The sequence below is a fragment of the Herbaspirillum sp. YR522 genome (genome assembly GCF_000282575.1).
GTDB lineage: Bacteria > Pseudomonadota > Gammaproteobacteria > Burkholderiales > Burkholderiaceae_D > Herbaspirillum.
On the sequence record NZ_AKJA01000153.1, the window covers coordinates 1 to 57671 of the forward strand.

Below are 57671 nucleotides of genomic sequence, written 5' to 3' on the forward strand. Positions count from 1 at the left end.
GGAGGGAGCCGATCGGCTTGTCGGTCTTGCCCAGGCCGGCACGCGCCATCTTGATGGCCGACGCCAGCGCCTCGATGGCAGGGTCCTGGCCGAACACCACATTCTTCAGGTCGCGGTCGATGGTCTGCAGCTTGGCGCGATCGTCCTGGTTGACCGACTGCGGCGGGATACGCGCGATCTTGGAGATGATTTCCTCGATCTCGGACTTGCCGATGGTCTTCTTCTGCTTCGACTTGGGCAGGATGCGTTGCGCCGCGCCCGCCTCGTCGATCACATCGATGGCCTTGTCGGGCAGGTGGCGATCGTTGATGAAGCGCGCCGCCAGCTCGGCCGCCGAGGTCAATGCCGATGCCGAATACTTCACGCCATGGTGTTCTTCGAACTTCGACTTGAGGCCGCGCAGGATCTGCACCGTCTGCTCGACGGTGGGCTCGTTGACGTCGATCTTCTGGAAACGACGCGACAAGGCGTGGTCTTTCTCGAACACCCCGCGGAATTCGGTATAGGTGGTCGCGCCGATGCACTTGAGCTGGCCGCTCGAGAGCGCCGGCTTGAGCAGGTTCGATGCGTCCAGCGTACCGCCGGAAGCCGAGCCGGCGCCGATGATGGTGTGGATCTCATCGATGAAAAGGATGCCGTTGGGGCTGTCCTTGAGCTGCTTGAGCACGGCCTTGAGACGTTGCTCGAAGTCACCGCGATACTTGGTGCCGGCCAGCAACGCGCCCATGTCGAGCGAATACACCACGGCATTCTTCAGGATCTCGGGAACGTCGCCCTGGGTCACGCGCCAGGCCAGGCCTTCGGCGATGGCGGTCTTGCCCACACCGGCCTCGCCCACCAGCAGCGGATTGTTCTTGCGACGGCGGCACAGGGTCTGGATGACGCGCTCGACCTCGGAATCGCGCCCGATCAGCGGGTCGATCTTGCCCTCGGCCGCAGCCTTGTTCAGGTTTTGGGTGAACTGGTCGAGCGGACTTTCCTTCTGCTGGCCTTCGGCCTGCACGTCCTCGGCGCCTTCCGGGGCCTTTTGCGGATCGGCCTGCTGGTCCTTGCGCACACCGTGCGAAATGAAATTGACCACGTCCAGGCGGGTCACGCCCTGCTGGTGCAGGTAGTACACCGCGTGCGAATCCTTCTCGCCGAAGATCGCCACCAGCACGTTGGCGCCGGTGACTTCCTTCTTGCCGTTGGACGCAGACTGCACGTGCATGATGGCGCGCTGGATCACGCGCTGGAAACCCAGCGTGGGCTGGGTATCCACCTCGTTGGTGCCAGGCACGGTGGGCGTGTTGTCGGTAATAAAGTTGGTCAGCGTCTTGCGCAGATCGTCAATATTGACCGAGCAGGCACGCAGCACCTCGGCCGCCGACGGATTGTCGAGCAGCGCGAGCAGCAAGTGTTCTACGGTAATGAATTCATGGCGCGATTGTCTGGCTTCGACAAAGGCCATGTGCAAACTGACTTCGAGTTCCTGCGCAATCATGCTTCCTCCATCACGCATTGCAGGGGATGCCCTGCCTTTCGAGCGTGGTTTAAAACGAGTTCCACTTTAGTGGATGCAATATCCTTCGGATACACACCGCACATACCCTTCCCATCGCGGTGAACCATGAGCATGATCTGCGTCGCGGTTTCACGGTCTTTGTTGAAGTACTGCTGAATGACTGCGACGACGAATTCCATCGGCGTATAGTCATCGTTCAACAACAGAACTTGGTACATCGGGGGCGGCTTGACTTTCGACTCCTGTCGCTCCAGGACTGTACCGCCATCATTTGCGTGCTTGGTTGCCATGCGTTTATTCGACCATCAATAACTGTGCAACGCACAATGATTACGTAACCTCCAGATGAATAGATATTACGCGTTTTCCCGATGTCGCGCAGATGACGATGAATTATCCTAAATCAAGGGTGCGGTGCGCCATCAAGTGAACAGCGGGCCAATCTTTAAGTTGAAATTTCCTTGACTTTTACTTTTCGACCGAGAACAATGGAAAACATTGGTAAGTAGTTACTGCTTGTCAATGTAAGTTCAATAGGGGGCAAGTTTAAAGGGGGCTGCGTGACGCGCGATGCTTCTTGCTTTAACGGCTCGTGTGATTAGTTTATATTTGAGAGATAGTTTTTATGGCAACTGGTACAGTTAAGTGGTTCAACGATTCCAAGGGTTTCGGCTTCATTACTCCGGACGACGGCGGTGAAGATTTGTTTGCACACTTCTCTGCAATCAACATGAGCGGCTTCAAGACCCTGAAAGAAGGTCAAAAGGTCAGTTTCGAAGTGACGCAAGGCCCGAAGGGCAAGCAAGCATCGAACATTCAAGACGGCAACTGATTTTTTCAGTACGTCTCTAAAAAAGCCTCGCGATGCGAGGCTTTTTTTATAGGTGTCTGCATCCGGCCACGGGTTCCCCGGCCGGCTCCTCCTACTCGCCGGCCAAGCTGACCCGGCGAGGGGCTTTCCCACTACATGTTTTCGATCATTGCCTCGCCGAATCCCGAGCACGAGACCTGCGTCGCGCCTTCCATCAGGCGGGCGAAATCATAGGTGACCCGCTTGGAGGCGATGGTCTTCTGCATCGCCTCGACGATCAGGTCGGCCGCCTCGGTCCATCCCATGTGGCGCAACATCATCTCGGCCGAGAGGATCACCGAGCCCGGATTGACGTAGTCCTTGCCGGCGTACTTCGGGGCGGTACCGTGCGTGGCTTCGAACATCGCCACCGAATCCGACATGTTGGCGCCGGGCGCGATGCCCACCCCGCCCACCTGGGCGGCCACCGCGTCGGAAATGTAGTCACCGTTGAGGTTCATGGTCGCGATCACGCTGTATTCGGCCGGACGCATCAATACCTGCAGGAAGAAGGCGTCGGTGATGGCATCCTTGATCATGATGCTGCGGCCGGTGCGCGGATTCTTCAGGCGCATCCATGGCCCCTCGTCGATCAGCTCGGCACCGAACTCCTTGGCGGCCAGCGCAAACCCCCAGTCGCGGAAGGCCCCCTCGGTGAATTTCATGATGTTGCCCTTGTGCACCAGCGTCACCGACGGCTTGTCGTGCTCGATGGCGTACTGGATGGCGCGCCGCACCAGCCGTTCGGTGCCCTCGCGCGACACCGGCTTGATGCCCAATGCCGAGGTCTCGGGAAAACGCAGCTTCTTGACGCCCATCTCGCGGGTCAGGAATTCGATCACTTTTTTGGCGTCTTCCGAACCGCTCTGCCACTCGATGCCGGCGTAGATGTCCTCGGAGTTTTCACGGAACACCACCATGTCGGTCTTCTCGGGCTCGCGCAGCGGCGACGGCGTTCCCTTGAAATACCGCACCGGGCGCAGGCAGACATACAGGTCGAGATGCTGGCGCAACAGCACGTTGAGCGAACGGATGCCGCTGCCCACCGGGGTGGTCAGCGGCCCCTTGATCGAGACCAGGTAATCCTTGACCACTTCCAGCGTCTCGTCGGGCATGGCGATGTCGGCGCCGTACAGGCGGGTAGCCTTGAGGCCGGCGAAGATCTCCATCCAGTGGATCTTGCGCTGGCCGCCATAGGCGCGCCGGACCGCGGCATCGACCACCTTGAGCATGACCGGCGTGACGTCCACGCCGATGCCGTCGCCCTCGATGTAGGGAATGATGGGGTTGTTCGGGACGTTGAGGGTGTAATCGGCGTTGGCGGTGATCTTTGCGCCTTCAGCGGGCACTTGGATATGTTGGTACGACATCGTGGTCTCCGGCGGTTAATCTGGTCAGTTGAACAATCAGCGGGCAATTTTAAGAGATTTCGCGCAAGCGGGTCGGCATCGCCGGCAAAGCATGTCCTGGCGCACCGATCGGGGCCCCGATTTTACTGAACGCGGCGATTTTGCGACACTAGCGGACTGTAACGCTTAAATCGGTCGTCCATGCCACTCATTCTGTTCAACAAGCCGTTCCAGGTCATGAGCCAGTTCTCGGATCATCCCGGGCGCCCCACGCTGGCGCAATACCTGGATATCCCCGGCATCTACCCCGCCGGCCGCCTCGACGCCGACAGCGAAGGCCTGCTACTGCTGACCGACGATGGGCAATTGCAGCATCGCATCAGCCATCCGCGCAAGAAGCAACCCAAGACCTACCTGGCGCAGGTCGAGGGACAAGCCCGGGCCGAAGCGCTCGATACCCTGCGCCGGCCGCTCGACCTGGGCGACTTCGTCACCCAGCGCAGCGAGGTCAAGCTGATCCAGGAGCCCGCGTGGTTATGGCCGCGCACGCCCCCCATCCGTTTTCGCAAGGACCATCCCACCAGTTGGCTGGCGCTGACCATCAGCGAGGGCAAGAACCGGCAGGTACGACGAATGACGGCCGCCGTGGGCCACCCTACGCTGCGCCTGGTGCGCATCGCCATCGGTCCGTATGCCCTGGCGACGCACCCGTTGCTGCCGGGGCAATGGTGCGAAGTCGACGCAGCGCTGCTGGACGACTAGTCGATCGGGCGATACGCGCAGATCGCATCACGATATGCGGTTTCTGTCTGCGAAAAAAAGTTCCTGATAACTGTCAACCTCTGTCACGGCGTGCCGTTATTGTCAGTGATTCTCTCGAATCATCGTTGCCTTACATCCCTAACATGTTGAACTGAAGGACGCAAAAATGAAAAAACTGATCGCCGCTCTGATCGCTGGTCTGTTCGCCACTGCCGCTTTCGCACAAGCCCCTGCTGCTCCTGAAGCCCCTAAGGCAGAAGCATCGGCACCCAAGGCCAAGAAGGCAAAGAAGGCAAAGAAGGCAAAGAAGGCAAAGAAGGCTGCTGAAGCCAAGTAATCTGCGTCCGCGCGATTCAAAAAAAGGCAGGGTTTCCTGCCTTTTTGCATTTTTGGCACCGCTATAATCGTGGCTGCCTCGTCGACTCCAGGAATAAACGCCTTCCCATGCGCCCATCCATTCGCCCCTCCCCTTCCCTCCGTTACGCATTGAATCGCCTGGCCGGCTGTGCTGCACTGGCCCTGGCCACCCTGTCTGCAGCCCAGGCACAGACCCCGCCACGGCATTTTGCGACTACCCAGCTCAACATTGGCATCCACCTGATCAAGGCCGAAGTGGCGCAGACCGAGGCCGAGCGCGAACAGGGACTGATGTTCCGCGAGAAAATGGGGGACAACGAAGGGATGCTGTTCCTGTTCAAGTCGCCCGCCGGCGTATGCATGTGGATGAAAAATACCCTGATCCCGCTGTCGGTGGCCTTCCTGGACGAGAAAGGCGAGATCATCAACATCGAGGACATGAAGCCCGAGACGCTCGATTCGCACTGCGCCAAGCGTGGCGCCACCTACGCCCTCGAGATGAACCGTGGCTGGTTCAAGCAGAAGAACATCAAGCCCGGCACCGTGATCGACGGCCTGCCGCGCTGAAGCCAAAGGCCAGCGCGCCATGCCGGCGCGCTGGCGATAGATCGCAAAACCGTCGCGCCAATGAAAAAACCCGCCTGTGACCAGACGGGTTTTTCTTCACTTGCCTGCATGCAACCCTGCTACCGAGGCAGCGGGCGCGGCGCCAGCGCCAATCAGGCGGCCAGGGCCTTCAGGGCAGCAGCCAGGCGGCTTTTGTGGCGAGCGGCCTTGTTCTTGTGAATGATCTTCTTGTCGGCGATGCTGTCGAGAGTCGACACCGAAGCCTGGAACACGCTGGTCGCAGCAGCCTTGTCGCCAGCGGCAATCGCCTTGCGAACTGCCTTGATTGCGGTACGCAGGGTCGAACGCTGGCTCGAGTTGTGCGCGTTTTGCTTAACTGCTTGACGTGCACGCTTGCGTGCCTGTGCGGTATTTGCCATGAAATTATCCTAAATCGAGAGTCGTATGCGCCGCTAACCCTTAGGACTCGCGAAGCCAAATTCTGTGAAGCCACGGATTATAACCACTTTTCGCAAAGTGGGCAAACACTAGCTGCAACGCCGGCCATTGCCACCGGGCCGGCCTGTTGTTCGGCCGCCATGGCCGGTCCGCCGCCGGTGATCGAACCGACCCGCTTGCGCCGCAGTCTATTGGCATCCAGACAATTCAAGGCGCGCCACCGTCGCCCCCGGCCGCGCCGCTATAATGCCGCTCCATGAACTTGCACAAAACGCTGGCGGCCATCTCCGGCATGACGATGCTCTCGCGCATCACCGGATTGGCCCGCGAAATCCTGTTTGCCCGCGCCTTCGGGGCATCTGCCTATACCGATGCCTTCAATATCGCCTTCCGCATCCCCAACCTGTTGCGCCGACTGTTTGCCGAGGGCGCCTTCTCGCAGGCCTTCGTGCCCATCCTCGCGGAATACAAGAACCAGCGCGGCCAGGAGCAGACCAAGCACCTGATCGACCACGTCGCCACGGTGCTGATGTGGATGATGCTGGCGACCTGCGTGGCCGGCATCGTGGCCACGCCCTTCGTGGTCTACTTCATCGCCACCGGCCTGCAATATAACCAGGACGCGTTCCACGCATCGGTGGTGATGACCCGCATCATGTTTCCCTATATCGGATTCATGGCGTTCGTGGCGCTGGCCGGCGGAATCCTCAACACCTGGAAGGAATTCAAGATCCCGGCCTTCACCTCGGTGCTGCTGAACCTGTCCTTCATCGTGGCATCGCTGCTGGTGGCGCCCTTCATGGAGCAGCCGATCTACGCCATGGCCTTCGCCGTGCTGGTGGGCGGGGTGCTGCAGGTGGCCCTGCAGGTGCCGGCGTTGATGAAGATCGGCATGCTGCCCAGGCTCTACTGGAACCCGGCCATCGGCCTGCGCGACGAAGGTGTCAAGCGCGTACTCAAGAAGATGGGGCCGGCGGTGTTCGCCGTCTCGGCCGCGCAACTGAGCCTGATGATCAATACCAACATCGCATCGCGGCTGCAGCACGGCAGCGTGTCGTGGCTGTCATATGCCGACCGCCTGATGGAGTTTCCGACCGCGCTGCTGGGCGTGGCGCTGGGGACCATCCTGCTGCCCAGCCTGTCCAACGCCCATGCCGCCGACGACATGGACGAATACTCGGCCCTGCTCGACTGGGGCTTGCGCCTGACCTTCATGCTGGCCATGCCGGCGGCGGTGGCGCTGGCCACGCTGTCGACGCCGCTGACGGCCACCCTGTTCCACTATGGCCGCTTCGACACGCTGTCGGTGGCCATGACCGGCCATGCGCTGGTGGCCTATGGCGTGGGCCTGATCGGGTTGGTGGTGGTCAAGATCCTGGCGCCCGGCTTCTATGCCAAGCAGGATATCCGCACCCCCGTGATCATCGCCGTCATCGTCCTGGTCGCCACCCAGTTGATGAATACCCTGTTCGTGCCCCGCTTCGCCCATGCCGGACTGGCGCTGTCGATCGGCCTGGGCGCCTGCCTCAATGCGGTGCTGCTGTTCTGGGGCTTGCGCCGCCGTGGCATCTATACACCACGTCCCGGCTGGGGCATGTTCCTGGTGCGCATGACGGGTGCCCTGCTGGTGCTGGCCGGCGTGGCGCTATGGATTGCCGGCAAGTTCGACTGGATCGCATTGCAGGCCCATCCCCTGCTACGCATCGGCGCGCTGCTGCTGGTGATCGCAGCATGCGCACTCGCATACTTCGGTCCCCTGTTCGCGATGGGCTTGCGGCTATCCGAATTCAAGCGTATTGCGCGTCGTTAGCAAATCGGGCGACGCATCCCAACATATTTTGATAGGATGTCCTGCATGACGCTGACCTCCCTCGAATACTTTGCTTCGCTGGTGCGCCAGGACGATTCGATTCCCCTGTTCGAATCTGCCTTGACGCTGGGCCAGGACTTCTATCCCGAGATGGATTTCGGCGAACAGGAGGTCGAGCTCGACAACCTGGCGCTCAAGCTGCGGGACCGCATGCCGCAGGATGCGTCGCAAATCCAGAAGTTGCGCATGCTGAACCATTTCTTCTTCCAGGAAATGGCCTTCGCCGGCAACATCAACAACTATTACGACCCCGACAACAGTTACCTGCACCGGGTCATCGCCACCCGGCGCGGCATCCCGATCTCGCTGGCGGTGGTGTTCATCGAACTGGCCCAGCAGATCGGGCTGGACATGAAAGGGGTGTCCTTCCCCGGGCATTTCCTGATGAAGCTGTCGGTGCAATCGGGCGAGATCGTGCTCGATCCGATGAACGGCTCGAGCCTGTCGCGCGAAGAGCTCGAGGAACGGCTCGAACCCTACCTGGAACGCCAGCAGGAACAGGAAGACGATGACGAGTTGCCGTTGGCGGCCTACCTGCGGGCGGCCCATCCGCGCGAGATCCTGGCGCGCATGCTGCGCAACCTGAAGGCAATCTTCATGGAAAGCCAGCGCTGGCAACAGGTGCTGGACGTGCAGGAAAGGCTGGTCATCCTGCTGCCCGAGGAAGTGACCGAACGGCGCGATCGCGGCCTGGCGCGCGCCAACCTGGGTCTGGCCCAGGCTGCGCTGGAAGACCTCGAGGCCTATCTCGCGCTGCGCCCCCACGCCGAGGATGCGGAAAGCCTGCGCGACATGCTGCCCGACCTGCGCGAAGCGCTGCGCCGGCCCAACTAGCAGGCCGACGCTCTATCGATAGCGGCCGTCAGCTGCGCTTCTCGATCTCTTCCCAGCGCTCCAGGCTGGTCAGCATTTCCTCGTCGATCTCGGCGAAGCGCTGGTTCAGCCTGACCACGTCATCGGTCTTGCTCTTGTAGATGTCGGGGTCGGCCAGCTTGGCCGAGATGAGCTTCTGCTCGGCTTCCAGCTCGGCGATGCGGCGCGGCAGTTCTTCCAGCTCGCGCTGCTCCTTGTAGCTCAACTTCTTCTTGGCCGCAGCCGGCGCCGGCGCAGGCTCGGGAGCGGCCATGGTCGAGAGCGACTTGTCGGCGCGCGGCGCGGCCTTGGCAGGCGCGGCCACCCGCACCCGTTCCCAGTCCGAGTAACCGCCCACGTATTCGCGCCAGACGCCATCGCCCTCGGCCGCGATCACCTGGGTCACCACGTTATCGAGGAACATGCGGTCGTGACTCACCAGGAACACCGTGCCCTCGAAGTCCTCCAGCAATTCCTCGAGCAACTCCAGCGTATCGATGTCGAGGTCGTTGGTGGGCTCGTCCAGCACCAGGATATTGGCCGGCTTGGCGAACAGGCGTGCCAGCAGCAGGCGATTGCGCTCGCCACCGGACAGCGTACGCACCGGCGAACGGGCGCGTTCGGGGGCGAACAGGAAGTCGGACAGGTAGGTCATCACATGCTTGCGCTGGCCATTGACCTCGACCCAGTCGCTGCCGGGTGCGATGGTATCGGCCAGGCTGGCCTCTTCATTGAGCTGCGCGCGCATCTGGTCGAAATACGCCACCTGCTGCTTGGTGCCTTGCTTGATGGTGCCGCTGTCGGCACTTTCCTCGCCCAGGATCAGCTTGAGCAGCGTGGTCTTGCCGGCGCCGTTGTGGCCGATCAGTCCCACCTTGTCGCCGCGCATCAGGATGCCGCTGAAATCGCGCACGATGGTCTTGGCGCCGTAGCTCTTGCTGACATTCTCGAGTTCGGCCACGATCTTGCCCGACCGCTCGCCGCCCGACACTTCCAGCTTGACCTGCCCCTGGCGATCGCGCCGCTCGCCGCGCTGCAGGCGCAGCGCCTCCAGCCGTCGCACCCGGCCTTCGTCGCGGGTGCGACGGGCTTGCACGCCCTTGCGGATCCAGACCTCTTCCTGGGCCAGGAACTTGTCGAACTTGGCATTCTCGACTTCTTCATTGGCCAGCAGTTCGGCCTTGCGCGTCTGGTAGGTGCTGAAATTGCCCGGGAACGACAGGATCTTGCCCCGATCCAGTTCGATGATGCGGGTGCTGACGTTATCCAGGAAGCGCCGATCGTGGGTAATGAGCAGGATGCTGCCCTTGAAGTCGCGCAGCAAGCCCTCGAGCCACTGGATCGAGCCGAAATCGAGGTGATTGGTGGGTTCGTCCAGCAGCAGCACGTCGGGGTTGCCGACCAGGCCGCAGGCCAGCGCCACCCGCTTGTGCATCCCGCCCGAGAGCTCGCCGATGCGGGAGTCGCGGTTCAGGTTGAGCTTGTCCAGCGTGGTCTCGACCTTGTTGCCGATGGACCAGGCGTCGGCCGCATCGAGCTGGGTCTGGATCTGGTGCATGCGCTCCAGCAAGGCATCGTCGTTGTCGCCGCCGAACTGGCCGGTGATGGCCTCGTACTCGGCCAGCAGGGCCGGCAATTCGCCCAGGCCCGAGGCGACGGCGTCATAGACGGTCATCTCGGCCGGAAAATGCGGCTCCTGGTCGACATAGGCGATCTTGACGCTCTGCTGCATCACCAGCACGCCATCGTCGAGCTTGGAGCGCCCGGCGATGATCTTGAGCAGCGACGACTTGCCGGTGCCGTTGCGGCCGATGAGGCCGACCCGCTCGCCGGTCTCCAGCGAGAATTCTGCATGATCGAGGAGCGCCACGTGGCCAAAGGCCAGTTGCGCATCGGAAAGGGAAATGACTGCCATAGCGTGTTTGGGCGAGCGCGGTGCGCTGCCGATCCAGATGAATTGCGGGAAAACGCCCGAAAGAGCGGCATTGTACCGGCTTGCCGGGGCCCATGGGCGGCCGCCGCCGCTGTTACATTCAGTAAAGCATTGATGCCGACGCCAGCCGGGGCCGCTGGCCGCATGCTGTAAGATAGCGCATCCCGATTTCACGTCATCTCATGCCCTCTCCAGCCTCCAGCGCCCTTCATCGCCATCAGCGCGGTTTTCTCAACCCCAACATTGCCAAGTTCGTCGGACTGTCCATCCTCGGATTGGGCATCGTCGGCGCATTGCTGGTGGTCTATGCGCTGATCTTCATCAACCCGCGCCTGCCCTCGCTGGACCTGATCACCGACTATCGCCCCAAGGTCCCGCTGCGCATCTGGTCGGAAGACAAGGTACTGCTGGGCGAATTCGGCGAGGAAAAGCGCAGCCTGGTCAAGCTGGAAGACATTCCGGCCGACATGAAGAATGCGGTGCTGGCCATCGAGGACTATCGCTTCTACCAGCACGGCGGCATCGACTACATCGGCATCGCCCGGGCGCTGGCGACCGACGTCCTGCGCGGCAGCGCCTCGCAAGGCGCCAGCACCATCACCATGCAGGTGGCGCGCAATGTGTTCCTGACCAAGGAAAAGACCATCTCGCGCAAGCTCTACGAAGTGCTGCTGGCCAACAAGATCGAGAGTGCCCTCTCCAAGGACCAGATCCTGGAGGTCTACATGAACCAGATCTACCTGGGCCAGCGCGCCTTCGGCTTCGCCGCAGCCGCCCGCACCTACTTCGGCAAGGACCTCAAGGATGTCTCGCTGGCCGAGGCCGCGATGCTGGCCGGCCTGCCCAAGGCGCCGTCGGCCTACAACCCGGTGGTCAATCCCAAGCGCGCCCACATCCGCCAGCAATATATCCTGCAGCGCATGCTGGACGTGGGCTTCATCACCCAGGCCCAGTATGACGCCGCCGCCAAGGAACCGTTGAAGGTGCGCGCGCCGGGCAGCCAGTACATGGTGCATGCCGAGTACGTCACCGAGATGGCGCGCCAGATGGTCTACGCCCAGTACAAGGAAGAAACCTATACCCAGGGCTTCAACGTCTACACCACCATCAACGCCGCCGATCAGCAGGCCGCCTACCTGGCCGTGCGCCGTGGGGTCATGGACTACGACCGGCGGCATGGCTATCGCGGCCCGGTCGAGACCGTGGAGTTGCCCGAGGACGCCGACGCCCGCGCCGCCGCCATCGATGACCTGATGGACGACCACCCCGACAACGACGACATCCTGGCCGCCGTGGTGGTGGCCGCCGGCCCCAGGCAGGTCGATGTGGTGCTGCGCTCGGGCGAACGCATCAGCATCAAGGGCGAGGCCCTGCGCTTCGTGGCCAATGCCTTGTCCGACAAGGCCAAGAAGGAAATCCGTATCCGCCCGGGCGCGTTGATCCGCGTGATGCAGGACGCCAAGCAGAACTGGCAGATCGTGCAGTTGCCGCAGGTCGAGTCGGCGCTGGTGTCGGTGGTGCCGCAGGACGGCGCCATCCGGGCGCTAGTGGGCGGCTTCGACTTCACCCAGAACAACTTCAACCACGTCACGCAAGCCTGGCGCCAGCCCGGTTCGACCTTCAAGCCGTTCATCTATGCCGCGGCCCTCGAAAAGGGCTTCGGCCCGGCCAGCATCGTCAACGACGCACCGGTGTCGTACCCGGCCGGCAACGGCCAGCCCAACTGGGAACCCAAGGACGATGAACCGCCGGCCGGCCCGATGACGGTGCGCACGGCGCTGCAGAAGTCGGTCAACCTGGTGGCCATTCGCACACTCGACAACATCGGCGTGCAATATGCCAAGGAGTTCATCACGGCCACCTACGGCTTCGATCCCGACAAGGTGCCGCCCTACCTGCCCATGGCGCTGGGCGCAGGACAGACCAACCCGCTGCAACTGTCGGCTGCGTATTCGGTGTTTGCCAATGGCGGCTACCGCATCGCACCGTACCTGATCGCCCAGGTCACCGATGCCCGCGGCAAGGTGCTGTCCAAGGCCGACCCGCTGGTGGTCGGCAACGGCGCGCCGCGCGTGGTGGCCGAGCGCAACAGCTACATGATGACCAACCTGCTCAAGTCGGTGGCCCAGCGCGGTACAGGCGCGCGCAGCAACAGCATCGGCCGCACCGACCTGGCCGGCAAGACCGGCACCACCAACGACGCCTTCGATGGCTGGTTTGCCGGTTACCAGCGCACCCTGGCCACCGTGGTATGGATGGGCTACGACCAGCCCAAGAGCCTGGGCGGCATGGAGTTCGGGGCCCAGTTGGCGCTGCCGATCTGGGTCGACTACATGCGGGCCGCGCTCAAGGGCGTGCCGCAGGCGGAGCTGCCGGTGCCGGACGGCATCCGCTTCATCGATGGCGAACCCTACTACGACAACTTCACGCCCGGCAACGGCCAGGTGACCAATGTCGGCGTGACCGTGGTCGACGCCATCTCGAACTTCTTCGGTTGGACGCCCAGCTCGGCACCACCCGCGCCGGCCGGATCGGGGGGCCAGGTCGCGCCGGGCAATGCGCCTTCGCCCTCGCCTTCGCAACCGTCGTCGGCGGCCAAGCGGTTCTATGACAGCACCAACCAGAGCCCCTGAGCCCGGTGGCACCAACGAAAAAGCGCAGAAGAAAAATCTTCTGCGCTTTTTTTTATGCTGGCGCCCCCGACACGGATCGAACGTGTGACCTATCCCTTAGGAGGGGATCGCTCTATCCACTGAGCTACGGGGGCAGCAAGGCCGCTATTGTAGCCGTAGCGACCGTCATTGCAAAGCTGGCATGCGATATGTGGTCTTGCATGCACGATGTCGGGATGGCTCGTCCAACGCCTTGCACTACAATGACTGCAGCAAGCCGCAACCAATAGCCGCCGCCAGGGAGACCCCGTTGACATCGAAGTCCGCCATCCGCCTTGCCCGCTTCATGCCGCCCATCGGCCAGGCCTTCATGCCTGCGCTATGTGGCGTGGCGCTGATGCTGGCCTGCCATGCCGCCGCCCAGGCCGGTGCGCCACAGGTGCCGGCGATGGCCGAGCGGGTGGCCGCCTGCGTTGCCTGTCATGGCGCCCAAGGCCGGGCCGGGCCGGACGGCTATTACCCCCGCATCGCCGGCAAGCCCGAAGGCTACCTCTATAACCAGCTGCGGCATTTTCGTGACGGGCAGCGGCGCTACCCGCCGATGAATTACCTGCTGACCAATCTTTCGGATGACTACCTGCGCCAGATCGCGCGCCATTTCGCCCAACAGCATCCGCCCGGCGCGACGGCGGCCGCCGGCAATACCTCGGCCGCAGTGCTGGAACGGGGCCGGCTGCTGGCCACGCAGGGTGCACCGGAGCGCCGGCTGCCGGCGTGCGCGGCCTGCCATGGCCAGGCGCTGTCGGGCCTGCAGCCGGCGATCCCGGGCTTGCTGGGCCTGCCGCGCGACTACATCAGCGCCCAGCTGGGGGCCTGGCGCAACGGCGCACGGCGCGCCCATGCGCCCGATTGCATGGCCGATGTCGCCCAGGCCCTGACGCCCGACGAGATCCACGCGGTCAGCACCTGGCTGGCGCTGCAGCCGTCGGACGCGCCGCTGGCTGTCGCATCCACGGCGGCCCTGCCTATCCGTTGCGGCAGCGTGGGAGCGACGCCATGAAACGCCTGTCGATGACGCTGGCGGGCGGCCTGGCCATGTTCGTGCTGGCCGGCTTGGCACTGCTGGCCTGGCAGTGGCTGCGTCCCGAGACGATGGGACAGGCGGTCGCCATCACCGACCCGGCGGCCCAGGTGGCACGCGGCGCCTACCTGGCCCGCGCCGGCAATTGCATGGGCTGCCACACCGCGCGCGGCAGCACCCCCTACGCCGGCGGACGCGCCATGCCGACCCCGTTCGGCACGCTCTATACCAGCAATCTCACGCCCGATCGCCACAGCGGCATCGGCACCTGGAACGCCGACGACTTCTGGCGCGCGCTGCACCATGGCCGCGGCAAGGATGGTCGCTTCCTCTATCCGGCTTTTCCATTCACCAATTACACCCGGGTCTCGCGGTCCGACGCCGACGCCCTGTTCGCCTACCTGCAAAGCCTGCCGCCGGCAGCGCGCGCCAACACGCCGCATCAATTGCGCTTTCCGTACAACCAGCGCTGGCTACTGGGATTCTGGCGCGCACTGTACTTCGCCCCAGGCCAATACCAGCCGCAGCCGCAGCAAGGCGCGCAGTGGAACCGCGGCGCCTACCTGGTGCAGGGACTGGGTCATTGCAGCGGATGCCACAGCACGCGCAACGGGTTTGGGGCCGCCGGCAAGCCGGACGACCTGTCCGGCGGGTTGATCCCGGGCCTGGACTGGATGGCACCGTCCCTGCAGGCAGACGGCCCGCATGGCCTGCGCCAGTGGAGCAGTGACGAGTTGGGCACCTTGCTGGCCAATGGCGTGTCGCAACGGGCGGCCGTCATGGGACCGATGGCCGAGGTGGTGGGGCAAAGCCTGCAATACCTGACGCCGCAGGACATCGCCGCCATGACCACCTACCTGCGTTCATTGCCGGCGCTGGCCACGCCTGCCACCGACCGGGTGTCGTCGCCGCCGCAACAGGCCGAGCAGGTCATGCGCACCGGTGAACGGCTCTATCGACAGCTGTGCGTCGATTGCCACAATGCGCGCGGCCAGGGCATCGCACCCGATTATCCGCCGCTGGACGGCAACCCGGCCCTGGCCGCGCTACCGGTCAATGCCATCAGGATCGTGTTGCACGGTGGTTATCCGCCGTCGACGGCCGGCAACCCCTACCCGTTCGGCATGCCGCCGTTCGGGCACCAGTTGTCGGATGAGGAAGTGGCCGCCGTGGTGAGTTACGTGCGCAACAGCTGGAGCAACCGCGGCGGGATGGTCGGCGCGGCCGAGGTCAACCGGCTGCGCGGCGTGCCGCTGGAGTAGCGCCTATTGGCCGCTGGCACTGAGCTTGTAACCGACGCCGCGCACGGTCTGCACGTAGTGCGCCAGTTCGCCCAGCGACTTGCGCAGCCGCATGATGTGGACGTCGACCGTACGCTCTTCGATGAAGGTATGGTCGCCCCACACCTTGTCGAGCAACTGCGTACGCGAAAAGATCCGCTCCGGGTGCGCCACCAGGAACCGCAGCAACTTGAATTCGGCCTGGTCCAGCGTTACCTCGCGTTGCGCCAGCGATACCTGCAGCCGCTCGGCGTCGACCATGATGGCGCCATAGGTCAGGGCCTGGCTACCCACCTCGGGGGTCTTGCGACGCAACAGCGCCTGCACCCGCGCCACCAGTTCCTTGGGCGAGAACGGCTTGGTGACGTAATCGTCGGCGCCTTCGTTGAGGCCGCGCACCTTGTCTTCTTCCATGCCCTTGGCGGTGAGCATGATCACCGGCAGGGTCGCCGTGCGGGCGTCGCGGCGCAATTCCGACAGCAGCGCCAGGCCCGAACTGTCGGGCAGCATCCAGTCCAGCAGCACCACATGCGGCAAGGCCTCGGCGATCTGGCGCCGCGCCTGTTGCACATCGGTGGCCAGGGTGGTGGCAAAGCCCGCCCCCTGCATCGTGAAACGCAGTAGCTCGGCGATGGCCGGTTCATCTTCCACCATCAGGACCTGGGGCTGTGTCATCGCTTTTCCATTGGCCGGTTCAGGCGTTGCATGCGCACTTACAGCACCTTTTCGGCGATGCGCTGGGCCATGGTGCGCGCCAGGACGGCATCTTCGGCTTCGACCATCACGCGGATCAGCGGCTCGGTGCCGGAGGGGCGCAACAATACACGACCGCGCTCGCCCAGCGCCGCTTCCACCGCTGCCGTCTCGGCCTGCAGCGCGACGTTGGATTTCCAGTCGTAGCCTGCCGGGATCTTGACGTTGATCAGTACCTGCGGGAACAGGGTCAGGTCGGCCGTCATCTGCGCCAGCGTCTGGCCGCTGCGCTTGAGCGCCGACAGCACCTGCAGCGCCGACACGATCCCGTCGCCGGTGGTGTGCTTGTCCAGGCACAGCAGATGGCCGGAGCCCTCGCCGCCCAGCAGCCAGCCTTTTTCCTGCAGTACCTCGAGCACATAGCGGTCGCCCACCTTGGCGCGCTCGAAGGCGATGCCCATCCGCTTGAAGGCCACCTGCAGCGCCATGTTGGTCATGAGGGTGCCGACCGCGCCGGCCACCGGGCCGGTGGCCAGCCGGTCCTTGACCATGAGGTACAGCAGCTCGTCGCCGTTGTAGATGCGCCCGCCCGCGTCCACCATCAACAGCCGGTCGGCATCGCCATCGAGCGCAATGCCGAGATCGGCGTTATACGTGCGCACCGCTTCCGACAAGGCTTGCGGCGCGGTGGCACCGCACTTGTCGTTGATATTCAGGCCATTGGGCTTGTTGGCGATGCTGATGACTTCGGCGCCCAGTTCATGAAACACGTGCGGCGCGATGTTGTAGGCCGCGCCATGGGCGCAATCGACCACCAGCGTCATGCCGTGCAGGTCGAGCGCATTGGGGAAGCTGCTCTTGCAGAACTCGATGTAGCGGCCCTGGGCATCGTCCAGCCGGCGCGCCTTGCCCAGTTTTTCGGACGATACGCATTCCATCGGCTGCTCGAGCGCGGCCTCGATATCGGCCTCGACCGTGTCGGGCAACTTGTTGCCGGTGGCCGAGAAGAACTTGATACCGTTATCGTGAAACGGATTGTGCGAGGCCGAGATCACGATCCCGGCCGACAGCCGCAGCGCGCGCGTGAGATAGGCCACCGCCGGGGTCGGCACCGGCCCGGCCAGCATCACATCCACGCCGGCCGCTGCCAGTCCGGCCTCCAGCGCGGCCTCCAGCATGTAGCCCGAGATGCGGGTGTCCTTGCCGATCAAGACCGTGGGCCGCGCCGCCCCATCGCGCGACTTGGCCAGCACGCGCCCGGCGGCGTAGCCCAGGCGCATGACGAAATCGGGCGTGATGGGTGCGGTGCCGACGCGACCGCGTATGCCATCGGTGCCAAAATATTTTGCTGCCATGTTCCGTTCTCCAAATGCTCCGTCGTCTGTCGTTGTCGACACCGACAGGCGGTCTCCATCGAATTATTGCGGCGGGCGTCCCGCCTGCCACATCGCCAGCGCGTCGACCGTCTCGGCGACGTCGTGCACGCGGACGATCATGGCCCCTTGCTGGGCCGCGGCCAAGGCCGCTCCGACGCTGCCGGCCATGCGCTTGTCGACCGGCTTGCCGGTGACCGCGCCCACCATCGACTTACGCGACATGCCCGCCAACAGCGGTAGCCCGAGCCGGTCGATCAGTTGCCGGGTCTGCTGCAGCAGTGCCAGATTATGCGCCAAGGTCTTGCCAAATCCAAAGCCCGGATCGATGCAGATGCGTTCGCGGGCGATGCCTGCCGCGCTCATCTGCTGCACCCGCTGCAGCAGGAACTGGCCCACCTCGTCCACCACATCGTCGTAGTACGGCTCCTGCTGCATGGTCTGCGGCTGGCCCTGCATGTGCATCACGCACAGGCCGGCCTCGCTGTCACGCACCGCTTCGATGGCGCCCTCGGCACGAAAGCCGTTGATATCGTTGATCATGTCGACCTCGGCCAGCAGCGCCTGGCGCATCACGGCAGGCTTGTAGGTGTCGATCGACAAGGGCTTGCCGCAATCGCGCAGCGCATAGATGATCGGCATGACGCGCTCGAGCTCCTGTTCCAGCGACAGCGGCGCGATGCCGGGACGGGTCGATTCGCCACCGATGTCGATGATGTCGACGCCGTCGGCGATCATCTGCTCGGCATGCGAGAGGGCGAACTCGAGCTTGGCGTGGCGCCCGCCGTCGGAAAAGGAGTCCGGCGTGACATTGAGAATGCCCATCACCAGCGGTCGGCGCCCCGGCGCCATCGGCAGTCGGAACCTGCCGCATTTCAGAAATGCTTGTGTCATCAGTTCTCGATATCGGTCTGTTCGGTATTGCCCTGTCGGCTACGGCCGCGCTTGTGCATCAGACGGAAAAAAGGGCGAGGATTTCTCCTCGCCCTTTTTTGCCTGCCGCCGTGACGGCCGGCAATCAGGCGGGTGCGGTGGCCGTCGGCGTTACATCGCCGGGGCGATTGTCGGACGACGACTTCTTGGTCGGCACACCATTGCGCGGCGGACGCGGCTCGTCGCCGTTCATGATGTCGTTGACCTGGTCGGCGTCCAGCGTTTCCCAGTCGAGCAGCGACTTGGCCATCACGTCGACCTTCTCGCGGTTGTCTTCCAGCAGCTTGCGCGCCAGCGCATATTGCGTGTCGAGAATGGTGCGGATCTCGGCATCGACCTTTTGCTGGGTCGCCTCGGACACGGTCTTGGCAGACATGCGCCCGAAATAGGCATCCTGCTCGGAGTCTTCGTAGACCATCGTGCCCAGCGTCTCGGACATGCCATAGCGGGTGACCATGGCACGCGCCAGCTTGGTGGCGCGCTCGAAGTCGTTGGACGCGCCGGTCGACATCTGGTGCATGAAGATCTCCTCGGCGATGCGGCCACCGAACAGGATGGAGATTTCCTCCAGCATCTTGTCCTTGTACATGTTGACCCGATCATGCTCGGGCAACTGCCAGGTCAGGCCCAGCGCATAGCCACGCGGCATGATGGTGACCTTGTGCACCGGATCGGCCTTGGGCAACAGCTTGGCCACCACCGCGTGACCGGACTCGTGGTAGGCGGTATTGCGACGCTCTTCCTCGCGCATGACGGCCGACTTGCGTTCCGGGCCCATGACGATCTTGTCCTTGGCGTCCTCGAAGTCCTGCATCTCGACCAGGCGCTTGTTGCGACGGGCGGCAAACAGCGCTGCCTCGTTGACCAGGTTGGCCAGGTCGGCACCCGAGAAACCGGGGGTACCACGGGCCAGGATGTCGGCCTTGACGTCAGGCGCGATAGGCACCTTGCGCATGTGCACGTACAGGATCTGTTCGCGGCCGCGGATGTCGGGCAGGCCCACCATCACCTGGCGGTCGAAACGACCCGGGCGCAGCAGCGCCTTGTCGAGCACGTCGGAACGGTTGGTGGCGGCGATGACGATGACGCCGGAGTTGGCCTCGAAACCGTCCATCTCGACCAGCATCTGGTTCAGGGTCTGTTCACGTTCGTCGTTGCCGCCGCCCATGCCGGCGCCGCGATGGCGACCGACGGCGTCGATTTCGTCGATGAAGATGATGCAGGGCGCGTGCTTCTTGGCGTTCTCGAACATGTCGCGAACCCGCGATGCGCCCACGCCGACGAACATTTCGACGAAGTCCGAACCGGAGATGGTGAAGAAAGGCACCTTGGCTTCGCCGGCAATGGCACGCGCCAGCAAGGTCTTGCCGGTACCCGGAGGACCGACCATCAGCACGCCGTGCGGAATACGACCGCCCAGCTTCTGGAACTTGGTCGGATCGCGCAGGAACTCGACCAGCTCCTGGACTTCTTCCTTGGCTTCGTCGCAACCGGCGACGTCGGCGAAGGTCACCGAGTTGCTGTTCTCGTCGAGCATGCGCGCCTTGGACTTGCCGAAGGAGAACGCCCCGCCCTTGCCGCCGCCCTGCATCTGGCGCATGAAGAAGATCCACACGCCGATCAGCAACAGCATCGGGAACCACGAGATGAACACCTGCGACAGGAACGATTGCTCTTCCGGCTGCTTGACGTCGAACTTGACGCCATTGTTGAGCAGGTCACCGACCAGACCGCGATCCAGGTAGGTGGCTGCGGTCTTGACCTTGGTGCCGTCTTGCGTGGTGGCAACGATGGTACGGTCTTCGATGGTCGCGTCCTTGATGTGACCGGCCTTCACCTCGCTGATGAAATCCGAATACGCGATCGACTTTGCACCCGAAGCAACGCTGCGGCTGTCGAACTGTTTGAATACCATAAACAGGACGAGTGCAATGACTACCCAGATGGCAGCCTTGGAAAACATGTTGTTCACTGGAACTCCTCCGACGCGAAGCGCGCCACGTTGCCTTTGTATCCCGGGATTTTACCCGGATTCAATTACCCTTACTAGGAAACCACCCGCCATTGCGTGCGACACCGCAACGCGACAATAAGTTTAATCGCGTATCGTTGTCGAACGGCACCGGGTCCGCACCCTCATTGTTATCAGAGTGGCATCGAACGGGTGGCATCAAAAGGCACGCTGGCCGTCACCTCGGCATCGCTACCTGCCATCATGACGACTCCCGTCAATCGATATTGTGGCGGGAACACCCAAAACAAGACCGAAGAGCGGCTATCTGCCGATAAATGTCGCGTGTCGGCTTACTTTATCGCAGCTTTCAGCGCGGGTTCTTCAGGATTTTCCCCAGCAGGAATATTTCGGACGACTTGTCGCGGCTGGCCTTGGGCTTCTTCGACGTCACGGTCTTGAACTCGGCCCTGAACTTGTGCAGCAGTTCGTTATAGCCGGTGCCGTTGAAACACTTCACCAGCAAGGCGCCGGACGGCTTCATGTGGACCTGTGCGAATTCGATGGCCAGGTCGATCAGATGCTCGACCCGGGCCGCGTCGGCAATGGCCACTCCCGACAGGTTGGGCGCCATGTCCGACAGCACCAGATCGACGCGGCGCCCGTCCAGCACTGCCTCCAGCTCGGCCAGCAAGGCTTCCTCGCGAAAGTCGCCCTGGATGAAATGGACGTCGGCGATCGGTTCCATGGGCAGCATGTCGAGCCCGATGACGGTACCGTGGATGCCCCCCCCCTCGGCGCCAGCCAGCTTGTTGCGCACGTATTGCGACCAGCTGCCCGGGGTCGAGCCGAGGTCGACGATGACCTGCCCGGGCTTGATCAGGCGTTCGTCCTCGTCGATTTCCTTGAGCTTGTAAGCCGCCCGCGCACGATAACCTTCCTTTTGCGCCAGCTTGACGTAAGGATCGTTGATATGGTCGTGCAGCCAGTTTTTGTTTAATTTGTTCTTTGCCATTCGCGTAGAATACTGGTTTTATCTCTTTCAGGGACGGCTTGGCACTACCGCGCCGCCCCGCCATCGCATTCCCATGTTGAAACTTACCCCCGCCGAGCGCAGCGAACTGCGCGCCCAAGCACATGCGCTGAACCCTGTCGTGATCGTCGGCGAAAGCGGCTTGTCCGAATCGGTCCTCAAGGAAATCGACAACAGCCTCAATTTCCACGGCCTGATCAAGGTGCGTGTATTCGGCGACGACCGCGAGGCACGCATCGGCATCTACGACGCCATCTGCGAACAGCTCGATGCGGCGCAGGTGCAACACATCGGCAAACTGCTGGTCATCTATCGCCCCAAGAAGGACGAAGAAAAGAAGAAGTCGGCCGGCGCCAAGGGCGGCCTGCGTGAAGTCACCATCGTCAAGACCCACACCACCAAGCGCCCGACCGTCAACAAGGTCATGCTCAAGGGTAACGAACGGGTCACGGCCGGCGGCAATATCCGCAAGGCCAAGCCGCGCCAGCGCAGCACCAAGAAACCCGGCGCCTGATGCCGCGGGGCGAATCGCGATTCGCCCCGGCCTGCAAAATACAATGCCCGCTGATGCGGGCATTTTCGTTCTCCGACTCACCGGCGCCGATCGATGCCGGCGTCGGTTCAGACCGTCACGCCGTCAGACGTAACGCACTTCCAGGATTTCGTATTCCTTGATGCCCGACGGCGCTTCCACGGCCACCACGTCGCCGGCGCTCTTACCGATCAGGGCCCGCGCGATGGGCGAGGTCACAGACACCTTCGAGACCTTGATATCGGCCTCGTCCAGACCGACGATCTGGTAGGTCACCTTCTCGCCGCTGTCGAGGTTTTCCAGGTCGACGGTAGAAGCAAACACCACCCGGCCTTCGGCGTTGAGCTCGGTCGGATCGACGATCTGCGCCGCACCCAGCTTGCCTTCCAGGTCGGCGATGCGGCCTTCGATGAAGGCTTGCCGCTCCTTGGCCGATTCGTACTCGGCGTTTTCCGACAGGTCGCCCTGCGCGCGCGCTTCGGCGATCGCATTGATGACGTCGGGACGTTCTTTGGTTTTCAATCGTTGCAGTTCTTCCTTGAGGAGTTCTGCGCCACGCTTGGTAAGGGGAACTGTGCTCATAAGTCTCTTGCTAAAGGTTAGGGAATTCCGGAAAACGCCGGATGATCCAACGGTCCCGATACAAAACAAAAAAAAAGACCCCGCCGCCGTCAGGCGACCGACTCTTGTCTTTACGGGGAAGCACCTTGTTGATGAAGCAGGTGCCGGCGAAGTAGTTCCACCGGCCTTCACCCAACACGCCCATTTGCTGGCAAACCTGGCGGGCGCCTTCTACAAGGCGCTCCAAAAGTCACAGAGGGCATCGATTGCTCAGATGCCCTCTGGACTTGCCGGCAATTAGTTCTTGTCGGCAAGGTAACGTGTTGTGGGTTTAGTGTATAGCTTTATGGAGACCTTGTAAATCGTAGACGTCCAGCGCCTCCAATTGACGCATGCCCTGGATGGCCGCTTCGGCGCCGGCGATGGTGGTGAAGGTCGTCACGCGCGCAGCCAGCGCCGAGGTACGGATGGCACCCGAGTCGGCAATCGCGTTGCGCTTTTCTTCCACCGTGTTGACCACCAGCGCGATCTCGTTGTTCTTGACCATGTCGACGATGTGCGGACGCCCTTCGACCACCTTGTTGACCGTGGTCACGGCAATGCCGGCGGCGCTGATGGCCGCTGCAGTGCCCTTGGTCGCCACCACCGAGAAGCCCAGCGCCACCAGGTCGCGCGCCACTTGCACGGCGCGCGGCTTGTCGTTGTTCTTGACGCTGAGGAACACCTTGCCCGAGGTCGGCAGCTTGACGCTGGCGCCCAGCTGCGACTTGACGAAGGCTTCGCCGAAGGTCTTGCCCACGCCCATGACTTCGCCGGTCGACTTCATCTCGGGGCCGAGGATGGTATCGACGCCCGGGAACTTGACGAACGGGAACACCGCTTCCTTGACGCTATAGTAAGGCGGCACCACCTCGTTCTTGATGCCCTGGCTGTCGAGCGACTGCCCGACCATGCAGCGCGCCGCGATCTTGGCCAGTTGCAGCCCGGTGGCCTTGGACACGAACGGTACCGTACGCGAGGCGCGCGGGTTGACTTCGAGCACGAACACGGTGTCGACCGTCTTGCCGTCGACCTCGGCCTGCTGGATCGCGAACTGGACGTTCATCAGGCCCACCACGTTGAGGCCCTTGGCCATCAGCGCGGTCTGGCGCTTCAGTTCATCGATGGTGTCCTTGGACAGCGAGTACGGCGGCAACGAGCAGGCCGAGTCGCCCGAGTGCACACCAGCCTGTTCGATGTGTTCCATCACGCCGCCGATGAAGGTGCGTTCGCCATCCGAGAGGCAGTCGACGTCGACTTCGATGGCGTCGTTGAGGAAGCGATCCAGCAACACCGGCGAATCGTGCGAGACCTTCACGGCCTCGCGCATGTAGCGCTCGAGGTCGCGCTGCTCGTGGACGATTTCCATCGCGCGGCCACCCAGCACGTAGGATGGGCGCACCACCAGCGGGTAACCGATTTCCTGCGCCAGGCGCAGCGCATCGGCTTCGGTACGGGCGGTGCGGTTGGGCGGCTGGCGCAGGCCCAGGTCCTGCAGCAGCTTCTGGAAGCGCTCGCGGTCTTCGGCCGCATCGATCATGTCGGGCGAAGTGCCGACGATAGGCACGCCATTGGCTTCGAGGTCCAGCGCCAGCTTGAGCGGCGTCTGGCCGCCGTATTGCACGATCACGCCGTACGGCTTCTCGATGTCGACGATCTCCAGCACGTCTTCCAGCGTCAGCGGCTCGAAGTACAGGCGGTCGGAGGTGTCGTAGTCGGTCGAGACGGTTTCCGGGTTGCAGTTGACCATGATGGTTTCGTAGCCGTCATCGCGCATCGCCAGCGCCGCATGGACGCAGCAATAGTCGAATTCGATGCCCTGGCCGATACGGTTGGGACCGCCGCCCAGCACCATGATCTTCTTCTTGTCGGTAGGATTGGACTCGCACTCCTCGTCGTAGGTCGAATACATGTAGGCGGTGTTGGTCGAGAACTCGCCGGCGCAGGTATCGACGCGCTTGAAGACCGGGCGCACGCCCAGCTTGTGGCGCTGCTGGCGCACTTCGGTGTCGGTGGTCTTGAGCAACTTGGCCAGGCGCCGATCGGAGAAACCCTTCTGCTTCAACTGGAACAGCGTGGCGCGGTCGAGCGCGGTCAGCGAGGCTTCCTTCTCGAGCCACAGTTCGATGTCGACGATCTCCTTGATCTGCGAGAGGAACCAGCGGTCGATGTGGGTCAGCGCATGCACTTCTTCCAGCGAGAAACCCTGGGCGAAGGCATCGCCCACGTACCAGATGCGGTCGGGACCGGGCTCGCCCAGCTCTTCCTCGATGGTCTCGCGGTCGGTGGTCTTCTCGTTCATGCCGTCGACGCCCACTTCCAGGCCGCGCAACGCCTTCTGGAACGATTCCTGGAAGGTACGGCCGATGGCCATGACTTCGCCGACCGACTTCATCTGGGTCGTCAGATGCTTGTCTGCCTGCGGGAATTTCTCGAACGCGAAACGCGGGATCTTGGTCACCACGTAATCGATCGAGGGCTCGAACGAGGCCGGGGTCGCGCCACCGGTGATCTCGTTGCGCAACTCGTCGAGCGTGAAGCCCACCGCCAGCTTGGCGGCGATCTTGGCGATCGGGAAGCCGGTCGCCTTCGATGCCAGCGCCGACGAACGCGACACGCGCGGGTTCATCTCGATGACGATCATGCGGCCGTCGGCCGGATTGACCGAGAACTGCACGTTGGAGCCACCGGTGTCGACGCCGATCTCGCGCAGCACCGCCAGCGAGGCGTTACGCATGATCTGGTATTCCTTGTCGGTCAGCGTCTGCGCCGGCGCCACGGTGATCGAGTCGCCGGTGTGCACGCCCATCGGGTCCAGGTTCTCGATGGAGCATACGATGATGCAGTTGTCGGCCTTGTCGCGCACCACTTCCATCTCGTACTCCTTCCAGCCGATCAGCGATTCCTCGATCAGCAGTTCGGAGGTGGGCGAGGCTTCCAGGCCGCGCTTGCAGATGGTCTCGAATTCCTCGGCGTTGTAGGCAATACCGCCGCCGGTGCCGCCCATGGTGAACGAGGGACGGATGATCACCGGGAAGCCCAGGGTCTTCTGCACGGCCCACGACTCTTCCATCGTGTGCGACACGCCGGAACGGGCCGAACCGAGACCGATCTTGGTCATCGCATCCTTGAACTTGGAACGGTCTTCGGCCTTGTCGATGGCTTCCGGCGAGGCACCGATCAGTTCGCACTTGTACTTGTCGAGCACGCCGTGGCGATGCAGGTCGAGCGCGCAGTTGAGCGCGGTCTGGCCGCCCATGGTCGGCAGGATCGCATCCGGCTTTTCCTTGGCGATGATGCGTTCGACCACCTGCCAGGTGATCGGCTCGATGTAGGTGACGTCGGCCATCTCGGGGTCGGTCATGATGGTCGCCGGATTGCTGTTGACCAGGATCACCTTGAAGCCTTCCTCGCGCAAGGCCTTGCAGGCCTGGGCGCCGGAATAGTCGAACTCACAGGCCTGGCCGATGATGATCGGGCCGGCGCCAATGATGAGGATGCTTTTTATGTCGTTACGCTTAGGCATTTTGTTTCTTCTCCATCATCGCCACGAATTTGTCGAACAGGGGGGCGATGTCATGCGGTCCAGGGGATGCTTCGGGGTGACCCTGGAAGCAGAATGCGGGTTGGTCGGTGCGCTCGAAACCTTGCAGCGAACCATCGAACAGCGAGACGTGGGTCACGCGGCAGTTGGCCGGCAGGGTGGCCTGGTCAACCGCAAAACCGTGGTTCTGCGAGGTGATCATCACCTGCTTGGTGTCGAGGTCCTGCACCGGGTGGTTGGCGCCATGGTGACCGAACTTCATCTTCAGCGTCTTGGCGCCGGAGGCCAGCGCCATGATCTGGTGACCCAGGCAGATGCCGAAGGTCGGGATGCCGCGCTCGATCAATTCCTTCGAGGCTGCGATGGCATAGTCGCAGGGCTCCGGATCGCCCGGACCGTTGGACAGGAACACGCCATCGGGATTGAGCGCCAGCGCCTCGGCGGCGCTCGCCTGCGCCGGCAGCACGGTAACCTTGCAGCCGCGCTCGGCCAGCATGCGCAGGATGTTGAACTTGATGCCGTAGTCGAACGCCACCACGTGGAACTTGGGGGTGATCTGCTGGCCATAGCCGCGACCCAGCTTCCATTCGGTCTCGGTCCAGTTGTAGGCCTTGGTGGTCGACACGACCTTGGCCAGGTCCATGCCGGCCAGGCCGGGCCAGGCGCGCGCCAGTTCCAGCGCCTTGGCGGTAGCCGCCTCGACATCGGCCTCACCGGCGACGATGGCGCCGTTCTGGGCACCCTTCTCGCGCAGGATGCGGGTCAGCTTGCGGGTATCGATGCCGGCGATGGCGACGATGCCATCCTGGGCCAGGTATTCCGACAGCGACTGCTGGCTGCGGAAGTTCGACACCAGGCGCGGCAGGTCCTTGATGATCAGGCCGGCGGCGTGGATGCGGCTGGCCTCGACGTCTTCACGATTGACACCGGTGTTGCCGATGTGGGGATAGGTGAGCGTGACGATCTGGCTGTTGTAGCTGGGATCGGTCAGGATTTCCTGGTAACCGGTCATTGCGGTATTGAACACCACTTCGCCGGTCGTGTTGCCAGCGGCGCCGATGGAAAATCCGTGGAAGACAGACCCGTCTGCGAGGGCGAGCACGGCCGGAATCGCGGGACCGGAAAGAAGAGGCAGCAAGGGTAACTCCTGAGATGGTTACCGCCGCTGGATGACCGGGAGACCTCGTACACCAGACCGACCGGCGCGCACCCCGGGATTCGGGCGAATCGGGATGTTGGCCTGCGGGAACGAGGTGGAGATATGGTATGCGCTACGGCGGAATTTAAATTTGGCTAAACCGCACAATTATAGCGTAAGCGGGCTCTCACGGCAAACCCGGGGCGCGGGGTTTTGCCATGCCACCCGCCCGATGAGGCAGAAACGACAAGAGTTGCCGGCCGGACAATCCGACCGGCGCTGACGATGATTACAGGCCCAGCGCGGCAATGCCCGCCTTGGCGATCTGCACGTCTTCGGACGACTTCACGCCCGACACGCCGACCGCGCCGACCACATGGCCGTCGACCACGATAGGCACGCCGCCTTCCAGCAGGCCATCCAGGGTCGGTGCGCTGATGAACGAGAAGCGGCCGTTGTTGATCATGTCTTCATAGATCTTGGTCTCTCGGCGGCCCAGCGCTGCGGTGCGCGCCTTGCCCGGGGCGATATGCGACGAGATCGGCGCGGTGCCGTCGAGGCGCTGCAGCCAGAGCGGGTGGCCGCCATCGTCGACGATGGCGATGGCCACGGCCCATTTGTTGGCAATGGCCTCGGCTTCGGCGCCAGCGGCGATCTTCTTGACGTCTTCCAGCGTCAGAAATGGTTTGGTTTGCATGTTTACTCCGGTGTGCTCAACAATTCGAACGCTGATTGTACGGTGATAAATCCGTTTTGACATCTTCCCATTGCTGAGCGATTTTCACGCACCACACCCGCGCGGCGCGATGCCGGGATTCCCACAAGCCGACGTAAATTATTTACACGCCAAAAAATTTTTTTGCCGCGCGTAGGAAAAACCCTTACTGGGAAGACATGCCGGATCGGTGCCCCATGCCCCGCAAACGATATCAAACTTATAAGCTGGCACGAAATTAGCTTTTGACAGCACGTAAGAATTCACTTACAGTCCCGCAATCCTGCCTATGAGAGGATCTTGATGACTCTACGCCGCACCGACCGACTCCGACGCCAATCCCTGCGAGCGTGCGTGCTCGCGGCCGGACTGTGGTTCAGTGGTGCAGCGTTTGCCGCCGACCTGTCACTGGCGGCCCAGGATCTCCCCCCTCCCCAGGCACAATCCCCGCAAGCCCAACAGCAGATCAGCAAGACCAATCTTGCGATCGCGCGCCTGCAAGACATCACCAACCGCGCCTCCGAACTGGCCACGCAAGCCCTGGCCATGCTGGGTATCAACTATCGCTACGGCGGCAATTCGCCCGATACCGGCCTCGACTGCAGCGGCCTGGTGCGATATGTCTTCAAGGAAGCCTTGGGCACCGACCTGCCCCGCACCTCGGCCGAGATCAGCCGGGTGGGCGAAAAAGTCGGCAAGTCGGACCTGCAGGTGGGTGACCTGGTGTTCTATAACACCCTGCGCCGCGGCTTCTCGCACGTGGGTATCTACATGGGCGATGGCAAGTTCATCCATTCGCCATCGGCCGGTGGCCAGGTCCGCATCGAAAGCATGGACGAATCGTACTGGAAGAAGCGCTTCAATGGTGCACGCCGTATCGCCGCTGGTGAAGAAGAGTCCAAATAAGCACCGCTCCGATGCACTGAAAACATGCCGCCCCGATCTATCCGGGCGGCATTTTCGTTTCGACACGTTAATTTCCGGTTCATCCGTCACCGTCGAGCGGGCTCGACAGCCCGCAATCAGCACGCCCTGCTACATTGCGCGCTGCACGCGCAGCCCACGGCTACGGCTGATCGGTCGTCGACGCCGTCCTGCTCAATTCCCCTGCAGCAGCTTCAATTTACGCTTGATCTCCGGCATGGCGGCCATGGCGGCCTGCTCGCCAGCCAGGATCGCCACGTTGCGGCTGGCGAAGTCGCTGCCCTTCATGGCGCCCAGGCCCGGTTGCAGCACGATGTCGGCATTCTGCAATTCGTACTGGTTGATGGTCTGGCCCATGATGGCGAAGGTCTGCAACAGCACATCGACCGAACTGCTGGCGGCCTGTGCCTCGGGCTGGGCCGAGATATTGACCGCAATGACGAAGTCGGCACCCATCTGGCGCGCAAAACGCACCGGCACCGGCGCCACCAATCCCCCATCCACATAATAGTGTTCACCGATCCTGACCGACTGGAACACACCCGGCACCGCCGACGAAGCCCGCACGGCAACGCCGGCATTGCCGCGCTGGAACAGGATCGGCTGCCCCGTCTTGAGGTCGGTGGCCACTGCGCCGAACGGGATCTTGAATTTCTCGATGGTCAGGTTGCCCAGCGTACGATTGACGTAGTTCTGCACGCCCTCGCCCTTGAGCACGCCGGCTACCTTGGCAAAGAACGGCACCGACCAGTCCGAGATGGTGGCTTCGTCCATCTGCAAGGCCAGCTTCTGCAACGCGAAACCATCGTTGCCGGCGGCATACAAGGCACCCACCAGGCTGCCGGCGCTGGTGCCGGCAACGACATCGGCCTCGATGCCCTGCGATTGGAGCGCCTTGATCACGCCGATATGCGCAAAGCCACGCGCAGCACCGCCCCCCAGGGCCAGGCCGATCCTGACCTTGCGCGGCGCCAGTGCGCTCGCTTCGGCCGGGGTCGCGCTGGCCACGACGGCCGGCTTGCTGCCTGCCGTGCCCGGCAACCAGGCGGTCGTGCCGCAACCGGCCAGCACAATGACGAAGGTGGCGATGGTCGCCAGGCGGAACAAATTGCGCATCGAGAAATACCGGAAATAGTCGTTGAAGCGGCACGCCTGCAGCGCGCGCCGGAGCCGTATTCTACTGCAGCCGGGGAGCGCGCCTGGTGTAGAATTCCGCCGCTCGCGACTGCATGTCGCTCTCCCTCCTTGCCACGTTGAAACATCAATGAACATCGTCATCAACGAAGAACTGCAGAAGTACATCGATCCCCTCACCCCCAACGAATACGCGGCGCTGGAGCGCAGCATCCTGGCCGAAGGCTGCCGCGATGCGCTGGTGCTGTGGGGCGAAGTACTGGTCGACGGCCACAACCGGTTCGAAATCTGCAGCAAGTACGAACTGCCCTACAAGACCGTCCAGAACGACAGCTTCGCCTCGCTCGACGATGTGCTGCTGTGGATGATCGACAACCAGCTCGGCCGCCGCAGCGTGTCCGACTTCCAGCGCGGCATGCTGGCGCTGCGCAAGCGCGACATCATGGCGGCCCGCACCCGGGCCGCGACCAAGCCCGTCGCCAGCGACGAAGCCGTCGCCGCCGATGCCGATGCCGGCGAGCCTGCCGCAAGCAGCGACGACCCACCGTGGGAGTCCAGTGGCGAGCCGATCAAGACCCGCGACGACATCGCCCGTGCCGCCGGCATCAGCACCACCACCATCGGCCAGATCGACCGCATCCGCAAGACCGCGGCGCCCGAACTGGTCGAGGCGGTGCGCACCGGCGCCATTTCGATCAATGCCGCCGCCGCGGTCGCCTCGCTGCCCAGCGATGCCCAAGTCACCGCCGTGGCCGGCGGCAAGAAGGAATTGCGCGAAGCCGCCAAGAAAGTGCGCGACCAGAAGGCGGCCACCCGTACCCCGCGCGCGCCCAAGGCCGGCGATGTCGCCGTGCCGGGCAGCCAGGTCGCCATCGACGACCATCTCGAGAATGAAGTCACGGCCGCCCTGCGCCGTGAAGTGGCCGCATTGCAGGCGCGCATCGCCCAGCTGACGCAACACAACCAGGGGCTGCAGGCCGAACTGGCCCTGATCAAGGGCACGGCGGCCTGAGCCGATGGCAACCTTCACCCTGGCCGCACGCGTCGACATCGAACTGGACATCCGCAAGAGCCGCTTCATCGGCATCGTCATGCCGGTGACCGACCGTGCCGCGGCGATGCAGGAGATCGATCGCATGCGCCAGGCCCATCCCAATGCCACCCACGTTTGCTGGGCGCTGATGGCAGGCGGGCAATCGGGTATGTCCGATGATGGCGAGCCCTCGGGCACCGCCGGCCGGCCGATGCTCGAAGTGCTGCGCCACCACGAACTCGACGCCGCTCTGGCCATGGTGGTGCGCTACTACGGTGGCATCAAGCTGGGCGCCGGTGGACTGGTACGCGCCTACACCGATGCCATCGCCACCGCGCTCAAGCAGGCGCCGCGCATCGAGCGGGTGGCGCAGGCCGAACTCGAGATCGGTATCGGCTACGCCGCCGAACCGCAATTGCGCCACTGGCTGGCGCAGCACAAGTACCCATTGCTCGACAGCCATCACGACGCCCTGGTGCACCTGCGCCTGCGGCTGCCGGCGGCCGACCTGGAGCAGGCCGAGGAAACCATCCGGCGCATGGCGTCGAACGCCTCGATCAAGCGCACCATCTGATCCGTGCAATGCCGGTCGCCCACTGCCGGTCGCTCGCCCTCGGCGCGACGAAGACAATGCGGCGCGCAACGGGTGCGACCCTGGCTTGACGCGGCGCCCATCACGTAATAATATAAGTTACATGAAACGCAGCGATCGACTTTCCATTGCCCTGCACATCCTGTTGCACATGGGCCAACGTGCCGACACCCCGATGACCTCGGACCAGATTGCCGGCTGGGTGGGCACCAATCCGGTGGTCATACGGCGCACCTTCGCCGGCCTGCGCGATGCCGGCATCGTGGCGTCGTCCAAGGGCCATGGCGGCGGCTGGACATTGGCGCGCGGCCTGGACCAGATCAGCCTGCACCAGGTGCAACAGGCGCTGGGCGAACGCCTCATCACGCTCGGTGCGCGCGACGAGTCGCCTGGCTGCCTGGTCGAGATCGCCGTGCATCGCGCGCTCGACGATGCGCTGGAAGAAGCCAATCGACTGCTCGACCAGCGCCTGGCCGGTGTCACGCTGGCCGACCTGGCCCATTCGATGGGCCCCCATTTCAAGTTGGGCCACCCCACCCAGCACTAGGCCATCTACATCGTCTTCCGCTTGTCGCGCCGCATCCCGCAGGCGCGGGGGTGCCCTTGCGCCCGTCTTTTTCGAACACACTTCAACAGAGGAGAATTCCATGCGATTCGATGTCATCGTGGTCGGCGCCAGTTTCGCCGGTGCCTCGGCCGCCATGCAACTGGTACGCGCCCGGCGCAAGGTATTGATGATCGATGCCGGCCAGCCGCGCAACCGCTTCGCCGCCGCCGCGCACGGCTTTCTCGGGCAGGACGGCGTGGCGCCCCACGTGATCATGGCCACCGCCATCGAGCAGTTGCTGGCCTACCCCACCTTCGAACTGGCAGTGGCGCATGCCGAACAGGCCCAGGCCATGCCCGACGGCGTGCGCGTGACGCTGGAAGACGCTCGCGCCTTCACGGCCGCGCGCCTGATCCTGGCTACCGGGGTGCGCGACGAATTGCCGGCCATCCCCGGTTTGGCGCAACGCTGGGGACGCACCGCCGTGCACTGTCCCTACTGCCACGGCTATGAGCTTGGCGATCGCCAGCTGGGCGTGATCGCCACCACGCCGCTGTCGGCGCACCAGGCCATCATGCTGCCCGATTGGGGGCCGACCACCTATTTCACGCAGGGCGAATTCGAACCGCAAGAGCAGGAAGCCAGCCTGATGGAAAAGCGCGGCGTGCGCATCGAGCGCACACCGGTCGTCGAACTGCTGGGCGCCGCGCCCGAGATCGAGGCGGTGCGCCTGGCCGATGGCCGCACGGTGGCCATCGGTGGTCTGTTCGTCGGTCCCAGGGTACACATGGCCAGCCCGTTGGCGATGCAACTGGGCTGCGCCTTCGAGCAAGGGCCGATGGGCCCCTTCATCCAGACCGATGCCATGCGCCAGACCTCGGTGACGCATGTCTTCGCCGCTGGCGACGCCGCCGCCGCATTCCATAACGCAACCATGGCCGCGGCCTCGGGAGTGATGGCCGGCGTCAGCGCGCACAGGTCGCTGATGATGGCCTGAGGCGGCCACCTCGTGCATCACATGCCCCGGGCTACATTCCCATGTAGCGCCCGGGCCGGTGGTTCATCGCAATGACCAGGTTGGCGGCCACCGCGCCCAGTATCGATGCCAGCAGCACCTTGGGCGTGACCACCAACAAGGCCAGCAGCACGATCGCCACATCCACGCCCATCTGCACCTTGCCGGCCCGTACGCCATAGCGATCCTGCAGGAACAGCGTCACGACGTTGATGCCACCCAGGCTGGCCCGGTGGCGAAACAGCACCACGAAACCGGTGCCCATCAGCAGCCCGCCGAGGATGGCGCAATAGAACAGGTCGAGCTTCTGGTACGCGATGAAATGCGGATGCATCAGCGAAAAACCGGACACCAGCGCCACCGCGCAAAAGGTCTTGCCGGTGAAGCGCGTACCCATGCGACGCAACGCAAAATAATAGAACGGCAGGTTGATGGTGAAGAAGATCACGCCGAACGGCAGCCCCGAGACATAGTGCAGCAGGAACGCCAGGCCGGCCGTGCTGCCGGTGACCAGCCCGGCATGGCTGTACATGTTTACGCCGAGCGACACGAACAGCGTGCCGACCAGCAGCGCCAGCGCATCCTCGTAAGCCCGGTGGCGCATGTCGGCCACCGGCTTGGGTGCCGACTCAGCCACGCAGCACCTCGGCCATGGCCTCGGCCACGCGCGCTACGTTGTTGTCGTTGAGGCCAGCCACGCAGATGCGTCCGCTATGCACCGCATAGACGCCGAACTCGTCGCGCAGGCGATCGACCTGGGCCGCGCTCAGGCCGGTGTAGCCGAACATGCCGTGCTGGCGCAGCAGGAAGGAGAAGTCGCGATCCGGCACCGCCGTCTCGAGCTGCGCGCCGAGCATGGTGCGCATGTCGCGCACCCGCACCCGCATCTGCTCGAGCTCGCCCTGCCATTGCAGGCGCAGTGCGGCGTCGCCCAATACCCGCGCAACGATCAGCGCGCCATGCATCGGCGGGCTGGAATAATTGCGGCGCACGGTGAGCTTCAGTTGGCCGAGCACGTTCTCGGCCTGGCCCGCCTGCGGGCAAAACACCGACAAGGCCCCAACCCGCTCGCCGTACAGCGAGAATATCTTCGAGAACGAATTGCTGAGCAAGAAGGCCATGCCGCGCCGCACGCATTCGCGCACCGGCCACACGTCCTGTTCCAGGCCCTCGGCAAAACCCTGGTAGGCCAGGTCGAAGAACGGCAGCAGGCCACGACGCTGCAGCAGGTCGATGATCTGCACCCATTGCTCGCGCAGCGGGTCGACCCCGGTCGGGTTGTGACAGCACGGATGCAGCAACACCACCGCGCCGCGCGGCAAGCCATCGAGCTTGGCCAGCATGGCGTCGAAGGCCAGGCCCTTGGTCTGCGGGTCGTAATACGGATAGCGCTCGGTGGTGAAACCGGCACCTTCGAAAATACCGATGTGGTTGTCCCAGGTCGGGTCGGGAATCCAGATGGTGGGCTGCGGGAAGAAGCGCGCAATCAGGTCGGCACCGACCTTCAATGCGCCCGATCCACCCAGCGTCTGGACTACCGCCAGGTGCTGCGCAGGCGGCAGATCGGCGCCGAACAACAGGGCCGCCACTGCATGGCGATAGGCGGCGTGGCCTTCCATCGGCAGGTAGGTGGCGGGCGTCGGCGAGGCGGCCAGCTCGAGGTCGGCCGCACGCACCGAGGACAACACCGGGATCGCGCCGTGGCCATCGGCATAGATGCCGATCGACAGGTTGACCTTGTCGGCGCGCTCGTCGCGCTGGTAGTGTTCCATCAGGCTCAGGATGGGGTCGCCGGCATAGGGCGGAAGATGGGAAAACATGTAGACCTCTCGCAAACGATGATACTGACCACGCCGGCCATTGCCGGCAACCCGTCATGGTAGCGCCACGGCGCGTGCCATCACAGGTATTTCTTCAGGCCGAAGTGATAGATGCCCACGCACACCAGGCTGATCACGGCACAGGCCATCAGGTAGTAGCTGGGGGTGATCGGGTTGCCGGTCCTGCCCACCAGCCAGGTCACCATGAAGGGCGTGAAGCCGCCGAAGATGGTGGCGCCCAGGCTGTAGCTGATGCCCATGCCGCGTACCCTGGTGGCCGGAGGGAAGATCGACGACAGCACCACGCCCAACGAACCGAAATACACCGCCTTGAGGATGCCGGCCCAGATCATGATGGCCATCATCACCCACATGGTGGGGGTGCCGATGACCCACACGAACGAATAGTAGACGGTGGCCAGCGTGAGCGTGGTCGAGATCACCATGATGCGGGTACGCCCGAAACGGTCCGCCAGCATGCCCATGAAGGGCGCGCCGACCATCAGGATCGCTCCCGACACCGCAGTGGCGGCAAACGCGGTCGACTGCGGCAGGTGCAACTGCTTGATGGCGAAGGTCGGCATGTACAACAGCATCAGGTAGGTGGCGGCGGTCGATACCGACAGGATGCCCATGGCCACCAGCACCCGCCCGACCTGCAGGCCCCAGCCGGCATCGTCGCCAGTGCCGCCCTGGACCTTGCGGGCCACCGGCACTTCATCGATATGGCGGCGGATGTACAGTCCCACCGGCGCGATCAGCAAACCGAAGGCAAACGGCAGGCGCCAGCCCCAGTCGGCAATCTGCTGCGGCGACAGCAGCCAATTGAGCAGGAACCCGGCCAGCGCGGCCAGCAAGGCGGCTGCACCCTGGCTCGAGAACTGCCAGCTGGCCATGAAGGCGCGACGCTTGGAGCCGGTCTCGGTGAGCAAGGCGGTGGCCGAGCCGAATTCGCCGCCGGCCGACAACGCCAGCAGGATGCGCGCGACCAGGATGCCGATGGGCGCCAGCACGCCGATGCTCTCGTAGGTCGGGATGACGGTGCAGATCAGGGTGCCCACCACCGTCATCGACAGCGAGACCAGCAGCGCCGGCTTGCGCCCCACCTTGTCGCCGTACCAGCCCAGCAGGATCGCGCCCAGCGGACGGAACAGATAGGACAGGCCGAAGGTGGCGAAGGTCACCAGCAGCGACACCGTGTCGTCGCCGGTCGGAAAGAACAATCTGGAAATGGTGACAGCGAAGAACCCGTAGGCGACGAAGTCGAACCATTCCAGCGCATTGCCGATGGACGAGGCGACGATCAGGCGACGGGTCTTGGCCGCCGACAGCGGCGCCGGCTCGGCCAGGTCCGCTGCGGTGGTGGGGGAAGCTGCATTCATGGAGAGGTTCCTTGTCGGTGCTAAACGTTAGTCGAGGACTGGCGACGCGCCTTGACCTGCGCGCCTTGCGCGCCCAGATCCCACAGCAGCCCAGCCATCAGTTGCAGGCCTTCACGCGCCACCGGTCCCAGCAAATGCTCGTCGGGTGCGTGCTGCGAGCACGAGGGATAGGAGTGCGGCATCCACAGCGTAGGCAGGCCCAGTGCCTGCGAGAAGCAATGATTGGGAATGGTGCCACCCAGGTTGGGCAGGATCGCCACCGGCTTGCCCGAGGTCTGTTCCATCGACGCCGCTGCCAGGCGTACCCATTCGTCGTCGGGGTCGAGCCGGGTGGCCGGCGCGCTGGCCTGCAGTTCGATGCCTACCTGTTCGAAACCGTGGGCATCGAGGTGCTGGCGCAGGTGCGCCAGGCCGTTCTCCCAATCGGTGCCGACCACGAAGCGCAATTGGAACACCGCCTGCGCCTGCGCCGGGATCGCACCTACCGGACGCGCCGCATTGCCAGCCTCGAAGGCGATCAGTTCCAGCGTATTGCAGGCAAACAGCCGCTCGGCGGGCGACAGGCCAGGCTCGCCCCAGTCCGCCGCCAGCACCGGGTCGCCCTGGTCGCCGCCGACCGGGAAATCCCGCACCAGCTCGCGCACGCGGCTGCTGACCGGGGGCGAGCGCAAGCCATCGACCAGGATCACGCCCTGCGCATCGACCAGCGACGCCACCGCATGGGCCAGCACGATGGCGGGATTGAGCAGTACACCACCCCAGTTGCCGGCGTGGTGGGCGCCGTTGCCCGGGTCCAGGGCCAGCCTGAATTGCAGCGCACCGCGCGAGCCGAGGAACAGGGTCGGCCGTGACGCCGCCAGGCGCGGACCGTCCGAGGCCAGGAACAGGTCGGCGCGCAGCGCTTGGGCGTGTTCGACACAGGCTTCCCACAGGCCGGGCGAACCGATTTCCTCGCTCATCTCGAAGATCATCTTGATGTTGTAGCCCAGCTTGCCACTGCGTGCCTGCAGCACCGCCGCCAGGGCCCCCAGGTTGACGCTGTGCTGCCCCTTGTTGTCGGCGGTGCCGCGGCCATACCAGCGCTGGCCATCCTGCTGCAGCTGCCACGGCGAGCGTTGCTGCCGCCAGCGCCCCTCCTGGCCGTTGACGACATCGCCGTGACCGTACATCAACACCGTCAATGCCCCCGGGTCCTCGATCCGGCGCGCCAGCAACAAGGGCGGTGCCTGGTCGCGGCGGTTGGGTACCAGCTCGAAGTCGAAGCCCATGGCCGCCAGGCTGCCCCCGATCTCGTCTTCGAGATAGCGCTTCAGTTCGGCGCCTCGCTCGGGGTTCTGGCTTTCGGTCGGCATCGCCACCCGCCGTTGCAGGTCATCCCGGAAATGCCCCGAATCGAAATAATCGGTGGCCAGGTCAATGGCCTTGCTGCGTGTCATGTCGAACTCCATTGCTCGTTACGGTGGGATGCGGAGCGGGTCGAGTCGCCCTCGCCGCGCCAGGTGAAGTGCATTCTAGAAGTCGTCGACAGTTCTAACAATGTCAATTTTTAAAACTTATCTTTCTCTTTTTGATAAATTAAATTATCGTGTCCGCGACCGGCTTTTCTCACACAAAACGTGCACCGTCGGCCAACAGGCTGCCTTTTATTGCCATGGAAGCAGCGCTGCACCAGTTTGAGACCGTGACAGCTTTGCGCTAATAATTTGGCTGGCTTGTTTAAATCAGAAAGATCGGATATTCCATGCAAAGTACCGTGCTGCGCTATTTCTACCAGGTCGGCCGCACCGGCTCGCTCACGGCGGCGGCCGAGCGGCTGCACGTGGCGGTGTCGGCCGTGAGCCGGCAGATTGCCAAGCTGGAAGAAGAGACCGGGGTGCCGTTGTTCGAGCGTCGTGCCCGCGGCATGGTGCTGACCCAGGCCGGCGAGGTGCTGATGTCGTATGCGCGGCGCAACCTGCTGGAGCTCGAACAGGTGCTGGCCGAGGTCAAGGGCATCAACGCCGTCGGCCAGACGCTGGTCACGGTGGCCAGCTCCGAAGGTTTCGCCTGGGACCTGCTGCCCAATGTGATGGCGCAGTTTCGCCAGCAATATCCGGGCATGCAGTTCAAGCTCAATGTGGTCGGTGCCAACCACGCCTCGCGCATGCTGGCCGACGGCGAAGCCGACATCTCGATCACCTACAGCCTGGCGCCGGTCGAGGGGCTGTCGGTGTCGTACCGTGAAGCAGCACCGATCTTCGCGCTGATGCGGCGCGACCACCCGCTGGCGCAGCGCAGGTTGCTGTCGCTGGGCGACCTGCAACCCTACCCGCTGGCATTGCCCGAGGAAAGCTCGACGGTGCGCCAGCTGTTCGACATTGCCTGCGGCATGCGCGGCCTGTTGTTTGCACCGGCCTTCACCAGTCATTCGCTGGGTGCGGTCTACCGCTTCACGCAACAATCGCAGCAGGCGGTGGCATTGGGCGGCTTTCTCACGGCCCATGGCCGCGCGGCCGAAGACGGCATGGCGCTGGTCCCGATGGCCGAGTCGGAGCTGCACCAGCGCACGCTGCAAGTACAGACCATGGCGGCGCGCAAATTGCCGCCTGCGGTGGCCGCCTTCAGCGACTTCCTGATTGCCGCGATGCGCCAGGTCGAGGTGCAGCAAGACCTGCATTCGGCCTAGTCGCCGACGCCACTGCGCCGTATCGGCAGCCTCCCTGGCCGCACCAGGCCTGCCTCAAGACCCGGGCAAGCGCTGCAGCAATGCCACGAAGGACCGCGCGGCCGGCGACAGCTCGCCGCCACGGCGCGTGACCACGCCGATGGTCTGCGACACCGACTTGAGCGTCACCGGCAGGATGCGCAGCACGCCACTGTCGACGAACATGCGCGCCACGCTGGTGGGCAGGATCGCCACCGTATCGGTGGCCTGGCGCAGGATCGCCACGCTGACGAAGGTCGATGCGGTCGAGATCGCATTGCGTGGCAGCTCCACCCCGGCCAGGTCGAGTTCGCGTTCCAGTACCGCGCGCAATGGCATCTGGCTGGGATAGGTGACCCACCGATAGCCGTTCAGGTCGGCCAGGCTGACGGCCTTGCTGCGCAGGCGCGGATGGTCGCTCGACACCACCACCGACAAGGGCTCGTCCGACAGCGGCTGATAATGGTATTTGGCGGGGTTGTCGGACACGCTGGCGCGCCCCAGCAGCAGATCGAGTTGGCCATCGTCGAGCAAACCCAGCAGGTGCACACTGGTGTCTTCGACGATATCGACCGACAGCTCGGGATGCGTCTTGTGCAAGGCGTTGACGGCCGGCACCACCAGGTCCGGCACCGCCCCCATCACGGCCCCGATCGCCAGCCGCCCGCCACGCCCCGAACGGATCTGCACCAGTTCCTCGCACAAGGCCCCGAGATCGGTGGCCATCAGGCGCGCGTGACGGATGACGCAATGGCCGAACTGGTTGGGCACCAGCCCGGCCTTGGTGCGCTCGAACAGCGTGGCATCGAGCAGCGACTCCAGCTCGGCCAGCGACTTGCTGGCGGCCGACTGCGTCATGGCCATGGCGCTGGCCGCGCGGTGCAGCGAATGATGCTCGTCGAGCGCGATGAGCAACTGCAGCTGCTTCATGCGCAGGCGGGCCAGCAGGCCAGCCAGGCGCTGGCTGTCGGGCGAGGTGCCGGGGGCGGGTCGAGGGCGCATGGTGATGAGTCGCAAAAGCGATCACGTGATGGAAAGTCTTCACTATACAGCCTCGCCGGGGGCACGTATATTCGTCGCCAGCCTGCCTCGCCACCGACTGGCGCGGCGTTGACCCATAAGGCCAGCAAGCGGCCGACAACCGGAGACCAAGTCCATGCGCACCACCCCGATCTATCGCGGCGTTTTCCCCGTCGCACCGACCATTTTCGACGACCAGGGCAAGCTCGACCTGGACGGCCAGAAGCGCGCCATCGACTTCATGATCGATGCCGGCTCCAACGGCCTGTGTATCCTGGCCAACTTCTCCGAGCAATTCGTGCTGTCCGATGAAGAGCGCACCCTGGTGCAGGACACGGTGCTCAAGCACGTGGCCGGCCGCGTGCCGGTGATCGTCACCACCACCCATTACGGCAGCCAGATCTGCGCCGAGCGCAGCCGCGCGGCGCAGGATGCGGGTGCTGCGATGGTGATGGTCATGCCGCCTTACCACGGCGCCACCTTCCGCGTGTCCGAAAAGCAGACCTATGAATTCTTCGGTCGGGTCTCCGACGCGATCGACATCCCGATCATGATCCAGGATGCCCCCGTGGCCGGCACGCCCCTGTCGGCGCCGTTCCTGGCGCGCATGGCCAAGGAGATCGCCAATGTCTCCTACTTCAAGATCGAAACCGCGGGCGCAGCCTCCAAGCTGCGCGAGCTGATCGAACTGGGCGGCGACGCCGTGGTGGGGCCGTGGGATGGCGAAGAAGCGATCACCCTGATCCCCGACCTGGACGCCGGCGCCACCGGCGCCATGACGGGCGGCGGCTATCCCGACGGCATCCGCAAGATCACCGACGCCTACTTTGCCGGCGACACCGAAAAGGCCGCCGAGCTGTACATGCAATGGCTGCCGTTGATCAACTACGAAAACCGCCAGTGCGGCCTGGCTGCCTGCAAGACCCTGATGCAGGAAGGCGGCGTGATCAAGCACGACACGCTGCGCCACCCGCAACCGCAGATGCATCCCAAGGTGCGCGAAGGCCTGATGCGCGTGGCGCGCCGGCTGGACCCACTGGTGCTGAGCTGGGGCAAGTAAGCGGGCAGTGACAGGGGCGCCGCCGCTGCTCGGGTCGCGGCCCGGGGTATCGCCGGCGCTGATCGTCCACGTTGGCCGGTGTCCAGTCCCGGGTGGCCGATCACGGTCTTGCCGCCAGGCTGTAGCCCGGCAACGGCTCGACCCCTGACGCCTCCAGCGTGGCATCGCGCAACCGCGTCAATTTGTCGCGTTCGATCGACCGCAATTCGGGATGCAGCGACAGCACCATGGCCAACTGCTGCTTGGGTGTGGCCTGGCTGATCATCAATGGCCCATAGATATCCATCTTGGACTTGATCTCCGGATAGGCCAGCAGCGCCGCCATTGCCTGCGCGCTCTGGGATTCGGTGCGCGCCGTCGCTTCGGCGTCGGTATCGCCGAAGTCGACAGCGACCATGGCCTTCGACAGCAGTTGCTCGAATTGCTCCACCTTCTGGCGTTGCGCCTCGAATGGCCCGGCATCCTTTTGCATGGCTTGGGCCAGGATCTGGACATCGCGCCCACGTTGTGCCTGGTAGTGGGCATCGAGCACCGCCGTGGTGCGCTCGCCCGGTTGCTGCTGCGCTACGCGCCCGCCAATGCGGCCTGCAATGGCTTCGGCCTGTTGCGCCTGTTGCGCCAGCAGCGCCGGCTTTGCCAATATCTTCATGCCTTGGGTGAAGCGTTCGACGAACGGCACGCCGGCGGTCGTCTCCACCGCGCCATCCGGCCGCACCCGGTTCATCACCACATGCATGCCGGATAACTGCGGCCGGTGCTGCTGCAGCTTGGCCAGGATCACGCCCAGCGGCAATTGGCTGGCCTTGAATGCAGCACTGGGATGCCGGAACTGGCCGGGGTCGACCGGCATCCACTGCCGGTCGATGGCGTCGAACATGCGTTCCAGCTTTTCATCCATCATGTCGTAGCCCGGATAGCCGTGCTGCTGCCAGGCCGCGGCATGACCCGCCATCAGGTCCAGCAACTTCACCGTCAAGCTCGCCTCGATGCCGGGCGACAGCGTATTGTTGGCCAGGAAATCGCTGGCGACCATGATCATGTCGATCGGCAGCGATTCCCGTGCCGCGTCCAAGTGGCATTTTTGGGCTGCCGTCAGCAAGGCATCCATCAGCCGGGCATTGTCCTCCGCCGGGGTATGGTGGGCCAGGTTGGCCCACGAACCGAATGCAATGGTCAACAATGCGCGTGCCTGGTCGGAATCGTCGGCATGGGCCAGCATGGTAGTCAATGCTGCAATGCGCACGCTATGCTTCACCACATCCTCATGCCGATCGGCGTCGTAGGCCTGGCGCGCCATGGTGGGCGCCATGGCGCTATCGCCGACGACCAGGTCGGTCGCCAGCTCCAGCACGGCCGTGCGCTCGTGCGGCGCCAGTTGCCCATAGCATTGGGCCAGCTGTTGCAGGGCAAACTCGCGCTCCACGCGCCACTGCGGGGGCAACGCATTGAGTTGTGCTTGCAGGTGCTGGATTCGTTCCTGCTTGCTGGGGCCTCCTGGCGGCAGCAGGTCGTAACCAGCGTTGGTCACCGGCAGCAAGGCCTCGACCAGTTCCATTCTCGCCAGCGGCTCGAACACCGTCGGCGGACCGCTGGCTGCCGGCAGCGTCGAGGCGACCGAGGCCCGACGCGATGGCGCCGTCTCCGGTGGGCGCTGCGCCGCGAACGCCTCGACCGCATCGAACAAACTGTGCAACCTGGTATGCCTGGTGTCGGTGCCGGCGGCGACGTAGCGATGAATGCGCGTGCGCATATCGTCCTCGACGCTCGATGGCGCCTGCGTGGATGGGCCGATGACCGCCGCGGCACCCGCCCCGGCCGCAGGGGACCGGGCCTGGTCATCGGTGCGCTGCGGACCCGGTTCGGCAGGCAGGCTTTGCCGATACTGGCGCGTCGCCAGCAGCAAATGCTTGAAAGCGGCTTGCCTTTGCGCAGTCGTCGTACTGAAGTTCGCTGCCGTGCCCTGATAGCCGCGCAGCGCGGCGAGGAATTGCCGTTCCTCCGCGGAGCGGGCGACATCGTGCCGGGTGACCTGTATTTCCTGGTGCAGCCTGGATGCCATGAGCTTGCCCTTGCTGGTACTTTCGGCAACGGCGGGCAAGGCGCCGGGCAACGACTCGCGCGATGGCGGCACGGGAGCATGCTGCTGCGACCCCGCCGAATGGGCGATCTGGTCGGCGACCAATGCAGCGGACAACGATACGGTTGAGCTGACGACGGCCATGAGGTAATGGAAGTAAGGGGGAGTGACCGGTGAGTGGCCGGCAAGCCCTGGGCAGTTCCATCTGCCGAGCATCGCAGCACTGCCTGCAACGCGATGGCCGCTGCTGGTAAACTGCCGCCATACCAACCTCGCCCTTGCGCCACGCCATGCCCCTGCCCGCCATTACCGAATTCCGCCTGCAATCGCCTGCTCCCGAAATCGACTACCCGCTGCCCGAGCGCCGCCTGGAAGGCAACCCCCAGCGCACCACCTGGAATCACTTCACCAGCGCCGGCGGCGATGTCAACGCCGGTATCTGGGCCTGCGAAAAAGGCAGTTGGCGCATCGCCTTCGCGCCGACCAAGGATGAATACTTCCATGTCCTGGAAGGCCGCTGCCGCATCATCGACGAGCAGGGCCACGCGGCCGAAGCGGGCCCGGGCGACGCCATGGTGATCCCGGCCGGCTTCAAGGGCGTCTTCGAGGTGGTCGAGCCGATGCGCAAGCACTACGTCATCATCGAGCGCGCCGGCTGAGTCCGCCCTGCCCGGCCGGCTCACCGATTCTGTGGCATCCTCGCTGGCAATCCCCTTTGCCTGGAGCCCTCGATGAGCCACTTTGCCCCCGTCGCACTGAATCACGCCAGCCGCCTGGTCAACCACGGCCCCACCGTGCTGGTCAGCGCCGCCCACGACGGTCGCCGCAACATCATGGCGGCGGCCTGGTCGATGCCGGTCGAGTTCGGCCCGCCACGCATTGCGGTGGTGATCGACAAGAGCACCTATACCCGCGAGTTGATTACCGCCTCAGGCGCCTTTGCCATCTGCGTGCCAGGCGCCGAGCTGATCGACCTGACCTACACGGTCGGCAGTTGCAGCGGCCGTGACGGGGACAAGTTCGCGCGCTACGGCATCGAGGCCGGCATCGGCCCGGAGCTGGGCATGCCGGTGCTGGAACGGGGCTGTTCGGCGTGGCTGGAATGTCGCTGGATCCCCGAGCCGCACAGCGAAGACGCCTACGACACCTTCTTCGGCGAAGTGGTCGCGGCCGCCGCCGATACCCGTATCTTCAGCGACGGCCACTGGAACTTCACGCCCGGCAACCGGGCGCTGCATACCCTGCATCACCTGGGCGCCGGCAAGTTCGTCATCGCCAGCGACCAGACCCAGGCGCGCGAGCTGCCCGGGCGCGGATGAGGCATCAGTTGGCGCTTGCGTTCACGTCACGCCTGGGCAGCGGATCGCGGGCATCGACCTGGCCATCGCCATTGGTGTCCTGGCCGACGAAGGTCCGTTCCATGATGGCCTTTTCCTCGTCCAGCGAGATGAAGCCGTCATGGTTGCGGTCCAGGATGCCGAAGCGCACGTGGGCCTGGCGCATCGAGCGCTGGTAGTCGGCATCGGGCTCGCGCTTCTGTTGCGCATACTGCTGCTTGAGCCGTCCCTCGAACTCGGCCACGTACTCGGCCTCGCTCAGCTTGCCATCGCCATTGGTATCGGCCGCGTTGTAGCGCTGCAGGCGCACGCTTTCATATTCGGCGCGCGTGACCACGCCGTCGCGATTGATGTCGTAGCTCCCCATGAACGCTTCGCGGCCATGACCGCCGGCCGGCTGGGCCGGGGTACCGGCAGGAGCGGTGCCCGGCAGCGACGCCACCGGCGCGGCCGGCGTGGTGCAACCGGCCAGTGCTGCCGCGCCCAGCGCCACGGAAAGAATCAATGCTTGGTGTTTCATGTGCAATCCTCGTTGATGAAGGTGGGTTGAATCAGAAGTCGACCGCTACCGCCGCGAACATGCTACGTCCGGTACGCGTCTGCAACTGGATATCCTGCGCGTCCTTGGCCACCGACGGCTCCAGGCTGCGGGCGCTGGCGTAGTCCCAGTAGCGCTTGTCGAGCAGGTTGTTGATGCCGGCGGTGATGCGCACGTTGCGCGCCACGCGCCAGTAGCCGGTCAGGTCGAAGCTGGCATAGCCGGGAACACGGTAATACACCACGGTCGAGTCGGGCAGCGCCGCCCCCGCGTTCTGGTAAAGATTGCGATAGTTCGACTTGGCCTGCTTGCCGCGTACGAAGATACCGGTCAGGTTGGTGCCCCATTGCTTCTCGGGGGCATCATAGCCCAGGCCGACGATCAGCTTGGCCGGTTGCACCGACTCCAGGTCCTGGTAGCTGTCGCCTGCATAACGGCTCTTGGACTTGCCCTGGCTGTAGCCCAGCGCCCAGGTCGAGGTGACCCCGCTCAGTGCCGGCACCAACTTGCCGGCGTCGATGCGGGTCGACAGCTCCACGCCGTAGATGTAGGCGTCGTCGCGGTTTTCGGCCTGGTAGATCGTCGACAGGCCGGCCTGCACATCGGTAAACATCTCCGGGTTGAGCGCGCGGCCGTAACGGGTATAGGCGATGAAGTTCTTGTACTTGGTATAGAACAGCGAACTGTTGAAGGTAATGCCATCGACCGGCGCACCCTTCAGGCCGATATCGAAGGCGTCGCTGGTTTCCTTCTGCAGGTTGCGGTTGCCGATCAATGCATAGGTCCCGCCGCCGCCGTTCCAGTAGCCATACAGTTCGCTCACCGAAGGCGCGCGCCCGCTGCGCTTCCACTGGGCGTAGGCGCTCACGCGCGGCAGGATGTCATAGACCACCGACAGGCTGGGGCTGACGATGGTGTTGGTCGAACCGCCACCATACAGGGTCTCGAGCTGGGCTCCGGTGATGCGGGTGTTGCCGAAGCTGTCGGTGTCGTAGATGCTGTTGCGGGTACGGTCCACGCGCAGGCCCGGCAAGATCGCCAGGCGATGGCCGCCCAGGTCGAACACGATCTCGTCCTCGGCGAACAGGCCCAGTTTGGTGGTTTCGGTGTTGGGATACGGCTGCGACGAGAACGCGGTGCCGGTCAGCGCATGCTCGTTGCGATTGCGACTCAGGTTGGCGCCAAAGCGCAGGCTGTTGTTGGCGATCTTCTTGGTGGCGGTGGACGACAGGCTCAGCAACTTGTTGCGGTTGCGCGAGAAAACGTCGTCGGTCACGCCGGTGGCCAGCGTGGTGGTGTTGGTGCGGTCCTGCATGTCGGTGTCCTGATAGGACAGGCGGGTCTCGAGGCGATCCAGCCAGCCGTTCGATGGCGTCCACAGGTGCGCCAGCTGGATCGTCTCGCGCTCGGTCAGGCTGTCCTGGCGCGAGCGGCCGGTCACCGCCGTGGCTGCGGTGTTCCAGGCCGAATACGACAGGTCGTTACGGCGCCGATAGAAGTCGGCCGAAAGTGTGAGCCGATGCTCCGCATCGAGCCGCATGCCCCCCTTGAGCAGCACGGCATGCGAAGTCCAGTGCGACGGATAGGCGCCCAGGATGTCGCTGTTGTTGTCGGTCTGGTGGCCGTCACGGTGCGAATACACGATCAGGCCATCGAACATGCCGCTACTGCCGGCGCCGGTGATGGCTTCGTGCCACGAACGATCGGCCGAGTTGTAGCCGGCCTTCACGCCGGCGTAGTACGGCTTGCCGCTGTTGACGAAGTCGTCCGCCGACTTGGTGCGAAAGCTGACCGCGCCGCCGATGCCACCGGCCGGGCGGGCCGCCGTGGTGGTGCCGGAATCGACCTGCACTTCAGAAAACATCTCGGGATCGATGAAGTCGCGGCCCTGGCCGAAGCTGCCCACCGAAGCGCGCCCGCTGCCGGAGGTGGCCGATCGGTCCACCGCCTCGGGCATCTCGACGTCGTCGACATCGACGCCCACGCGATTGCCCTCGACCCCGCGTATGTTGTAGTTGGTGCTGCCCGGATGATCATAGGCGCTGGTGTTCTTGGTGCCGCCCGAGGTCAGGCCCGGCACCGATACCAGCGGCTGGTACTTGAGCACGTCGCCGAAGCTGGTCGCTCCCTGGCGTTCCAGTTCATCCTTGGTGATCTTGTTGATCGCGCCCGGCTTGTGCTGCTCTTCGCGCGCCGCCTCGATCTGGACGTCGGGCAGTTTTCTCTGCTGGGTACGGGTCGCCCCGGGTTCGACCGTCTCGATGCCGGCCGCTGCCTGCTGGGCATGGGACAGCGGTGCCGCCAGCGACATGAGCGCGGCATGGACTGCCAGGGTCAAGGTGAGTGGACGCAACGAAGTACGCCAACGACGCGTCGCAGCGACGCGCGAAAGTCGAGCCATGATGTGCAAGCCTTATCAAAAGTGGAATGAGGTGTGGCTGGCTGCAACATCAATGGAATCGGCGGTACACCCTCCCCGGGCTTGGCGCTGTCTTGTTGTTGTGTTTCGGCTGACGGGCCGTATTCTATGCGATGAATGCGAATAATTCGCATTTAATTTCTATAAAATTCAAATTTATCCGAAATTCTCACTCAGTAAAAACGTAAAAAATCAGATACCAAATAGACTTCTTTCGGCTGGGCTGCAACGGCACAAGCGCCACGGCGGCGGCAGGCCTACCCGAGGTCGGCCATAATGGGAGCCTTCCCCCGACCCGGTACCGCCACCATGCCTGCTACCCCTGACATCCTTTCCGCACTGACCCCGACCGGCAAGCTGCGTGCCTCGATCAACCTGGGCAACCCGATCCTGGCCGGGCGCGACGGCCGGGGGCAGGTGGTCGGCGTATCGGTCGACCTGGCCGCGGCCCTGGCCGAGCGACTGGGGGTCGGACTGGAGCTGGTGGTGTTCGAGGCGGCCGGCAAGTCGGTCGAGGCAGTGGCCGCCGAGCAGGCCGACTTCGGCTTCTTCGCCATCGATCCGCTGCGCGGCCAGCAGATTGCCTTTACCGCCCCCTACGTGCTGATCGAGGGTTACTACATGGTGCGCCAATCGTCGCCCCTGGCCACCAGCGACCAGGTCGACCGCGCCGGCACACGGGTGATGGTCGGCCAGGGCAGCGCCTACGACCTCTACCTCACACGCCACCTGGCCCAGGCCACGATGGTGCGGGTAGCAAGCTCGCCCAGCGTGGCGGCGCACTTCCTGGCCAGCGATGTCGAGGTCGCCGCCGGCGTGAAGCAGGTACTGGAACACGATATCGCCACGCTGGGCGGCCTGCGCCTGCTCGACCAGCGTTTCATGGTGATCCAGCAGGCAATGGGCGTGCCCAAGAGCCGGGGTGTGCAGGCGGCAGCCTACCTGGCCGCGTTCGTGGAAGACATGAAAGCCTCGGGCCGGGTGGCCGAGGCGCTGCGGCGCCACCGCATCGAGGGGGCGCAGGTGGCGCCGGCGGCGTGAAGGCGTTGTCTGACTGCGCGGCGCGCGATCGACTGATAGCGCGCCGGCCAGCGCCGCGCTAGGCTGGGCTTTTCATCAGGAGAGCGATCATGCCCAATCCAGAGAACAAGGCCCGTCCCCAGACCACGCCCGGCGAAACCCGTTACGAAAAGGAACCGAAAGGCCATGAAGGCACCATGGGCGGCCAGCCGCCCCTGAACGTCAAGGCCGGCATCCAGAGTACCGGGCGCGGTGGGGTGCTGGTCGAAAAGGGGCAGATCCCCAAGGACAAGGAAAGCTGAGCCCACACCCCCTCAAGGGGCATCGGGGTCGGGGTAATCGGGTCGCAGCATCAGCTCTTGCTGATAGGGCGCGCCATCGTCGATGAAGCGCTTGGCCCATAGCACGCCGTGCGAACGCAGGCTCTGGAAGTCGGGGAAGGTCGAGCGCCGGTCGCGCCATACGACCGGCTCGCGGCCGGGACGGCAGACCTCGACCGCCAGATGCCAACACGCGGTCAGCTCGATGCCCACGATGGTGACCTCACAGGCAGCGTAGGTCATCTTGTACGTCAGTGAGCCCATGGAAGATATTGAATGGCAGAAACGAAGTTACCGAAGTATAGAGGCAATATGCCCCGCATTTCGTTGCCGACCATCATTAAATGAGGGGATTTACGCATTGCTGCAACATTTGCCTGCATCAGTGCACGCCCGCCTCTGCCCTCACTTGAACATGCCGTTGCCGCTGGCCGTGGTGGCCGGCACAGCCTGCATCACATCCCAATGCTCGACGATATTACCGGTGTTGTCGAAGCGAAAGATATCCACGATTGCCATGCCGATGTCGCTACTGGACGTGGTGGTATGCACGTGCAGCGCCACCAGGTCGCCCTCGGCCATGGCGGCGTGGATGGTGCTGTGGCGTTCCGGGTAACGCGTGAACAGGGAGGCAAAGGCGGCGACGAAGGCATCACGCCCGTTGGCCACGCGCGGATTGTGCTGGATGTAGCCGGGGGCGATATAGCGCTCGGCGGCAGACAGGTCGTGGCGGTTGAAGAATTCGCCATAGAAGGCCAGCGCACGCTGCTTGTTGCGTGCCGCGTTGGCCGCGCTGCGGTCGGTCGACGGCGGCGATTGCTCGGCCACCGGCACTTTCTGCGGCGCCATGTCGGCGCAACCGGCAATACTTGAAACGAGGGCGATACAGCAGGCGATGCGCGAGAGGGACATGATGGCTTCGGTGGACTGGGTGATCGGCATGCTGACAAAAGCGCCGCCATGGCAACAGCCGATCCATTGCATGGCGCACCGGGCGTGCTATCCCCACAGACAATAGCGATCCCGGCAGCGGCAACCCAAGATGCAGGCCACTCTTTACCTGAGCTCGCCCTCCTCGGGTCCACATGCACAAGAACATCCTCGCCCCGCTGGCGGCCGGCGCCCGCAGCCAGACCGTGACCGTGCCGCGGGTGGGCATGCGACCTGGTTTCCGAGCGCCTGAGGCAGCGGACTATTGCGCACGGTACAGCGCACTGAATGCACGGGTGGCGGCCAGACCGGCGGGCGTGTGATGCCGACCGGGCGACAGCTGCGCGACCAGACCCGCCAGGTCACCCGGCACATGGCTGGCCGGCGACGCAGCGCCATGGGTGCCTAAGGTACCGCTGGCCGGCGCCACGCCAGCCTGGCGTTCACGCAAGCGCGCGGCGGCCCGGAAACTGCGAATCGGTGGCGCATCGGTCCAGCCCTGCTCTATCCAGTCCTTGAGCAGCTGCTTTTCGTAGCTGTCGAAGACCCCGAACATCTCGCCACCGGCGCGTTCGATCAGGCGCCAGAAGCGGCTGTCGTCGGCAGCACGACCGCGCTCGATCCATTTGCTCTTTTCCAGTTCGGCCAGGAAGTCGGCCGTCGATCCCGGGTCCTGCAGCCACTGATTGACCGTCTTGCCGCCGAAGCGGCAATAGTCGGAATGCATGTGGCTGCCGTAGCGGGCCTTGCCCGCCAGCATGCGCACCACTTCGCCATCGATATCGAAGCCGGCGATGATGTCGGTGGTACTGGCCCCCAGGTCATTCAACAGATAACCGCGTCGCACCCGTCGCATGAAATCCTGCGGGTCGGCCTGCGCAGCGGCGGCGTCGACCACCGCCGCCGCAGCCTTGGCGGCGTGGCCGCTGGCGGCGTTATCGATGGTGACGTGCAAGGTGAAATAGTAAGGGTCGATACCCAACTCGTTGAGCTCATAGGCGGTGATCAGCAGATGCAGCGGCAGCTGTTCGTAACCCAGGTTGAAGCCGATCGCCTCGGGCAGCAATTGGTCCGCATGATGCCCCAGCGCCAGCTGGATGGCGGCCTGCACATAGAACGTGTCGTCCTGCGGCAGGTGCATGTCGCCGTCATGGCGTGCCAGCAAATGGCGATACATGGCCACGTGGTTCATCTCGGGCACGCCGTCACCCAACTCTTCCAGGTAAGTCAGCACCAGGGGGCGGGCCAGTGGATCGGCCCAGCAACGCAGGCTGCCATACAGCCAGGCGCCGTCCACCAGCTTGGTCGGCGCCACCGTCACCAGGAAATGCAATGCATGCGCGCGCGAGCTGAAAAAACGGCGGCCGGCGCCATCGCGTCGCTGTGCCAGGTATTGCTCGTACTGCTCACCCACCTGTTGCGCGCGTTGTTCGATCCATGCCGTCAATTGCGCCGCATCGGCTGGCAGGTCGCACTCGAGCCCGGCGGCCAGCTCCATTTGATGCGCCAGGTAGTCCTTGCCCATACGCAAGCCGGCCGCGTCGACCCGGGCACCGCCCAACAGTGCCACCACCTCGCGTGCGCTGGCCACGCCCCGGTGGCGATAGGCGCGCGATGCAGCCTCGGCTGCCGTTACTTCATGCATCGTTGAAAGCATAGGTCCTCTGGAATCTGGTCTGGTACGGCAGCATGCCCTGTGCCGACGCCGCCGGCCATCGGCGAAGGTCGACGATGCAAGTCAGTCGAAACCTTCATGCTGCGGCGGCGCATTCCGATAGCCGACTACCACCGGCTGTCGTCGATGTCAGACGAAAACGGACACGAGTACCTCAATTCCTACTTGCTAACGGGTCATTGGCCGATAGGAGCGTGTCGTCCCCCTGCCGACAATGAGCACATCGGCAACTTGGCGTGCTGGGTGTCGGGCACAGGCCCGGACGACAGCGGACAAAAACTAATGACTCTCTCCAAGCCCATCAAGATCGTTTCGATCATCGTTGTTGCATTGGCGGTACTACTGGCCGCCGTGATCATCTTCATCGTCACCTTCGACTGGAACCGCGCGCGTCCCTTCATCAATGACAAGGTCTCGCAGGCCACGGGGCGTACCTTTGCCATCCGCGGCGACCTCAAGGTGGCATTCTCGCGTGGCCTGGAAACCGAACCTGGCTGGCGTCGCTACGTGCCGCGCCCCCGCATCAGCGCCGCCGATGTCCACATGGGCAACCCCGACTGGAGCGGGGTCGGCCCCGACATGGTCAGCGCCGGCCGCGTGGTGGTGGCCTTGCATCCGTTGGCCTTGCTGAGCAAGCGCGCCGTGCTGACCGATGTCGAACTGGAAGCGCCGAACGTGGCGCTGGAACGACGTATCGATGGCCGTAATTCGTGGACCTTCAAGCAGGACGACAAGGATGACAAGCCCTCGGCCTGGAGCGTCGAAATACAGCGCCTGGCCTTTGCCGACGGCAAGCTGCGCTACCTGGACGAAGCCATCGCGCTGGACCTGAAGGCCGACGTCGCCTCCATCGCCGGCGAATCGAACCTGGCGGCCGCGCCCGCCGCCAATCAATCGATCCCCAAGTTCGGCCTGCGCTTCGATCTCGGCGGCACCTATCGCAAGGCGCCCATCAAGGGTTCGGGCAAGGCTGGCGCGCTGCTGCAGCTGGAAGATGAAAAGACCGTCTATCCGGTCCAGGCCAGCGCCGCGCTGGGCAAGAACCGTATCGCCGTGGATGGCACGCTGACCGATCCCCGTTCGCTGTCGGGCATCGACCTGGCACTGTCACTGGGCGGCGACAGCATGGCCAACCTGTATCCATTGACCGGCGTGCTGTTGCCGGAGACCCCTGCCTACGCCACGCGCGGTCGCCTGTTGGGCAAGAAGAACGGTGACAACTGGGACTGGACCTACCGCGACTTCACCGGTACCGTCGGCGGCAGCGACCTGGCCGGCACGCTCGAATACCTCACGCGCCAGCCACGACCGCTGCTGCGCGGTGCATTGACCTCGCGCCAGCTGCGCCTGGAAGACCTTGGTCCGACCATCGGCGCCGACAGCAACGAAAGCAAGAAGGCGCGCGACAAGGCGCCGGTGCAACCGGAAGGCAAGGCGGTGCCGGTGGAGCAATTCAATCCCGAGAAGTGGGGCGCGCTCGACGCCGATGTCAAGTTCACCGGCAAGAAGCTGGTGCGCACCCACGATATCCCGCTGCAGGACATCGTGGCCGAGATCCACATGAAGGACCGCGTGCTGACCTTGACGCCGCTGGACTTCGGCATGGCCGAAGGCAACATCACCTCCAATATCTCGCTGGATGGCCGCCAGCGCCAGATCGAGGCGCAGATCCGGCTGGCCGCACGCCACCTGAAGATCAAGGCCTTGTTCCCGAAGGTGCAGTCGATGCAGGCCAGCTTCGGTGAAGTCAACGGCGATGCCGCGCTGACCGGGCACGGCAATTCGGTCGCCGCCATGGTCGGCAGCGCCAACGGCGAGATCAGTGCCGTGGTGACGGAAGGCTCGGTAAGCGAATTCATCCTGGAGGCGGCCGGCCTGAACATCGCCAACGCGGTCTTCGTCAAGCTGTTCGGCGACAAGCAGGTACACATGAACTGCCTGGCCAGCGACTTCAAGGTCACCAATGGCCGCGCCGATGTGCGCCGCTTCGTGCTCGATACCGACGATGCCCTGGTGGAAGTGAGCGGCAACGTCGACGCCGCCCAGGAAAAGCTCGATCTCGACATTCGTCCCCGTACCAAGGGACCGCGCGTGATCTCGCTGCGCACGCCCCTGTATGCCAAGGGCACCTTTGCCGACCCCGATGTCGGTCCCTACAAGGGTCCGCTGGCGTTGAAGGCGGGTGCGGCGATCGCCCTGGCGGCGATCAACCCGCTGGCTGCGGTGTTGCCGCTGGTCAACGTGAGCCGCGCTCCGGATGCCAACTGTGGCGCCGCCATTGCCGAATCCGAAAAGACCCGGGCCGCTCCCAAGGCACCCGCCACCAAGGCCCCGGCCAAGCCGGTGACCGACGGCGACGTCAAGCGCGCCCAACAGGCAAAGTAAAGCATCGCATGAAACCCGATCTCCCTCCTGCCGTACCAGGAACCGGGCCGGCGCCCGCACACGGTCGTCGCCTGTTGCTCAAGGCCGGGCTGGTGGCCGGCGCCGGCCTGCTTTGGTCCAATCCATTGTGGCGAGCGGGCGCGCTGGTGGTGGGTGCCACCGGCGGCGCAAGCGCCATCGCCGCGGGCGCACCGGTGGCACAGGCCTCGCCCGGCTTCGTCGCCTTCTCGCGCGCCATCACCGAGCACGATGACCTCGACCCGGTGACGGCGGCCCGTATCGAACTGGCCATGCGGCGCGACTTCCCGTCGTTCGACCAGCTGCTGCCGGGTCTGGCCGCGCTGGCAACACCTACCGGCCGGCCGGTCCCTGCCGCGCGCGTCCTGCTGGACGCGGCCAGCGCCGCCGGCCTGCGCGATCTCACCATGGCCATCGTCACGGCCTGGTACACCGGTACCGTCGGCGCCGGCAAGACCGCCGTGGTGGTGGCCTACGCCCAGGCATTGATGTATCGCCCGGTGGCCGATGGCCAGACCGTACCTACCTATTGCAACTACGGGCCGCTATGGTGGACCCACGCCCCGCCACCGGTGCGCGTATCGGCACCGGTGGCGCCACAGGCGCCGCCGCCGGCGACCACCGGCAACCCGGAACCGAAGGCCAGCCCGCACTGACGGCCGCGCAGCCACCAGACTGCCAGCCCGACCCGCGCCAATCCAACATGAAGAGGCCATCCGATGCCCACCCCCACCCGTTCCCGCGTTCCCGTGTTCGATGCCGAGGGCAATGCCCAGGCCGATGTCATCATCGTCGGCGCCGGCGTGGTCGGCGCCATGATGGCCGACCAGTTGGCTGCGGCCGGCCACTCGGTGCTGATGCTCGATTCCGGCCTGCGGCTGGACCGTGGCCAGGTGGTGGAAAACTGGCGCAACATGCCATTCGAGAACCGGCTCGGCTCCGACTACCAGGGGCTGTATCCGCAGTCGCCGCTGGCACCGGCACCGCTGTACTTCCCCAAGAACAATTATGTGGGCCTGTCGGGTCCGGACGGCAACGGCTTCCAGCAAGGCTACCTGCGTGCCGTGGGCGGCACCACTTGGCACTGGGCTGCCTCGTGCTGGCGCCACCTGCCGGTCGACCTGAAAATGAAGAGCACCTATGGCGTAGGACGTGACTGGCCGATCTCGTACGACGAGCTGGAACCGTACTATTGCCGCGCCGAGGAAGAAATGGGCGTGGCCGGCCCCAACGATCCGGCCTTGCAATCGCCGGTCGAGCGCAGCAGGCCCTATCCGATGGACATGGTGCCGTGGAACTACGGCGACCAGCGCGTAGCCGAGATCGTCAATCCGCACGGCTACCGCGCCGTGCCCATCCCGCAGGGCCGCAGCACCCGTCCGTGGCGCGGGCGGCCGACCTGTTGCGGCAACAACAATTGCCAGCCGATCTGCCCCATCGGCGCCATGTACAACGGCATCCACCACGTCCAGTACGCCGAGCAGAAAGGCGCCAGGGTGCTGGCGCAGTCGGTGGTGTACCGGGTCGACACCGACCACGACAACCGGGTCACGGCAGTGCACTGGTACGATGCCCAGCGCAAGTCGCACCGTGCCACCGGGCGCGCCTTCGTGCTGGCCTGCAACGGGATCGAGACGCCCCGCCTGCTGCTGCTGGCGGCCAACCAGGCCAATCCGCGCGGCATCGCCAATTCGTCCGACCAGGTGGGGCGCAACATGATGGACCACTCGGGCTTCCACTGCACCTTCCTGGCCAGCGAGCCGATATGGACCGGACGCGGGCCGGCCCAGAGCAGTTGCCTGGTAGGTCCGCGCGATGGCCAGTTCAGGTCGCAGTATTCGTCCAACAAGATGATCCTCAACAACATCACGCGCGTGGCACCGGCCACGCAGCAGGCACTCAAGATGGGGTTGGTCGGGCGCGAGCTCGACGACGAGATCCGCCGTCGTGCGGTGTATGGCGTCGATTTCTCGATCAGCCTGGAACCACTGCCCGAGGCCCACAACCGGCTGACCCTGAGCAGCACCCGGCGCGATCCGCTAGGACTGGCCTGCCCCGACATCTACTACGACGTCGGCGACTATGTACGCAAGGGCGCCGAGGCCGCGCACAAGCAGCTGGAACATATCGGCAGCCTGTTCAAGGCGGTCGAGTTCAACATCACCCAGAGCCTCAATGCCAACAACCACATCATGGGTGGCACCATCATGGGCAGCGACCGTCGCACCTCGGTGGTCGACGGCAATTGCCGCGCGCACGACCATGCCAACCTGTGGCTGCCGGGCGGCGGCGCGATGCCCTCGGCCAGCGTGGTCAACAGCACGCTGAGCATGGCCGCTCTGGGCTTGCGCGCGGCCGACGACATCAGTCGTCAACTGGCGCGGGAGCCGGCATGAGCACGCCACTGGCAAGTATCCTGGCGGCGCTGGCGTGGCTGTTGTGCAGCGGCACCGTGCTGGCGCAGCAGCAGTCGCTGGATTTGCCGGCCGCGCCCCAGGCGCCGGCAGTGGCCGCCGACCCGGCCTTGCAGCAGAGCATCGAGCGCGGTCGCTACCTGGCCGTGGCCGGCGACTGCATGGCCTGCCATACGGCACCGCGCGGCAAGCCGTATGCCGGTGGCTATGCCATCGAGTCGCCGCTGGGCACGATCTACGCAACCAATATCACACCGTCGACGGTGGGCGGCATCGGCGGCTACAGCGAGCAGCAGTTTTCCCGCGCCTTGCGCCAGGGCGTGCGCGCCGACGGCAAGCACCTGTACCCGGCCATGCCCTATACCAGCTATGCACTGTTGACCGACCAGGACGTGCGCGACCTGTTCGCCTACTTCCGTCACGGGGTGGAGCCGGTCGACCGCCCGGCGGCAGCCACGGCGCTGCCCTTTCCATTCAACATGCGGCCGGCCATGCGCGCGTGGAACCTGCTGTTCCTCGACCGCAAGCCGTACACGCCGGATCCGACCTACAGCCAGCAGGTCAATCGTGGCAGCTACCTGGTCAATGGACTGGCCCATTGCGGCGCCTGTCACACACCTCGCAACGTGGCCATGGCCGAACAATCCAGCCGACTGCTGGCGGGCGCGGCATTGGGTCCATGGTGGGCGCCCAATATCACCTCCGACCCGGTAGCCGGCATCGGCGGATGGAGCGACGCCGAACTGCGGCAATACCTCAAGACCGGGCGCGCGCCGGGCAAGGGCCAGGCGGCCGGGCCGATGGCCGAGGCGGTCAGCAACAGCCTGCAGCACCTGCACGACGACGATATAAGCGCCATCATCGCCTATCTGCGCGTGGTACCGGCCGCCAGCGGCAATGCCAAGCCGGCCTTTGCGCAGGACGGCCGCGGCAGCGACGAAGCGGTCCTGCGTGGACGCGAGAGCCAGAACGAACGCGACAGCCTGACCACCGGTGCGGCGCTGTTCAGCGCCAATTGCGCCAGCTGCCACGCCACCGATGGCCGGGGCAGCGCCGACCAGAGCTATCCCTCGCTGTCACGCAACAGCGCCACCGGCGCCGCCCGCGCGGACAACCTGATCGCCGCCATCCTGTACGGGGTCGAGCGCAAGGTGGGCCAGACCGAGGTATTGATGCCGCGCTTCGACGCCCAGTCGAGCGTCAACCCGCTCGGCGACGCCCAGATCGCGCTGATCGCCAACTACGTGCTCCAGCAATATGGCAATCCGGACGTCAAGGTCAGCCAGGACGATGTGCGCCAGTCGCGCCAGGGCGGCGCACGGCCATTGCTGGCCCGGGCCCAGCCGTTGATGGTGCCGGCG

51 protein-coding genes and 1 tRNA gene (1 of these 52 running past the window's edge) are annotated in these 57671 nt (G+C 64.3%); 25 read left to right on the plus strand and 27 right to left on the minus strand.

Annotation, left to right across the window (positions count from 1 at the left end):
* Both PMI40_RS20990 and clpS read right to left on the minus strand, forming a co-directional pair.
* Nucleotides 1–1483: Clp protease N-terminal domain-containing protein (locus PMI40_RS20990; protein WP_008119627.1), on the minus strand; the 1483-nt coding region annotated here is incomplete at its 3' end.
* Nucleotides 1480–1794, minus strand: coding sequence for an ATP-dependent Clp protease adapter ClpS (gene clpS, locus PMI40_RS20995; RefSeq protein ID WP_008119628.1), 315 nt, complete (start codon nt 1792–1794; stop codon nt 1480–1482). The genes clpS and PMI40_RS20990, both read right to left, overlap by 4 nt.
* Before the next feature lie 335 nt (nt 1795–2129).
* Here clpS and PMI40_RS21000 point away from each other — a divergent pair, with 335 nt between their 5' ends.
* Nucleotides 2130–2336, plus strand: a complete 207-nt coding sequence (locus PMI40_RS21000; RefSeq protein WP_008119630.1) for a cold-shock protein — start codon at nt 2130–2132, stop codon at nt 2334–2336.
* 131 nt (nt 2337–2467) lie between these two features.
* Here the strand turns inward: PMI40_RS21000 and icd are convergent, their stop codons facing one another.
* Nucleotides 2468–3724 (minus strand): NADP-dependent isocitrate dehydrogenase, encoded by a 1257-nt coding sequence (gene icd / locus PMI40_RS21005; RefSeq protein WP_008119632.1) that lies wholly within the window; start codon nt 3722–3724, stop codon nt 2468–2470.
* Nucleotides 3725–3904: 180 nt separating this feature from the next.
* Here icd and PMI40_RS21010 point away from each other — a divergent pair, with 180 nt between their 5' ends.
* The 3 genes from PMI40_RS21010 to PMI40_RS21020 all read left to right on the plus strand — a co-directional run bounded on the left by PMI40_RS21010 (nt 3905) and on the right by PMI40_RS21020 (nt 5389).
* Nucleotides 3905–4465, plus strand: a complete 561-nt coding sequence (locus PMI40_RS21010) for a pseudouridine synthase (protein WP_008119634.1) — start codon at nt 3905–3907, stop codon at nt 4463–4465.
* A gap of 166 nt (nt 4466–4631) precedes the next feature.
* On the plus strand, nt 4632–4802 hold the full coding sequence (locus PMI40_RS24300; protein WP_008119636.1) for a hypothetical protein: 171 nt from the start codon (nt 4632–4634) through the stop codon (nt 4800–4802).
* A 107-nt stretch (nt 4803–4909) separates the two neighbouring features.
* A complete protein-coding gene (locus PMI40_RS21020; protein WP_008119639.1) occupies nt 4910–5389 on the plus strand; it encodes a DUF192 domain-containing protein in 480 nt (159 codons plus the stop codon).
* 152 nt (nt 5390–5541) lie between these two features.
* Here PMI40_RS21020 and rpsT read toward each other — a convergent pair whose 3' ends face one another.
* Nucleotides 5542–5808: a 30S ribosomal protein S20 gene (gene rpsT / locus PMI40_RS21025; protein WP_008119641.1), complete on the minus strand. Its 267-nt coding sequence runs from the start codon at nt 5806–5808 to the stop codon at nt 5542–5544.
* A 275-nt stretch (nt 5809–6083) separates the two neighbouring features.
* On the opposite strand from rpsT, the gene murJ reads away from it, so the two are divergent.
* Both murJ and PMI40_RS21035 read left to right on the plus strand, forming a co-directional pair.
* Entirely contained in the window at nt 6084–7637 is a 1554-nt protein-coding gene (murJ, locus tag PMI40_RS21030) for a murein biosynthesis integral membrane protein MurJ (protein WP_008119643.1), read from the plus strand.
* A gap of 45 nt (nt 7638–7682) precedes the next feature.
* Nucleotides 7683–8531 (plus strand): SirB1 family protein, encoded by an 849-nt coding sequence (locus PMI40_RS21035; RefSeq protein ID WP_008119647.1) that lies wholly within the window; start codon nt 7683–7685, stop codon nt 8529–8531.
* A 28-nt stretch (nt 8532–8559) separates the two neighbouring features.
* Here the strand turns inward: PMI40_RS21035 and PMI40_RS21040 are convergent, their stop codons facing one another.
* Complete coding sequence (locus PMI40_RS21040; protein ID WP_008119648.1) at nt 8560–10464, minus strand: ATP-binding cassette domain-containing protein; 1905 nt, start codon at nt 10462–10464, stop codon at nt 8560–8562.
* Between the two features lie 200 nt (nt 10465–10664).
* Here PMI40_RS21040 and PMI40_RS21045 point away from each other — a divergent pair, with 200 nt between their 5' ends.
* Nucleotides 10665–13115, plus strand: coding sequence for a penicillin-binding protein 1A (locus PMI40_RS21045; protein WP_008119651.1), 2451 nt, complete (start codon nt 10665–10667; stop codon nt 13113–13115).
* 58 nt (nt 13116–13173) lie between these two features.
* Here the strand turns inward: PMI40_RS21045 and PMI40_RS21050 are convergent.
* Nucleotides 13174–13249 (minus strand) — tRNA-Arg (locus PMI40_RS21050).
* A 191-nt stretch (nt 13250–13440) separates the two neighbouring features.
* On the opposite strand from PMI40_RS21050, the gene PMI40_RS21055 reads away from it, so the two are divergent.
* On the plus strand, nt 13441–14154 hold the full coding sequence (locus tag PMI40_RS21055; RefSeq protein WP_369770853.1) for a cytochrome c: 714 nt from the start codon (nt 13441–13443) through the stop codon (nt 14152–14154).
* Nucleotides 14151–15437, plus strand: a complete 1287-nt coding sequence (locus PMI40_RS21060) for a cytochrome c (protein ID WP_008119654.1) — start codon at nt 14151–14153, stop codon at nt 15435–15437. Before PMI40_RS21055 ends, PMI40_RS21060 begins: the two co-directional genes overlap by 4 nt.
* Before the next feature lie 3 nt (nt 15438–15440).
* On the opposite strand, the gene PMI40_RS21065 is transcribed toward PMI40_RS21060, so the two are convergent.
* From PMI40_RS21065 to PMI40_RS21085, 5 genes are all read right to left on the minus strand, one after another.
* Entirely contained in the window at nt 15441–16130 is a 690-nt protein-coding gene (locus PMI40_RS21065; protein WP_008119656.1) for a response regulator, read from the minus strand.
* Between the two features lie 38 nt (nt 16131–16168).
* Nucleotides 16169–17503 carry a phosphoglucosamine mutase gene (glmM, locus tag PMI40_RS21070; RefSeq protein WP_008119658.1) on the minus strand — a complete coding sequence of 445 codons (1335 nt, stop codon included), beginning with the start codon at nt 17501–17503 and terminating at the stop codon, nt 16169–16171.
* Nucleotides 17504–17566: 63 nt separating this feature from the next.
* Nucleotides 17567–18415, minus strand: a complete 849-nt coding sequence (gene folP, locus PMI40_RS21075) for a dihydropteroate synthase (protein WP_008119660.1) — start codon at nt 18413–18415, stop codon at nt 17567–17569.
* A 124-nt stretch (nt 18416–18539) separates the two neighbouring features.
* Complete coding sequence (gene ftsH / locus PMI40_RS21080; RefSeq protein WP_008119661.1) at nt 18540–20426, minus strand: ATP-dependent zinc metalloprotease FtsH; 1887 nt, start codon at nt 20424–20426, stop codon at nt 18540–18542.
* Nucleotides 20427–20775: 349 nt separating this feature from the next.
* Nucleotides 20776–21420, minus strand: coding sequence for an RlmE family RNA methyltransferase (locus PMI40_RS21085; RefSeq protein ID WP_008119663.1), 645 nt, complete (start codon nt 21418–21420; stop codon nt 20776–20778).
* Nucleotides 21421–21493: 73 nt separating this feature from the next.
* On the opposite strand from PMI40_RS21085, the gene yhbY reads away from it, so the two are divergent.
* Nucleotides 21494–21952 (plus strand): ribosome assembly RNA-binding protein YhbY, encoded by a 459-nt coding sequence (gene yhbY / locus PMI40_RS21090; RefSeq protein ID WP_008119665.1) that lies wholly within the window; start codon nt 21494–21496, stop codon nt 21950–21952.
* Between the two features lie 123 nt (nt 21953–22075).
* Here the strand turns inward: yhbY and greA are convergent, their stop codons facing one another.
* The 4 genes from greA to PMI40_RS21115 all read right to left on the minus strand — a co-directional run bounded on the left by greA (nt 22076) and on the right by PMI40_RS21115 (nt 27949).
* Nucleotides 22076–22552 carry a transcription elongation factor GreA gene (gene greA, locus PMI40_RS21095; RefSeq protein WP_008119667.1) on the minus strand — a complete coding sequence of 159 codons (477 nt, stop codon included), beginning with the start codon at nt 22550–22552 and terminating at the stop codon, nt 22076–22078.
* Nucleotides 22553–22862: 310 nt separating this feature from the next.
* Entirely contained in the window at nt 22863–26096 is a 3234-nt protein-coding gene (gene carB, locus PMI40_RS21105; protein ID WP_008119669.1) for a carbamoyl-phosphate synthase large subunit, read from the minus strand.
* Nucleotides 26089–27252, minus strand: coding sequence for a glutamine-hydrolyzing carbamoyl-phosphate synthase small subunit (gene carA / locus PMI40_RS21110; protein WP_008119671.1), 1164 nt, complete (start codon nt 27250–27252; stop codon nt 26089–26091). The genes carB and carA overlap by 8 nt, the downstream gene beginning before the upstream one ends.
* 289 nt (nt 27253–27541) lie before the next feature.
* Entirely contained in the window at nt 27542–27949 is a 408-nt protein-coding gene (locus PMI40_RS21115; RefSeq protein WP_008119673.1) for a heme-binding protein, read from the minus strand.
* Between the two features lie 321 nt (nt 27950–28270).
* Here PMI40_RS21115 and PMI40_RS21120 point away from each other — a divergent pair, with 321 nt between their 5' ends.
* A complete protein-coding gene (locus PMI40_RS21120; protein WP_008119675.1) occupies nt 28271–28873 on the plus strand; it encodes a C40 family peptidase in 603 nt (200 codons plus the stop codon).
* Nucleotides 28874–29065: 192 nt separating this feature from the next.
* Here the strand turns inward: PMI40_RS21120 and PMI40_RS21125 are convergent, their stop codons facing one another.
* Nucleotides 29066–30007, minus strand: coding sequence for a patatin-like phospholipase family protein (locus PMI40_RS21125; RefSeq protein WP_008119677.1), 942 nt, complete (start codon nt 30005–30007; stop codon nt 29066–29068).
* Nucleotides 30008–30155: 148 nt separating this feature from the next.
* Here PMI40_RS21125 and PMI40_RS21130 point away from each other — a divergent pair, with 148 nt between their 5' ends.
* The 4 genes from PMI40_RS21130 (at nt 30156) to PMI40_RS21145 (ending at nt 33194) form a co-directional block, all read left to right on the plus strand.
* Nucleotides 30156–31037 carry a hypothetical protein gene (locus tag PMI40_RS21130; protein WP_008119678.1) on the plus strand — a complete coding sequence of 294 codons (882 nt, stop codon included), beginning with the start codon at nt 30156–30158 and terminating at the stop codon, nt 31035–31037.
* 4 nt (nt 31038–31041) lie between these two features.
* Nucleotides 31042–31632 carry a YigZ family protein gene (locus PMI40_RS21135; protein ID WP_008119680.1) on the plus strand — a complete coding sequence of 197 codons (591 nt, stop codon included), beginning with the start codon at nt 31042–31044 and terminating at the stop codon, nt 31630–31632.
* Nucleotides 31633–31753: 121 nt separating this feature from the next.
* Complete coding sequence (locus tag PMI40_RS21140; RefSeq protein WP_008119682.1) at nt 31754–32197, plus strand: Rrf2 family transcriptional regulator; 444 nt, start codon at nt 31754–31756, stop codon at nt 32195–32197.
* 100 nt (nt 32198–32297) lie between these two features.
* Nucleotides 32298–33194, plus strand: a complete 897-nt coding sequence (locus PMI40_RS21145; RefSeq protein WP_008119684.1) for an NAD(P)/FAD-dependent oxidoreductase — start codon at nt 32298–32300, stop codon at nt 33192–33194.
* Between the two features lie 31 nt (nt 33195–33225).
* On the opposite strand, the gene PMI40_RS21150 is transcribed toward PMI40_RS21145, so the two are convergent.
* The 4 genes from PMI40_RS21150 to PMI40_RS21165 form a co-directional block, all read right to left on the minus strand.
* A complete protein-coding gene (locus tag PMI40_RS21150) occupies nt 33226–33816 on the minus strand; it encodes a YitT family protein (RefSeq protein ID WP_051001865.1) in 591 nt (196 codons plus the stop codon).
* 25 nt (nt 33817–33841) lie between these two features.
* Complete coding sequence (locus PMI40_RS21155; RefSeq protein WP_008119688.1) at nt 33842–35032, minus strand: amino acid aminotransferase; 1191 nt, start codon at nt 35030–35032, stop codon at nt 33842–33844.
* Nucleotides 35033–35112: 80 nt separating this feature from the next.
* Nucleotides 35113–36414: an MFS transporter gene (locus PMI40_RS21160; RefSeq protein WP_008119689.1), complete on the minus strand. Its 1302-nt coding sequence runs from the start codon at nt 36412–36414 to the stop codon at nt 35113–35115.
* Nucleotides 36415–36434: 20 nt separating this feature from the next.
* Nucleotides 36435–37850, minus strand: coding sequence for a M20 family metallopeptidase (locus PMI40_RS21165; protein WP_008119692.1), 1416 nt, complete (start codon nt 37848–37850; stop codon nt 36435–36437).
* A 305-nt stretch (nt 37851–38155) separates the two neighbouring features.
* Here PMI40_RS21165 and PMI40_RS21170 point away from each other — a divergent pair, with 305 nt between their 5' ends.
* Nucleotides 38156–39079 carry a LysR substrate-binding domain-containing protein gene (locus tag PMI40_RS21170; protein WP_008119694.1) on the plus strand — a complete coding sequence of 308 codons (924 nt, stop codon included), beginning with the start codon at nt 38156–38158 and terminating at the stop codon, nt 39077–39079.
* 54 nt (nt 39080–39133) lie between these two features.
* Here the strand turns inward: PMI40_RS21170 and PMI40_RS21175 are convergent, their stop codons facing one another.
* Nucleotides 39134–40099 carry a LysR family transcriptional regulator gene (locus tag PMI40_RS21175; protein ID WP_008119695.1) on the minus strand — a complete coding sequence of 322 codons (966 nt, stop codon included), beginning with the start codon at nt 40097–40099 and terminating at the stop codon, nt 39134–39136.
* Nucleotides 40100–40253: 154 nt separating this feature from the next.
* Here PMI40_RS21175 and PMI40_RS21180 point away from each other — a divergent pair, with 154 nt between their 5' ends.
* A complete protein-coding gene (locus PMI40_RS21180; protein WP_008119698.1) occupies nt 40254–41177 on the plus strand; it encodes a dihydrodipicolinate synthase family protein in 924 nt (307 codons plus the stop codon).
* A 100-nt stretch (nt 41178–41277) separates the two neighbouring features.
* Here the strand turns inward: PMI40_RS21180 and PMI40_RS21185 are convergent, their stop codons facing one another.
* Entirely contained in the window at nt 41278–43398 is a 2121-nt protein-coding gene (locus tag PMI40_RS21185) for a hypothetical protein (RefSeq protein ID WP_008119702.1), read from the minus strand.
* Between the two features lie 146 nt (nt 43399–43544).
* Here PMI40_RS21185 and PMI40_RS21190 point away from each other — a divergent pair, with 146 nt between their 5' ends.
* Nucleotides 43545–43913 (plus strand): cupin domain-containing protein, encoded by a 369-nt coding sequence (locus PMI40_RS21190; protein WP_008119704.1) that lies wholly within the window; start codon nt 43545–43547, stop codon nt 43911–43913.
* 72 nt (nt 43914–43985) lie between these two features.
* Nucleotides 43986–44573 carry a flavin reductase family protein gene (locus PMI40_RS21195; RefSeq protein ID WP_008119707.1) on the plus strand — a complete coding sequence of 196 codons (588 nt, stop codon included), beginning with the start codon at nt 43986–43988 and terminating at the stop codon, nt 44571–44573.
* A 4-nt stretch (nt 44574–44577) separates the two neighbouring features.
* Here PMI40_RS21195 and PMI40_RS21200 read toward each other — a convergent pair whose 3' ends face one another.
* On the minus strand, nt 44578–45111 hold the full coding sequence (locus PMI40_RS21200; protein WP_008119710.1) for an EF-hand domain-containing protein: 534 nt from the start codon (nt 45109–45111) through the stop codon (nt 44578–44580).
* A 31-nt stretch (nt 45112–45142) separates the two neighbouring features.
* Nucleotides 45143–47482 carry a TonB-dependent hemoglobin/transferrin/lactoferrin family receptor gene (locus tag PMI40_RS21205; RefSeq protein WP_238540992.1) on the minus strand — a complete coding sequence of 780 codons (2340 nt, stop codon included), beginning with the start codon at nt 47480–47482 and terminating at the stop codon, nt 45143–45145.
* Nucleotides 47483–47857: 375 nt separating this feature from the next.
* Here PMI40_RS21205 and PMI40_RS21210 point away from each other — a divergent pair, with 375 nt between their 5' ends.
* Nucleotides 47858–48589: a transporter substrate-binding domain-containing protein gene (locus PMI40_RS21210; protein ID WP_040502617.1), complete on the plus strand. Its 732-nt coding sequence runs from the start codon at nt 47858–47860 to the stop codon at nt 48587–48589.
* Between the two features lie 89 nt (nt 48590–48678).
* Nucleotides 48679–48870 (plus strand): hypothetical protein, encoded by a 192-nt coding sequence (locus PMI40_RS21215; RefSeq protein WP_008119715.1) that lies wholly within the window; start codon nt 48679–48681, stop codon nt 48868–48870.
* Between the two features lie 12 nt (nt 48871–48882).
* Here the strand turns inward: PMI40_RS21215 and PMI40_RS21220 are convergent, their stop codons facing one another.
* The 3 genes from PMI40_RS21220 to PMI40_RS21230 form a co-directional block, all read right to left on the minus strand.
* Entirely contained in the window at nt 48883–49152 is a 270-nt protein-coding gene (locus tag PMI40_RS21220; RefSeq protein WP_008119717.1) for a hypothetical protein, read from the minus strand.
* A gap of 141 nt (nt 49153–49293) precedes the next feature.
* Entirely contained in the window at nt 49294–49830 is a 537-nt protein-coding gene (locus PMI40_RS21225; RefSeq protein WP_157221642.1) for an ester cyclase, read from the minus strand.
* A gap of 250 nt (nt 49831–50080) precedes the next feature.
* Entirely contained in the window at nt 50081–51475 is a 1395-nt protein-coding gene (locus PMI40_RS21230) for an iron-containing redox enzyme family protein (RefSeq protein WP_008119721.1), read from the minus strand.
* 300 nt (nt 51476–51775) lie between these two features.
* Here PMI40_RS21230 and PMI40_RS21235 point away from each other — a divergent pair, with 300 nt between their 5' ends.
* The 4 genes from PMI40_RS21235 to PMI40_RS21250 all read left to right on the plus strand — a co-directional run.
* Nucleotides 51776–53878: an AsmA family protein gene (locus tag PMI40_RS21235; RefSeq protein WP_157221643.1), complete on the plus strand. Its 2103-nt coding sequence runs from the start codon at nt 51776–51778 to the stop codon at nt 53876–53878.
* A gap of 8 nt (nt 53879–53886) precedes the next feature.
* Nucleotides 53887–54552, plus strand: a complete 666-nt coding sequence (locus PMI40_RS21240) for a sugar dehydrogenase complex small subunit (protein WP_008119726.1) — start codon at nt 53887–53889, stop codon at nt 54550–54552.
* 63 nt (nt 54553–54615) lie between these two features.
* Entirely contained in the window at nt 54616–56292 is a 1677-nt protein-coding gene (locus PMI40_RS21245) for a GMC family oxidoreductase (protein ID WP_008119729.1), read from the plus strand.
* A protein-coding gene (locus PMI40_RS21250; protein ID WP_008119732.1) for a cytochrome c crosses the window boundary here: on the plus strand, nt 56289–57671 show its 5' portion. It continues 72 nt past the right edge of the window; the window shows 1383 of its 1455 coding nt (coding positions 1–1383); its start codon is at nt 56289–56291; the stop codon falls past the right edge of the window. Before PMI40_RS21245 ends, PMI40_RS21250 begins: the two co-directional genes overlap by 4 nt.

Coding starts and splice junctions, on each gene's coding strand:
- PMI40_RS21010 (WP_008119634.1), top strand. CDS start 3,905: ATGCCACTCATTCTGTTCAACAAGCCGTTCCAGGTCATGAGCCAGTTC.
- PMI40_RS21085 (WP_008119663.1), bottom strand. CDS start 21,420: ATGGCAAAGAACAAATTAAACAAAAACTGGCTGCACGACCATATCAAC.
- PMI40_RS21180 (WP_008119698.1), top strand. CDS start 40,254: ATGCGCACCACCCCGATCTATCGCGGCGTTTTCCCCGTCGCACCGACC.
- PMI40_RS21185 (WP_008119702.1), bottom strand. CDS start 43,398: ATGGCCGTCGTCAGCTCAACCGTATCGTTGTCCGCTGCATTGGTCGCC.
- PMI40_RS21245 (WP_008119729.1), top strand. CDS start 54,616: ATGCCCACCCCCACCCGTTCCCGCGTTCCCGTGTTCGATGCCGAGGGC.
- folP (WP_008119660.1), bottom strand. CDS start 18,415: ATGACACAAGCATTTCTGAAATGCGGCAGGTTCCGACTGCCGATGGCG.
- PMI40_RS21190 (WP_008119704.1), top strand. CDS start 43,545: ATGCCCCTGCCCGCCATTACCGAATTCCGCCTGCAATCGCCTGCTCCC.
- PMI40_RS21060 (WP_008119654.1), top strand. CDS start 14,151: ATGAAACGCCTGTCGATGACGCTGGCGGGCGGCCTGGCCATGTTCGTG.
- PMI40_RS21150 (WP_051001865.1), bottom strand. CDS start 33,816: ATGCGCCACCGGGCTTACGAGGATGCGCTGGCGCTGCTGGTCGGCACG.
- icd (WP_008119632.1), bottom strand. CDS start 3,724: ATGTCGTACCAACATATCCAAGTGCCCGCTGAAGGCGCAAAGATCACC.
- PMI40_RS21200 (WP_008119710.1), bottom strand. CDS start 45,111: ATGAAACACCAAGCATTGATTCTTTCCGTGGCGCTGGGCGCGGCAGCA.
- PMI40_RS24300 (WP_008119636.1), top strand. CDS start 4,632: ATGAAAAAACTGATCGCCGCTCTGATCGCTGGTCTGTTCGCCACTGCC.
- PMI40_RS21165 (WP_008119692.1), bottom strand. CDS start 37,850: ATGACACGCAGCAAGGCCATTGACCTGGCCACCGATTATTTCGATTCG.
- PMI40_RS21130 (WP_008119678.1), top strand. CDS start 30,156: ATGAACATCGTCATCAACGAAGAACTGCAGAAGTACATCGATCCCCTC.
- PMI40_RS21135 (WP_008119680.1), top strand. CDS start 31,042: ATGGCAACCTTCACCCTGGCCGCACGCGTCGACATCGAACTGGACATC.
- PMI40_RS21065 (WP_008119656.1), bottom strand. CDS start 16,130: ATGACACAGCCCCAGGTCCTGATGGTGGAAGATGAACCGGCCATCGCC.
- PMI40_RS21020 (WP_008119639.1), top strand. CDS start 4,910: ATGCGCCCATCCATTCGCCCCTCCCCTTCCCTCCGTTACGCATTGAAT.
- murJ (WP_008119643.1), top strand. CDS start 6,084: ATGAACTTGCACAAAACGCTGGCGGCCATCTCCGGCATGACGATGCTC.
- PMI40_RS21155 (WP_008119688.1), bottom strand. CDS start 35,032: ATGTTTTCCCATCTTCCGCCCTATGCCGGCGACCCCATCCTGAGCCTG.
- yhbY (WP_008119665.1), top strand. CDS start 21,494: ATGTTGAAACTTACCCCCGCCGAGCGCAGCGAACTGCGCGCCCAAGCA.
- PMI40_RS21125 (WP_008119677.1), bottom strand. CDS start 30,007: ATGCGCAATTTGTTCCGCCTGGCGACCATCGCCACCTTCGTCATTGTG.
- PMI40_RS21210 (WP_040502617.1), top strand. CDS start 47,858: ATGCCTGCTACCCCTGACATCCTTTCCGCACTGACCCCGACCGGCAAG.
- PMI40_RS21175 (WP_008119695.1), bottom strand. CDS start 40,099: ATGCGCCCTCGACCCGCCCCCGGCACCTCGCCCGACAGCCAGCGCCTG.
- PMI40_RS21215 (WP_008119715.1), top strand. CDS start 48,679: ATGCCCAATCCAGAGAACAAGGCCCGTCCCCAGACCACGCCCGGCGAA.
- PMI40_RS21230 (WP_008119721.1), bottom strand. CDS start 51,475: ATGCTTTCAACGATGCATGAAGTAACGGCAGCCGAGGCTGCATCGCGC.
- PMI40_RS21225 (WP_157221642.1), bottom strand. CDS start 49,830: ATGCCGATCACCCAGTCCACCGAAGCCATCATGTCCCTCTCGCGCATC.
- PMI40_RS21145 (WP_008119684.1), top strand. CDS start 32,298: ATGCGATTCGATGTCATCGTGGTCGGCGCCAGTTTCGCCGGTGCCTCG.
- PMI40_RS21055 (WP_369770853.1), top strand. CDS start 13,441: ATGCCGCCCATCGGCCAGGCCTTCATGCCTGCGCTATGTGGCGTGGCG.
- PMI40_RS21000 (WP_008119630.1), top strand. CDS start 2,130: ATGGCAACTGGTACAGTTAAGTGGTTCAACGATTCCAAGGGTTTCGGC.
- PMI40_RS21040 (WP_008119648.1), bottom strand. CDS start 10,464: ATGGCAGTCATTTCCCTTTCCGATGCGCAACTGGCCTTTGGCCACGTG.
- greA (WP_008119667.1), bottom strand. CDS start 22,552: ATGAGCACAGTTCCCCTTACCAAGCGTGGCGCAGAACTCCTCAAGGAA.
- PMI40_RS21140 (WP_008119682.1), top strand. CDS start 31,754: ATGAAACGCAGCGATCGACTTTCCATTGCCCTGCACATCCTGTTGCAC.
- PMI40_RS21160 (WP_008119689.1), bottom strand. CDS start 36,414: ATGAATGCAGCTTCCCCCACCACCGCAGCGGACCTGGCCGAGCCGGCG.
- clpS (WP_008119628.1), bottom strand. CDS start 1,794: ATGGCAACCAAGCACGCAAATGATGGCGGTACAGTCCTGGAGCGACAG.
- PMI40_RS21115 (WP_008119673.1), bottom strand. CDS start 27,949: ATGCAAACCAAACCATTTCTGACGCTGGAAGACGTCAAGAAGATCGCC.
- carB (WP_008119669.1), bottom strand. CDS start 26,096: ATGCCTAAGCGTAACGACATAAAAAGCATCCTCATCATTGGCGCCGGC.
- PMI40_RS21240 (WP_008119726.1), top strand. CDS start 53,887: ATGAAACCCGATCTCCCTCCTGCCGTACCAGGAACCGGGCCGGCGCCC.
- PMI40_RS21035 (WP_008119647.1), top strand. CDS start 7,683: ATGACGCTGACCTCCCTCGAATACTTTGCTTCGCTGGTGCGCCAGGAC.
- PMI40_RS21170 (WP_008119694.1), top strand. CDS start 38,156: ATGCAAAGTACCGTGCTGCGCTATTTCTACCAGGTCGGCCGCACCGGC.
- glmM (WP_008119658.1), bottom strand. CDS start 17,503: ATGGCAGCAAAATATTTTGGCACCGATGGCATACGCGGTCGCGTCGGC.
- PMI40_RS21220 (WP_008119717.1), bottom strand. CDS start 49,152: ATGGGCTCACTGACGTACAAGATGACCTACGCTGCCTGTGAGGTCACC.
- PMI40_RS21120 (WP_008119675.1), top strand. CDS start 28,271: ATGACTCTACGCCGCACCGACCGACTCCGACGCCAATCCCTGCGAGCG.
- PMI40_RS21045 (WP_008119651.1), top strand. CDS start 10,665: ATGCCCTCTCCAGCCTCCAGCGCCCTTCATCGCCATCAGCGCGGTTTT.
- PMI40_RS21195 (WP_008119707.1), top strand. CDS start 43,986: ATGAGCCACTTTGCCCCCGTCGCACTGAATCACGCCAGCCGCCTGGTC.
- PMI40_RS21235 (WP_157221643.1), top strand. CDS start 51,776: ATGACTCTCTCCAAGCCCATCAAGATCGTTTCGATCATCGTTGTTGCA.
- rpsT (WP_008119641.1), bottom strand. CDS start 5,808: ATGGCAAATACCGCACAGGCACGCAAGCGTGCACGTCAAGCAGTTAAG.